Here is a 57,671-nt window from a genome sequence, read left to right as displayed (position 1 = left end):
GCAATAAGGATAAATATCAACTCACCAGCGTACAAGTTACCAAATAGTCGTAGAGCCAATGAAATCGGCTTCGCAACTAAAGTTACTGTTTCTAATAATAAGTTGACGGGTATCATTGCCCAATGGTTAAAAGGCTGAAATGTTAGTTCTTTAACAAAACCTGAAACACCTTTGACTTTAATGCTGTAATAAATAATCAGCACAAACACACCAAGAGCTAAGCTGAAGGTAATGTTAACGTCTGTAGTCGGGACAACTTTTAGGTATGGAACACCAGCTAATAAAGCCAGTGAAGGTAACCAATCGACTGGGATCATATCCATGAAGTTCATCATGAAAATCCAGACGAAAATTGTCAGAGCTAAAGGCGCAATAACAGGATTGCGGCCGTGAAAAGTTTCTTTCACACTGCTATCAACGAACTCAACAATCATCTCGACAAAACATTGAAATTTGCCAGGAACGCCTGTGGTCGCTTTTTTGCCGGCACGGTAAAACAGCCATAAGAACAACATTCCAAGCCCAACCGAAAAGAGCAACGAATCAATGTTCCAAGTCCAAAATCCTTCACCAACTGTTAGATTGGTAAGGTGATGTTGGATATAGCTCTGCTGTGTCATTTCTTCACCAGTTGCAGACATGATTCATCCCACTTAACTTTGCTTGAAATATAAAGGTGCTATCCAATGTACAACTAACACTAATGAGTAACAGGTAAAAAGCGGCATAAATCCAACTTTTATATTGATAAACACTAACGAAAATAATGCAATGGTTAATAGCATCTTTACCGCTTCCCCCCAGTAAAAGCTTTTAATCACTTTTGCTGCAGAGCTTGCCCCACTATGTGAGAAAGCTAGGGTTGCGAATACAAAATTAGGAAGTACAGCAATTACGCCACCTGCTAGCGCAGATAGGCCATACTGTGCTCCCCACATAACGAAAAATAGTGTTGAAATAATACACGCGACTGTCGCTTGTACCAGCACTAATTTATAGGCTGCTAACCTGCCACGACGCGCTAAAACATTACCCAACTTCATATCTCCGCATTATTGCCTTTCGCGGTCCTAATGTTAAATTTAATATATTAAACTAGCCTTAAGATTCAAAAAGCCTGCAAAGTATACCTTTTCGCGCTTTGTTTGCAACTTTGATGATAGTAAAACAACGATTTTACGCACGATTCAGCGCTAAATAATCAAAAACTAAAATTAGAGCTATGTCACAAACTTACTAATGAAATTGGTTTGTTGCACATTTCAGCGGATTTTACTTAAAATTCCGTCTAATTCAGCTAGATTCTGGTAATTTATTACAATTTTGCCTTTACCTTTACTGCCATGATTGATGGCAACCTTGGCACCGAGTCTTTCAATTAACTCTTGTTCTAAACGACTAACATCATGATCTTTAGCTGGTGTTTCGGCGTCTTTAGCCGGATTTAGGGCTTTATTAACTAATCGTTCAGTTTCTCGAACAGTCATTTCTTTTGAGGCCACTAATCGAGCTAAATTAGTCTGTTCATCGCCTTCTACCGCCAATAAAGCCCGCGCGTGGCCCATGTCGATATCACCATTTTCCAACAAACGTTTAACAGGCTCATTAAGGCTATTTAAACGCAATAAATTAGACACACTAACACGGGATTTACCAACTGCATCAGCCACTTGTTGATGGGTTAATTCAAATTCTTCTAATAATCGTTGCAAGGCAATGGCTTCTTCCATTGCATTTAAATCTTCACGTTGAATATTCTCAATTAGCGCGATAGCGACCGCAGCATCATCAGCCACTTGCTTTACAATACAAGGTACTTTATCAAGTTTGGCTAGTTGAGCTGCACGCCAACGACGTTCACCGGCAATAATTTCATAATTAGTTGCAGATATTTTACGAATAATAATAGGTTGTATAACACCTTGAGCACGAATTGATTCAGCTAGCTCTTCTAGTGCTTCTGGCGACATATCTTTACGTGGTTGATATTTACCTGGTTGTAATAAATCAAGATCAAGGTGTAGTAAGTCATTTAACGTTGCAGATTGCTGCTCTTCTACTTGATCATTTTTACGACTAGCAGTATTACTGTGGCTTAATAAGGCATCCAAGCCTTTACCTAAACCGCGTTTTTTTATGGTCATTTTTGTATCCTACGCTTGTTTTGGTTGAGTTTGCTGTTCTGCACGACGGATTATTTCACCTGCCAGGGCTAAATAGGCTTTAGCTCCGGCACTTGATTTGTCGTAATACATGGCAGGTGCACCAAAACTAGGTGCTTCAGCTAAACGAACATTTCGCGGTATCACAGTGCGATACACTTTCTCACCAAAATGCTGTTTGAGTTGATCAGATACATCATTAGATAAACGATTTCGCGGATCATACATAGTCCGCAAAATGCCTTCTATGCTTAATGTAGGGTTAACCATGGCGCCTAGCTTGGTAATAGTGTCAATTAACGCCGTTAAGCCTTCTAAGGCATAATATTCGCATTGCATTGGCACAAGTACAGAATCAGCAGCCGACATGGCATTTACAGTTAACATATTGAGTGATGGAGGGCAGTCAATAAAGATAAAGTCATAATCATCTTTGATCGGTGCTAATGCGTTGCGTAAACGGATCTCACGCGCATAAAATTCCATTAATTTAATTTCAGCAGCAGTGACATCACCATTACCCGCGATCAAATCATATTTACCGATGGTATTTTTAATGACTATTTCGGCAAAGGGTTTTTCTTCGACTAATAATTCATAAGCGGTGTTATCGACTTCATATTTATCGACACCACTGCCCATAGTCGCATTACCTTGAGGATCTAAATCGATCAACAACACTTTACGCTTTGTGGCGGCAAGTGATGCGGCTAAATTAACGCAAGTTGTTGTTTTTCCAACGCCACCTTTCTGGTTGGCTACGGCAATGATTTTACCCACAATGTCATCCTGTCTTAAAGTTATTGATGTCCGGTTAGCTTAATTAGCGAAAGAAATGCGAGTTATTGCTTAGCAATTTTTAATAAATGTCGCTGTTCATCTAACGTTGGTACATGCAATACAATGGTTTCTACCAACAAAAATCCTGTTGGCATATCTTGTAATTCTTGCTGATTTAACTGGCCTTTTAACGCATAAAAAGTGCCTTTCTCAGTCGGTAAATGATGACACCAACTGAGCATATCTTGAATAGATGCAAATGCTCGACTTAACACACCATCAAATTTAATCTCTGGGTTATAAGCTTCAACACGGCTTTCTACCGAGGTAATATTATTAATTTTTAATTCAAATTGAACCTGTTTTTGAAAACGGATCCGTTTACCTAAACTGTCTAACAACACAAACTGCTTATCTGGATTCATAATCGCTAATGGGATCCCGGGTAAACCAGGGCCAGTTCCCACATCGATAAAACGCTGTCCTTCAAGATAAGGAGAAACGGTTAAACTGTCCATAACATGACGGATTAACATTTGCTCAGGATCGCGAACAGCGGTGAGATTATAAGCCTTATTCCATTTATCAAGCATTTCAACAAAACCTATTAATTGTTTTTGTTGTAATTCAGTGGCCGACATATTCATTTCAGCTAAATAGGTTTTAAGTTGGGCAGATAACACAGAAAGCCTCGTAGGTTGCATGATAAAGACGGCAGTTATTATGAAGCCGTAAAAGCACTAAGGGAAGCCTTATGGCTTCCCTTGTGGTATTGAGTTGAAAAAATAACTATATTTATGCGATTTTTCGCAATAATCCTCGTTTTTTCAAATGTACTAGCAAAATTGAGATCGCTGCAGGAGTAATGCCTGAGATCCGTGATGCTTGTCCAACTGTGTCAGGTTTATGATTATTGAGTTTTGCGATCACTTCATTTGATAAACCAGGCACTTCTTGATAATCCAGATCAAGTGGCAATAATGAGTTTTCATGACGGATCGCTTTATCAATTTCATCTTGCTGACGCTGAATGTAACCAGAGTACTTAACTTGAATTTGTACTTGTTCAGCTGCTTGTTGATCTTCAAGTCCAGGACCAAAACCCTCTAATGACATAAGCTTTGCATAATCCATTTCAGGACGGCGTAGCAAGTCTTCAAATGATGCTTCACGTGAAATAGGGGTGTTTAATTGTGGATTAAGTACCCCTAATAAAGCTGAATTTGGGTGAACCCATTGGCTGCGCAAGCGCTGAAGTTCTAATTCGATCGATTCTCTTTTGGCAATAAATGATTCCCATCGCTTATCATCAACTAAGCCTAATTCACGGCCTTTTTCAGTCAAACGTAAATCGGCATTATCTTCACGAAGTAATAAACGATATTCCGCACGGCTGGTAAACATGCGGTATGGTTCTTTTGTACCTAAGGTTGATAAATCGTCAACTAAAACACCTAAATAAGCTTCATCACGACGAGGACACCAAGCTGCTTTGCCTTGAACTTGCAGTGATGCATTCATTCCAGCAAGTAAACCTTGAGCTCCGGCCTCTTCATAACCAGTAGTACCGTTAATTTGACCAGCGAAATAAAGTCCTTCGATGGCTTTAGTTTCTAATGAGTTTTTAAGATCACGTGGATCAAAGTAATCATATTCAATAGCATAGCCAGGACGCATAATTTCAGCGTTTTCCATGCCTTTAATTGAACGGACTAAATTTAACTGTACGTCAAATGGTAAACTGGTTGAGATACCGTTTGGATAAATTTCATTAGTGCTTAGGCCTTCAGGCTCAATAAATATCTGATGTGATGATTTATCTGCAAAACGGTGGATCTTGTCTTCGATAGACGGACAATAACGCGGTCCAATCCCTTCTATAACACCTGAATACATAGGGCTACGATCAAGTCCTCCACGAATAATATCGTGGGTTTTCTCATTGGTATGAGTGATAAAACATGAAACTTGTCTTGGATGCTGACTAACATCACCAACAAATGACATTACTGGCAGTGGTGTGTCACCTTTTTGCTCAGTCATTTGTGTAAAATCAATGGTATTAGCATCGATACGTGGTGGTGTCCCAGTTTTTAAACGGCCAACACGGATATTTAATTCACGTAATCTATTCGCTAATGCAATTGCCGGTGGATCACCTGCGCGACCACCACTGTAATTCTGCATACCAATATGGATTTTACCACTTAAGAATGTACCCGTTGTTAACACAATTGCTGGTGCTTCGAAAGCTAAACCCATTTGTGTTACTACACCAACAACTTTATCGCTTTCAACAACTAGGTCATCAACAGCCTGTTGGAATATACGTAAATTAGGTTGGTTTTGTAATATATGTTGGATTTTTTGACGATACAGCGCTCTGTCTGCCTGGGCACGTGTTGCACGAACGGCAGGACCTTTGCTTGAATTTAATGTTCTAAATTGAATACCTGCAAAGTCAGTGGCGGTTGCCATTGCTCCACCTAAGGCGTCAATTTCTTTTACCAAGTGGCCTTTACCAATCCCGCCTATTGCAGGATTACAAGACATTTGGCCAAGTGTGTCGATGTTATGGGTCAACAATAATGTTTTTGAGCCCATTCTTGCAGCTGCAAGTGCTGCTTCAGTTCCGGCATGACCACCACCAACAACAATTACATCAAACCGTTCATGAAAATGCATTATCTGACCTTTGATAGCTAAGAAAGTTAAATTCGAATTTATTCTTTTTTCGATTGGATCATTTTAGCACTTGCTCGTCTGAACGTGAACGATCATTTTTCATTGATTGATCAAGATGCGGTTTGCTTAATAGATCTTAAGATCTTTATATAGATCTTTTTATTATGTTTATTATTAGGATCGGACTTTTCTGTTGATAACTTTTATTTCTGTTTAAAATCATACGGTAAAGTTAAAACTAACCTGTGATCTGATCGCGATCAAACTCAAGATAACATGGGGATAGATCGGGTAGTTATCCACAAGGGTGATCATTGAGCAGATCGGACTGTGAATAGTACAGAGTTATGATCGCTAAAAATAATAGCTTATCCACAAACTTATACTTATAAGTAATATATTGTGGATAAGTATGATCTAATCTGTGAGTTGATCACGATTTATGCAGACAATGATCGGATATCTATATGCTTAGATAAGATGTTGCCATTGCAATAACCACGCTAGAGCAGGTTCTTCTGGTATTGGGTCTCGTTGCACATCTATTTGGATCTTATCCACAATGGCTTTAGATCCATTTTGCAAAAGTAGTGCGGTTATTTTTTCTGGCCCTTGGCAGAAAGTATCGTAACTAGAGTCACCAATTGCACATAAAGCGAACTTTATATGGTTAAGATCGGGCATTTCGATCATTAATTGCTTATGAAATGGCACTATGTTGTCGGGAAGATCGCCTGCTCCATGAGTAGAACATACAAGGATCCACACTGAAAAATCTGCTAATTCATCTATATTAGGCTCAATAAATACCTTTGTTTGATGGTTTAACTCATCAAGTTGAGCTGCCATTTCATCGGCAACATATTCTGAACCGCCTAATGTTGTGCCTACTAATAATGCTACTTTTGCCATCTTGACTCCGAATTATTAAATTTATTCATCTATTTTACGCTTATTTTTCATTGCGCTGTGCGAGTAATATCAGTATTTTCTTAATTACTATTTTACAATAAAACAACAGGTTTTAATGAATCTTGCTGATATTACTAAACAGCTAGCTGACCTTGCATGGGGTCCTCACATGCTTATTTTACTCGTTGGAGGTGGCTTATTCTTCCTTATTTATTCTCGTTTTGTGCCTTTTAGGTACATAGGTCACGCTATTAATGTCGTGAGAGGTAAATATCCTGATGATGGCGCCGAAGGGCATATCAGCCATGCTGGGGCGTTATCCAGTGCTATGGCCGGTACCGTGGGAATGGGAAATATTGGTAGTGTTGCTGTGGCTATTATGGTCGGTGGTCCGGGAGCTATTTTCTGGATGTGGATCAGCGCTATTGTTGGTATGGCGACCAAGTTTTTTACTTGTACTTTGGCTATTATGTATCGTGGTAAAGATGAAAATGGTGATGTACAGGGTGGCCCTATGTACATTATTACTCAAGGGTTAACTAAAAAATGGCATTTTTTAGCGGTATTTTTCTGTGTTGTTGGCTTAATTGGTAATTTCCCGCTGTTTAACTCAAATCAATTAGTACAGATAATCCGCGAGTGGTTATTTGTTAAACCGGGTCATTTTCCGGCGGATCAATCGACTTTTTGGCTTGATTTGAGTTTAGGGATCGTTGTTATGGTGATAGTGGCAAGCGTTATTCTTGGTGGAATTAAGCGTATTGCGACCGTAGCATCTAAAGTTGTGCCGATGATGATCTTAATTTACATGAGTTGTGCCGCTTATGTGATTGTGTCAAATATTGAGCAAGTACCTGGCTATTTTAGTCTTATTTTCAGTGAAGCATTTTCGTTAAATTCGGTTGGCGGCGGAATTTTAGGGACAATGTTAATTGGTATTCGCCGAGCGGCATTTTCGAATGAGGCCGGAATTGGTACAGAGGTTATGGCTCATGGCAGTGCCAAAACTAATGAACCAGTAAAAGAAGGTTTAGTGGCCATGTTAGGCCCTGCTATTGATACATTATTAGTCTGCACTGCAACAGCGATGATTATTTTAATCTCGGGTGTGTGGCAAGGTACTGATGCTGAAGGGGTAAATTTATCGGCGCAGGCATTTGAAATTACGATGCCAGGTATTGGACCATATTTGCTTATTTTATGTGTGGTGTTTTTTAGTATTAGCACCATTTTTACTCAAGCATTTTATGGTGGCCAATGTTTTGCCTTTTTATTTGGTCGTAAACGTATTCGTTTTTATCAGTACTTTTATTTATTAGCTATTTTGTTTGCTGCGACAGCCAGCTTGCAAGAAATTGTGAATATTATTGATGCTGCTTATGCATTGATGGCGATACCGACGATGACGTCTGCTTTATTGTTAGCTCCTAAAGTTAGGGCTGCAGCAAAAGATTATTTCTCTCGGTTAGATGCTAATCGTTAACTGTAATGTATAAAAAAACGAGCCAAAATGGCTCGTTTTCATTTTTATTGATTCATTACAACTATCAAATATTGTATTTTATTTAAGTGCTAAGTGTTTAGCATGAAAACGCAGATGGTCTTCAATAAACGTTGCGATAAAATAATAGCTGTGGTCATAACCTGGCTGCATTCTTAGTTCAAGCGGATAACCTTTGTCTTTAGCTACTTGAACTAAGGCTTGTGGTTTTAACTGCTCGTCTAAAAAGTTGTCATTACTGCCTTGATCCACCAGAGTGGGCACAAATTGTTGGCTATTGGCCATTAACTCGCAGCTATCGTATTGTTGCCATTGCTGCTGATCATCACCTAAATAACCACGGAATGCTTTGATGCCCCATGGGCAGTCCATTGGGTGACAAATAGGACTAAATGCTGACAGGCTGTTATATCTGTGCGGATTTTTTAATCCTATGGTTAACGCGCCATGTCCACCCATTGAGTGGCCGCTAATACTGCGTTGCTCTGTTACTGGGAAATGGGCTTCAATCAGTGCTGGCAATTCGTTTACCACGTAATCATACATTTGGTAATGCTGACTAAAGGGTGGTTTGGTGGCATTTAGATAAAAGCCTGCACCTAAACCAAAGTCATAAGCGCCGTCGGTATCATCTGCAACACCTTCACCTCGAGGGCTGGTATCGGGTGCGACAATAGCCATGCCTAACTCTGCTGCTATGCGTTGTGCACCTGCTTTTTGCATAAAGTTTTCATCAGTACAGGTGAGCCCTGACAACCAATATAAAACCGGCACTTTTTGGCTTTCGGCTTGTGGCGGTAAGTAAATAGCAAACCGCATGGTGCAATTAAGCGTACTTGATTGATGACTGTATTGTTTATGCCAACCACCAAATGCTTTGGTACTGCTGATACTTTCAATGGTCATGATGTGTCCTTATTTGTCAGAACGCAGTTAAGTCGTTTTACACTTAACTGCATCTGTCATGATAAATTAAGTGTTACTTGGCAAAGTGGATCACGCTGCGAATACTTTCACCTTTGTGCATTAAATCAAATGCATCATTAATGCCTTCAATACCCATGGTGTGAGTTATAAAGTGGTCAAGTTTAAATTCGCCAGCTAGGTATTGCTCAACAATACCCGGTAATTCACTGCGTCCTTTAACGCCACCAAATGCACTGCCACGCCATACGCGACCAGTAACTAATTGGAATGGACGGGTTGATATTTCTTGGCCTGCACCGGCTACACCAATAATGACGGACTCGCCCCAACCTTTATGACAGCATTCTAATGCACTGCGCATTACATTGACGTTACCAATACATTCAAATGAGAAATCGACACCACCGTCGGTCATTTCTACAATCACTTCTTGAATCGGCTTATCAAAGTTTTTAGGGTTAATGCAGTCTGTTGCCCCTAATTTTTTGGCAAGTTCGAATTTAGATTCGTTAAGGTCAATACCAATAATTCGGCTGGCGCCAGCCATGGTGGCACCAATAATTGCTGATAGACCGATACCGCCTAAACCAAAAATAGCGACAGTATCACCTTTTTGAACTTTAGCTGTTTTCAATACAGCGCCCATGCCGGTGGTCACACCACAACCTAATAAACAGACTTCTTCTAAAGGCGCATCTTTACTGACTTTGGCTAATGATATTTCGGGTAATACGGTGTACTCAGAAAATGTTGAACAACCCATGTAGTGAAAAATTGGCTCACCATCTTTAAAGAAACGCGTGGTGCCGTCTGGCATTAACCCTTTACCTTGAGTTTCACGCACTGCGCTGCAAAGGTTGGTTTTACCAGAAGTACAGAATTTACATACTCCACATTCTGCTGTGTATAACGGAATAACATGATCGCCGACTTGTACGCTAGTAACGCCTTCACCGACCATGTGAACAATACCGCCGCCTTCATGACCAAGAATCGCTGGGAATACCCCTTCAGGATCATCACCTGAAAGCGTGAAAGCATCGGTATGACAAACGCCAGATGCCACAATACGTACCATGACTTCACCCGCTTTTGGGTACATTACGTCGACTTCTTCTACCGATAGTGGTTGGCCAGGTCCCCAAGCTATAGCGGCTTTGGATTTAATAAATTGTGCTGACATAAATGATTTCCTTAACATTAACGACCATGGTCAACATGGTTAAGTGGTTTTACTACAGTGTAGTGTATTTAGCCATTGTATTTGTTTATCATAGAATGATAATTAGCTTATTTTGCAAATGACTTTTACGAGAATGTAATAATGATGAAGTGGGAAGGCATTTTTGAATTTGTGGCTGTGGCCGAAACTGACAGTTTTACAGTGGCTGGCAAGCGTTTGAGTATTTCTACCGCGCAAGTGAGTCGACAGATTAGTCAGCTTGAAAACCGTTTAAACACCAAATTATTTTATCGCACCACCCGCAAAGTATCGTTAACCGAAGAAGGTACGGTTTATTATCAGCATTGTCGCCAAGTATTAAACAGTCTTGATGAAGCAGAACGTGCTATTTCAAGCTTAAAAGATAAGCCACAAGGACTGATTAGAATTACTGCACCAGTGACTTACGGTGAAAAGTTTATCATGCCGATAGTGATTGATTTTATGCAGCAATATCCTGATATTGAAGTGATTTGTGAGCTGACTAATCAGCAACTTGACTTAGTGGATGGTGGTTATGATTTGGCTATTAGGTTAGGGCGGTTAACTAATTCTACTATGATGGCAAAGCGGCTTACGAGTCGCAGCCAATATGTGTGCGCAGCCCCGAGTTATATCGCTAAATACGGTACGCCTTATGCGTTATCGGAGTTAAGTCAGCATAATTGTTTAATCGGCAGTCAGTCTCATTGGCATTTTGTTGAGCAAGGTAAACCCAAGGCGGTAAAAGTGCATGGATCTTTAGCCTGTAGTAGTGGTTTAAGTTTATTAAATGCGGCTATTTGTGGTTTGGGGATTGTGCAGTTACCGGGATATTACGTCAATGATGCTATTACTGAAGGGGAGTTAGTGGTATTGCTGGCACCTTTTCAACAACCTAAAGAAGGTATTTGGGCTTTGTATCCGCATAATCGCCATTTATCACCCAAAGTGAGATTGCTGGTCGATAAGTTATCGCAAGAGTTGTAACTAGCTCATCGTTCGCAAATAACGCGCAATTTGCGCTTTTGGTAGGCTGGATATTTTATTGATCATATCAATGGTAATAGCTTGCTTGGGCAGCTGTAGTTGTAATAGATCTATTTGATGTAACCATAAATGGCTGGTCATGGTGGCATCGGCTAAAGCGCGGTGAAACACACCATCGTTAGGTAACTGGTGATGATCTACAAGCGTGCCAAGCTTATGGTTGGGAGCATCTTGGCTTATCCGCCTTGATAATAATAACGAGCAAGCAAACTGACCAGTGTAATACAGTTTGCTATGGCTAAACTCAGCATCGAGAAACTTTTTATCAAAGCTGGCATTGTGTGCCACCAAATTAAAACCATCAATAAACTTAGCAAACTGCCCCATGACTTGTTTGGACGCAGGGGCATGTTTAAGCATATCGTTACTAATACCAGTGTATTGCTCAATAAAACTATTGACTCGCCGACCAGGATTAATCAATTCCTGAAAAGTATCGACTATTTGACCATTAACTAACTTAACCGCACCAATTTCTATGGCTCGGTCACCGTTATCTGGTGATAATCCTGTGGTTTCAAAGTCGAGTATCACGACGTGATTGGCGAGTTTCATCAATTTACACCTATTTATCTATACACTATTTACCAATACAGAATGAGCCAAAAATCTTGCCCAATAGATCATCTGAGGTGAATTTACCGGTGATCTCAGATAAGGCCATTTGTGTCATGCGCAGTTCTTCTGCCAGTAACTCTCCAGCTAAATACACTTCAAGTTGTTCTTTACCCAGTTGTAAGTGATTTGCAGCAAGATCGAGTGCTTCTAAATGGCGGCGGCGGGCAATAAAACCACCTTCTAAGTTACTTTGGTAACCCATTAATGATTTGAGGTGTTGCTTTAACTCATCAACCCCTAAACCTGTTTTAGCTGATATCCTATAAACGCTGTAACCTTGCTCTTCGGTGTTATTTAAGGTTTCACCGGTTAGGTCAGCTTTATTACGTATCACTGTCACTCCCAGCTTTGCTGGTAGACGGTCGATAAAGTCAGGCCAAATTTCGTGCGGATCTATGGCGTCAGTTGTGGTGCCATCGACCATAAACAAGACTCTATCGGCACTGGCTATTTCTGCCCATGCGCGTTCTATGCCGATTTGTTCAACAGTGTCTAGAGTGTCTCGTAACCCTGCCGTATCGATAATGTGCAGCGGCATACCGTCTAAGTGGATGTGCTCGCGTAGTACATCGCGAGTTGTGCCTGCTATTTCAGTCACAATTGCCGATTCTTTACCGGCTAATGCATTGAGTAAGCTTGATTTACCAGCATTAGGACGGCCGGCAATCACAACTTTCATTCCTTCACGGATGATTGAACCTTGTTTGGCGCTGGCTTGCACTGTGTTTAGCTTATCGATGATTTTATATAAGGCGTTGGCAATTTTACCATCGGATAGAAAGTCGACTTCCTCATCGGGGAAATCAATCGCGGCTTCCACATATAAACGCAGGTTGGTGACTTGGTCGACAAGCTCATGAACTTCTTTTGAGAATTCACCTTGTAGTGATTGCAAGGCACTTTTTGCTGCTTGTTCACTGGTGGCGTCAATTAAGTCTGCAATCGCTTCTGCTTGAGTTAAGTCGAGTTTATCGTTCATAAAAGCTTGTTCGCTAAATTCACCTGGTCTAGCAATACGAATACCGTCTATTTCCATCACTCGCTTAATTAGCATGTCGAGTACTATTTGACCGCCATGGCCTTGCAGTTCTAGGACATCTTCGCCGGTAAATGAATTTGGTCCTTTAAAAAATAGTGCAATCCCTTGATCAATCACCTGACCGTCAGCATTGTTAAAGTCACAATATTCTGCGTAACGCGTTTTGGGTATGTGGCCAATAATCGCTGTCGCGACATTAGTGGCTAAATCACCAGAAATACGAATGATGCCTACGCCACCTCGTCCAGGGGCGGTGGCTTGTGCCACAATAGTGTCTGTTGTCACGGTATTACCTATAAAATTGATAAAGGAAAAGGCGGCTAATCAGCCGCCTTTTTAATCAGTTATACAACATTGAGCTTAGGCTTATTTTATGCCATTTTTCTCAAGGCCAGCATAAATAATTTTCTGCTGTGTGATTGCAACTAAGTTACCCACTAGCCAGTAAAGTACTAGACCTGCTGGGAACCATAAGAAGAATACGGTAAAGATAACTGGCATCCACTGCATCATTTTTACTTGCATTGGATCCATTGTTGGCGCTACCGGTTGCATTTTCTGCATCAAGAACATTGATAAGCCCATTAACAATGGCAATACATAGTATGGATCTTGGACCGATAAATCATTAATCCAAAGCATGAATGGCGCGTGGCGTAATTCATAGCTTTCTAGTAGTACCCAATATAGTGCAATGAAGATTGGCATTTGTAATAGAATAGGTAAGCAACCGCCCATAGGGTTTACTTTCTCTTTCTTATACAGCTCCATCATAGCTTGACCCATCTTTTGACGGTCATCACCAAAGCGTTCTTTCATCTCTGCCAATTTAGGCTGTAGATTACGCATTTTGGCCATAGAGGTATATTGCTTTTTAGTCAGCGGATATAGACCACCACGGACGGTGAGAGTGATCAAAATAATAGCCACACCCCAATTGCCCACAAATGATTGATAGAACATCAATAACCAATGGATTGGAATCGCTAACCACCATAAGAAACCGTAATCAACAACCAAGTTTAAGGTTTCAGAAATAGCTGAAAGCTCTTTTTGGTTTTTAGGGCCAACATAAAACTGTGAGCTAATTTCTTGAGTTGCGCCAGGAGCAATATCATATACCGCACCACGGAAACCAATATTAGCCATTCCACCAGCACTCATACTTGAGAAAATGGTGTTTGAATCTGTTGCTGGCGGCACCCAAGCTGACACAAAGTAATGTTGTAGCATTGCTGCCCAACCACCCTGTGTTACTTTAGCAAGATTTTTGTCAGCCATATCGTCAAAGTTATATTTCTCATAACGAGTATCTTGAGCCGAGAAAGCACCACCACGATAGGTTGGCATCATCATGCTGCTTTCAGATTCTTTAATCGTTTGTTTAATTTGACCATACATTTGCACTTGTAACGGTGCAGCCGAAGTATTGTTGATGCTGTAATCTACGCCGACATCATATTGACCACGGGTGAACGTAAAGGTTTTTACGTAGGTGACACCGTTGTCTGCTGTATAAGTAAATGGCACGGTTAATGTGTCTTTACCCTCAGCTAAAGAATATGAATTGGTTTGAACACTATAAGCAGCTCGACCATTGGCACTACTATCAATACCATCACGACCAATAAGTCCGCTTTGGGCGATATAAGTGAAATTGTTCTTTTGTTCTAAAATGACAAATGGGTCACTACTGTCAATTTCGCGTTTATGTTCCACTAATGCGGCATAAACTATGTCACCACCAATCGGGCTGATTTTAATATCAAGCTGATCAGTTTTAACGCTAATAAGGTTTTTATTTGCAGGTAATTCTATTGGTTCCCCAGAGATATCTGCTTCTGGAACGTCAGCACTGTGTTGTGAGGCGGCGTTAGTTTGGCTAACAGTTTGAGCTGTTGCCGGTTTTGGTGCTTTATCTGTTTGCCATTGTTGCCACATTAAAAAGCTGACAAACAGCAGACCGATTAGCAATATATTGCGTTGAGATTCCATAGCCTATTTATTACACCTGTCATTTTTAGGGGGGACGGGATCACTACCGCCGGGATGTAAAGGGTGACATTTTAATATGCGTTTCATTGCAAACCAACTACCTTTCACTGTTCCATGTGTTTTTATTGCTTCGATAGCATAATAAGAACAAGTTGGATTGAACCGACACCGCGGTCCCAATAAAGGGCTGATAAGAATTTGGTAACCACGGATAACCGTAGTTGCTAGCCATTGTAACGGCGACTGAGTTTGCGCCATAGCTTTTCTATTAATTTGTGTAGTTCTGCATTTTCCATTTCCATCACGCCATTTCTGACTAATACAACGATATCTATATCTGGGATGTCTTGTTGATGTAAACGAAAACTATCTCTTATCACACGTTTAATACGATTACGTTGGTTTGCACGTTTAACAAAACGTTTGGCCACAGTTAATCCTAAACGAGGATGTTGCTCTGAATTTGGAATTGCGAGCAGAGTTATTTCAGCAGAGGATGCTTTGATTGGATTGGAGAATACAGATTTAAATTGCGCGGGAGTTAACAAACGTAACTCCCGCGAAAAGGTATAGCTAGTCACCTAGTTATCTACTTACGCAGATAAACGAGCGCGACCTTTCGCACGGCGACGTGCAAGGACCTTACGGCCGCCTACAGTAGCCATACGAGCGCGGAAGCCGTGAGAACGCTTGCGCTTCAGGTTGCTAGGTTGAAAAGTACGTTTACTCATGATGGCAATCCGTCTTTGTTAGTGAATTTACCTTATCTCCAACATTAGAGGTAAGGGCAAAAAAGAGGCCGAATTGTAATCACTTTAAGTAGCCTCGTCAATAACGAAAGTACTTATATGACAAATTTCTGCCAATCTTTATTTGAAGCTACTATCGATTAAGCACCAGAAGATGTGGATAAGTCTGTGTACAGACACTATATCTTGTGGATCTTTCGTTGTTTCAGTAGATCAAAGAAATGCTATTATAGATCAAGGTGGATCGGTTAATAAAGCTGGATTTGCTTGAATCTTGCAATTAATGGATCGATTTTGATCTTCGCTGATCTCAGATATATACACAGAATGATCCCGCTGGGGATAATTCTTCTTTAAAGGATAGCGATCATTGTGATCTCCCTATAGAATACACCTCCTTTGATTAAAGATATTTGGGGATAAATAAGTGGCGGTTTCACTTTGGCAACAATGTATCGGCAGACTGCAAGACGAGTTATCAGCACAGCAGTTCAGTATGTGGATCCGTCCGTTACAGGCTGAAATGGATGGTGATACTTTGGTTTTGTATGCGCCAAATCGTTTTGTGCTGGATTGGGTACGCGATAAATACATCAATATCATTAATCAATTTTTTACTGAACAAATGGGCAGTAATGCACCTAAGTTACGTTTTGATATTGGTAGCCGTCCTTCCGCTCGTCCGGTTGCGCCAGCTCCTGTAGCGGCTAAGCCTGTTAATCGCCAAACTAAAGCCCAAGTAGGAACCACGTCCTTTAATACCCAGGCTGAACCGATTATTAACCCTAATCATCGCAGCAATATTAATCCTACTTACCAATTTGATAACTTCGTTGAAGGTAAATCAAACCAGTTAGGTAAAGCTGCTGCATTGCAAGTTTCTGAAAATCCTGGTGGTGCTTATAATCCGTTATTTTTATATGGCGGCACTGGTTTAGGTAAAACTCACCTTTTACACGCTGTAGGTAATGGCATTATTAAAAATAATCCCAATGCCAAAGTGGTGTATATGCATTCTGAGCGTTTTGTTCAGGACATGGTTAAAGCGCTGCAAAATAACGCGATCGAAGAATTTAAGCGTTATTACCGTAGTGTTGATGCGTTATTTATTGATGACATTCAATTTTTTGCCAATAAAGATCGTTCACAAGAAGAGTTTTTTCATACCTTTAATGCATTGTTAGAAGGTAATCATCAAATTATTTTAACCTCAGACCGTTATCCGAAAGAGATCGACGGGGTAGAGGATCGCTTAAAATCTCGCTTTGGTTGGGGCTTAACGGTTGCTATTGAGCCACCTGAATTAGAAACCCGCGTAGCGATTTTAATGCGTAAAGCACAAGAGAGCGGAATAAATCTACCTGATGAAGTGGCATTCTTTATTGCCAAGCGTTTACGTTCAAACGTACGTGAATTAGAAGGTGCACTAAACCGCGTGATTGCTAATGCTAACTTTACTGGCCGCCCAATCACTATCGACTTTGTGCGTGAAGCATTAAGAGATCTCTTGGCACTACAAGAAAAATTAGTCACTATAGATAATATTCAGAAGACTGTTGCTGAATACTACAAAATAAAAATGGCAGATATGCTGTCTAAACGCCGTTCTCGCAGTGTGGCAAGGCCTAGACAAGTGGCGATGGCGCTATCTAAAGAACTTACTAACCAAAGTTTACCGGAAATTGGTGATGCTTTTGGTGGTCGTGACCATACGACAGTATTACATGCTTGTCGTAAAATCGCCCAATTGCGCGAAGAAAGTCATGATATTAAAGAAGATTATGCTAACTTGATTAGAACTTTGTCTTCTTAATTCAGGGAATGTTGACACGATGAAATTTTCAATTGATAGGGACGCCCTATTAAAGCCGTTGCAGCTAGTGTGCGGCGCGGTAGAACGCAGACACAACTTACCTATTTTAGCCAACTTATTAGTTGAAGTTAGTGAGTCATCACTTAAGCTAACAGGCACTGATTTAGAGGTTGAGTTGGTGGGCCAAGCGGCTATTCATGGTGACATTGATATCGGTCGTACGACGGTTCCGGCTAAAAAGTTACTGGATATTGTTAAGTCATTACCAGAGCAGAGCGAATTAAAGGTCGAGCAACAAGATAATAAATGGTTATTGCGTTCAGGTCGCAGCCGTTTTTCATTGGCAACATTACCCGCCGAAGATTATCCCAACGTTGAAGAATTCCAAGCGGATATCGAATTTAGCTTAAAGCAAGGCGTGTTGAAGTCGATTATTGATTCAACTCAGTTTTCAATGGCTAACCAAGATGTACGTTACTACCTCAATGGTTTGTTATTTGAAACGGAAGGCAATGTATTACGTGCTATTGCCACCGATGGACACCGTTTAGCCTTAAGTCATCGTACGCTTGATGTTTCATTACCCGAAAAACAAGTGATTGTGCCTCGTAAAGGGGTGGTTGAAATGGCGCGCTTGCTCGACAGTGACGACCAGGACATTACCATTGCCATTGGTGATAATGCCATTAGAGCGATTACCAGTTCCGCGGTATTTACCAGTAAGCTTGTCGATGGCCGTTTCCCTGATTACCGCCGAGTGTTACCTAAGGGTGGCAATAAGGTGGTTATCGCCAGTCGTAACCAATTAAAACAAGCGTTAACTCGTGCGTCTATTCTTTCGAATGAGAAATTCCGTGGAGTACGTATTCAGCTTGAATCTGGCTTATTGAAAATAACTGCCAATAATCCTGAACAAGAAGAAGCTGAAGAGATCATTGATGTTGAATATGACTCTGATAAGCTAGAAATTGGTTTTAACGTCAGTTATCTACTTGATGTGTTAAATAACTTAGCCAGTGATGAAGTACGAATTACTTTAATTGATGGCAATTCAAGTGCCTTGATTGAGAACCACAAAGAAGAAGATTCTATGTATGTCGTGATGCCAATGCGTCTGTAATGCGTTATTGTGTTATTGCTATATGAAAGGTGCTGCAAAGCACCTTCTTTGTTTCTACCGTTTTATTGGGTTATCACAATAGGTCTTCATGAGTTTATCGCGTATTACCATAGGTTCATTTCGTAATATTACCTCAGCATCATTACAACCGGGTGATGGCTTAAATTTGATTTACGGTCAAAATGGCAGTGGCAAAACCAGTATTCTCGAAGCTATTTATTTTTTGGGTATGGGCCGTTCGTTTAGAAGCCATTTATCCCAACGTGTGATCAACCATGATGACGATAAACTGACTTTGTTTGCGCATTTAATTGATGCTGACAGAGATTGTAAAATTGGCTTACGTCGTCATCGAAGCGGTGAGATCGAAGTAAAAATTGATGGCGAGAAAGTAAAGCGTTTATCAACCCTGGCCGAAACGTTACCCATTCAAGTTATTACTCCCGAAAGTTTTTCTTTGTTGTTCGAGGGACCTAAAGCCCGCCGTCAATTTATTGATTGGGGTGCATTTCATTCTGACCCACATTTTTATCAAGCTTGGGTGAATACTAGAAAGGTATTAAAACAACGAAACCAATTACTTAGAAATCACTCTCCCTATAACCAAATACAGTTTTGGGATAAGGAGTTGGTGCGGTATGCTGAACAGGTTACCGATATACGAAATCAATATGTAGACTCGTTAAATGTGCTACTAAAGGGTATAATCGGAGTGTTTTTACCTCAGATTGATATTAAGGTTTCTTTTACTCGAGGGTGGGATAGTAAAACGGATTTTGCCCAATTACTTGAAAACCAATACTCAAGAGATTTAGCCGCTGGAAATACGGGCAGCGGCCCCCACAAAGCAGATTTACGTTTGCGCGTGGGTAATTTACCGGCGCAGGATGCGTTGTCCCGTGGACAATTAAAATTATTAGTCTGTGCACTGCGTATTGCACAGGGAAAGTTGCTCAAACAACAACTAGATAAAAATAGTATTTATCTAGTCGACGATTTACCGTCGGAGTTGGATGCACAGCATAGGCAGCTATTGCTACAGCAGTTAACCGAAACCGGTGCACAAATTTTTGTCACTGCGATCGAACCGCAAGCAATAGTCGATTCGTTATCTAGCCCTCCAAACAGGATGTTTCATGTGGAACAAGGGTTGGTAACGGTTATTGAATAACAACGAGAGATAAATATGTCAGAGAATAGTTACGATTCTTCGAGTATCAAGGTATTAAAAGGCCTTGATGCAGTCCGTAAGAGACCTGGTATGTACATTGGTGATACTGATGATGGCACAGGTCTTCATCACATGGTATTCGAAGTGGTCGATAACTCTATCGATGAAGCTTTAGCAGGCCATTGTAGTGATATCACCATTAGCATTCATTCAGATGGTTCAGTCTCAGTAAAAGACGATGGTCGTGGTATTCCTGTTTCGATACATGAAGAAGAGGGTATCTCTGCCGCTGAAGTTATTATGACCGTACTTCATGCTGGCGGTAAGTTTGATGATAACTCTTATAAAGTCTCTGGTGGTCTGCACGGTGTGGGTGTTTCGGTCGTTAATGCGTTATCGAAAAAACTACAGTTAACCATTCGTAGAGCAGGTAAAGTCTATGAGCAGTTCTATACTCATGGTGTACCCGATGCGCCTATCAAAGAAATTGGTGATGCGGTTAAAACCGGTACCGAACTCCGCTTTTGGCCAAGTGGTGACACGTTTACCAATGTTGAATTTCATTTTGAAATTTTAGCCAAACGCGTACGTGAACTATCATTCTTAAACTCAGGTGTCGGCATTCGTTTAGTTGACGAGCGCGACGGTAAAGATGAGTTCTTTAAGTATGAAGGCGGTATTAGTGCTTTTGTTGATTACTTAAACCGTAATAAAACGCCGATTAACAAAGATGTTTTCCATTTTTCTCATGAGCGCGAAGATGGTATCACCGTTGAAGTTGCGATGCAGTGGAACGATGGTTATCAAGAGAATATTTTCTGTTTTACTAATAATATTCCTCAGCGTGATGGTGGTACTCACTTAGCCGGTTTCCGTGGTGCTTTAACACGTAACTTGAACAACTACATGGAACGTGAAGGTTTTAACAAAAAAGGCAAAACTAACGCGACAGGTGACGACGCGCGCGAAGGCTTAACTGCGGTTATTTCAGTAAAAGTACCTGATCCAAAGTTTAGCTCGCAAACTAAAGACAAACTTGTGTCTAGTGAAGTGAAAAGCGCTGTTGAACAAACAATGGGTGAGCAGTTAAACGATTATCTATTAGAAAACCCAGCAGATGCTAAATTAATTGTGGGTAAAATTGTTGATGCAGCACGTGCTCGTGAAGCGGCGCGTAAAGCCCGTGAAATGACTCGTCGTAAAGGCGCACTAGATTTAGGTGGTTTGCCAGGTAAGTTAGCTGACTGCCAAGAGAAAGATCCTGGTCTTTCTGAAATATACATAGTGGAAGGGGACTCTGCTGGCGGATCAGCCAAGCAGGGACGTAATCGTAAAAACCAAGCAATTCTTCCGCTAAAGGGTAAGATCTTAAACGTAGAAAAAGCGCGTTTTGACAAGATGTTATCTTCACAAGAAGTGGCAACGCTGATTACTGCATTAGGTTGTGGCATTGGCCGCGATGAATATAATCCAGATAAGACTCGTTATCACAACATCATCATCATGACCGATGCTGACGTCGACGGCTCACACATTCGTACTTTGCTGTTGACCTTCTTCTTCCGTCAAATGCCTGAATTGATCCAACGTGGCTATATTTATATTGCTCAACCACCACTTTTCAAAGTGAAAAAAGGTAAGCAAGAACAGTATTTGAAAGATGAGCCAGCATTAACTGAGTATTTAACCACTCAAGCACTCGATGGCACCAATATTTATCCAAGCCCAGGTGCTTTTGGTATGTCTGGTGAGCCATTAGAGCGTTTAGTGGCGCAGTATCGTGAAGTTGAGCGCATTATTAAGCGCTTAGAAAAACGCTACCCAACCAACCTACTTGACCGTATGTTGTATCACCCAGAAGTGACTACTGCAGTGTTAAGTGACGAAGCGCAAATGACGGCATGGTGTAATGGCTTCATTGCAGATCTAGTAGAACGTGAAAGTAGCGGTATTATTTTTACAGCTAATGTAATGCTTGACCCTGAGCGCAAGGTTTACACTCCTAGCGTGACAATCCGCAAGCACGGTATTGATACTAACTATCTATTTGGTTATGACTTCTTCACATCATCTGATTATCAGCGTATCGCTAAGCTAGGTGCTGCATTAGAGGGGATGATTGAAGAGGGTGGTTATGTACAACGTGGCGAACGTGTTAAAGAAGTTGAAAGCTTCTTAGAAGCATTAGATTGGACTATTAGTGAAGCTAAACGCGGCCTATATATTCAACGTTATAAAGGATTGGGTGAAATGAACCCTGAACAATTGTGGGAAACTACAATGGATCCAGAATCACGTCGTATGTTACGCGTTACTATTGAAGATGCGGTTGCTGCTGATCAGCTATTTACATGTTTGATGGGTGACCAAGTTGAGCCGCGTCGTGAGTTTATTGAAACTAACGCGCTTAATGTGGCCAACTTAGACGTATAACAAAATTTTAGTGTATAAATGGGTGCCTTTGGCACCCATTTTTGTTTTTAGTGCTATGGTTATAATAGTATTTACTTAACATTTAATAAGGCTATTTACAGTGGTTATTGGTTTCTTTAAAAAATTGTTTAATGTTCGAGACCGCAATGAACAGGCCAAATTCACTGGCATTAGCACTGCAGAGAAACGTCAGCAAACCAAATCCAAAGCACCAGTACCTGCAATAGAGGTTACGCAACATCAAGCTGTTGAATCACAGTTAGATCTGTCGGCTTTATTTTACAGTTTATTATTTGCAAACCAACAAACTACAACAACAGGAATAGCGAATAATTTAGAGCGAAGCGTGATGCACAATATTGAACTGGCATTAAGCTCACCTCAGTCGATTGCGGAAAATATATTAAAGCTGCCCAGCAAAATACTCGAGCTAGATAAAAAACTAGCCGACGACAGTATTGAAACCCAAGAACTAATACAACTTATTGAACAAGACCCTCTGTTGTGTGTTGAAGTACTTAAGTTATGTAATTCGCCTGCTTTTAAACGAGCTGATAATGATGTTAGCAGTATTCAACAAGCGCTAGTACAAGTGGGGCGACAACAATTAAGGCAATTTATTACCGCGAGCTTAGCCCGTGAGTTAATTGATATAAAGCCTATTTATTTTAGACGCTTTGGGGCTGAAATCTGGCGTCATTCTATGCAAGTTGCTTTTTTGGCCAGCGAGTTAGCGAGCCCCGAGCAACGAGACAGCGCTTTTTTAGTGGGCTTACTGCATGATGTAGGTAAAATTGCGATTTTTAAAATGCTGGTGGATGCTTTTTATCAAGCAGAACCTGGAGAGCAGCCTAATTCAATACTATTTAAGCAGGTGATGACCACAAAATCGTTGACCTTAAGTGCACTGTTAGCGCGCTGTTGGCAATTACCACTGCACTTTGAAACACCGTTAACGTTATTGGCCAATACCAATATTAAACCTACTGATGGCATGACACTGCTTATTTGGAAAGCCAATATTATTAGTGAGTGTTCAATGCTGCAGCAAGTCGACAAATTACCTCAACCAGCACTAGCCGTGTTGTTAGCTCAGGTTGAGTGTAGTGAAGAAGATTTTATCGTTTTGCATCAAAAGCTTATCCAGTTTTAAATTGATATCAATGCGGCTAAGGTGTCTGCCTTAACCTTTTATAGCCCCACGTTGTGGCTGATACTCTTAAGCCATAAAAAGTAAGTCATAAGAAGTAATCAATAAAAAAAGCGCCTTGCGGCGCTTTTATCTCAACTACAGCTAATTTACATTATTGCAGCAACGAAATGTCTGCAACGTGCAAGAACTGCTCACGAAGATTGGTTAATAACGCTAAACGGTTATTTTTCAATGCTTCATCATCTGCCATTACCATCACATCTTCAAAGAACTGATCGACGTTTTCGCGTAAGTCAGCCAATAGCGTTAATGCTTGTTGGTAATCGCCATCAGCAAACAGCGGGGCTAACTGTGGTTGTAATTGTACAAGCTTATCAGCTAGCGCTTTTTCTGCTGGTTCTGTTAATAGAGCTGAATTGATGGTTGCGGGTAATTCGCCTTCAACTTTAGCCAATATATTAGAAACACGTTTATTTGCCGCTGCTAGCGCTGTAGAAGCTTCTAAGCTACGGAAATGCGATACAGCTTTAACACGACTGTCAAAATCAGCAGGTTTGGTTGGACGACGAGCTAGTACAGCTAAAATAATGTCAACTTGAATGCCTTTATCTTGGTACCAAGCGCGGAAACGTGCGAGAAGAAACTCAAGTACATCTTCACTAGTATTAGTGTTAGTGATATTAGTCGCATGTAAAGCTTGTGCTTTAGCAATTAACTCTACCAAGTCCAATGGCAGTTTGTTTTCTACGATAACGCGCAAAATACCAATGGCTGCACGGCGAAGTGCAAATGGGTCAGCCGCACCTTTTGGTGCTTGGCCAATGCCAAAAATACCCACAAGCGTATCTAACTTTTCAGCTAAAGCAACCGCACATGAAACGCTGGCTGTTGGTACTGTATCACCCGAGAATTTAGGTTTGTACTGCTCTTCAAGTGCGATAGCAACAGCTTCTGTTTCGCCATCTAAGCGGGCGTAGTGCATGCCCATAGTGCCTTGAGTATCAGTAAATTCCATTACCATGTTGGTCATAAGGTCTGCTTTAGACAATAAACCGGCGCGACTAGCATCTACATTGTTGGTCTCAACACCGTTGTTGTTCATTTGCGTCGCAATGAAACCTGCAAGTTCCGAAATACGTTCAACACGCGCTTTCAATGTGCCTAATTGTTTTTGAAACACCACGGTTTCTAAGCTGGCAATACGAGATGCTAATGTTTGCTTTTTATCGGTGTTAAAGAAAAACTCCGCATCAGCAAGACGTGGGCGAACCACTTTTTCGTTGCCTGAAATAATCTGCTGCGGATCTTTAGATTCGATATTAGTAACAAAGATAAAGTTAGGCAATAATTTGCCGGCTTTATCAAATACTGGGAAGTATTTTTGATCACCTTTCATGGTGTAAACTAAGGCTTCTGAAGGCACATTTAAAAACTTTTCTTCAAAGCTAGCTGTTAACACTATTGGCCATTCAACCAGTGAAGCCACTTCTTCAAGTAGTCCATCTTGAATATCGGCAATACCACCTAATTTTGCTGCAGCTGCTTCAGCATCAGCTTTGATTAGCGATTTACGTAATTCATAATCTGCTAGGACTTTACCTTGCTCTTTTAGCGCGGCTAAATAATTGTCGGCATGATCTAACTCAAAGCTGGCTTTACCCATAAAGCGGTGGCCACGAATAATGCGGTCAGATTTAATACCAAGCAATTCACCTGCAACTAATTCGCTACCTAATAGCATTGTCACCGTGTGAACCGGGCGAATAAACTGAGTTTTGTTGTTACCCCAACGCATTGGTTTAGGGATCGGTAATTTATCTAGTGCGCGTTGTGCCATGTCAGCTATTAAGCTTTTAGTTTCAACGCCAACCACTTTAGCTTGATGGACTAACCATTCACCTTTATCGGTGACTAATCGCTCTGCTTGCTCAACCGTAATACCGTTACCACGAGCCCAGCCTTGTGCTGCTTTAGTTGGGTTACCGTCGGCATCAAATGCCGAGCTAATTGCGGGGCCGCGTTTTTCAACGACTTTATCAGCTTGTGCTAATGCAAGACCCAACACATTAATCGCTAAACGGCGAGGGGCGGCATACCAAACTGCAGACTCAAAAGGTAAATCAGCTTTAGTTAATTCATCTGTAAAGCTCGTTAAAAATGATTCAGCTAACGTGCGCAGCGCTTTTGGTGGTAATTCTTCGGTACCCACTTCAATGAGTAAGTTTTCAAAATTCATTCGTTACCTCTACTTACACATTGGGAAGCCAAGAGCTTCACGTGCTTGATAATAAGATTCTGCAACACCTTTTGCCATAGTACGAACGCGAAGGATATAACGCTGACGTTCAGTGACTGATATAGCATGGCGAGCATCAAGTAAGTTAAAAGCGTGTGATGCTTTCATTACTTGCTCGTAAGCAGGTAGTGGTAATGGCTTTTCTAGTGATAATAAGTGCATGCACATTTTTTCACATTGATCGAATAGGGTGAACATAAAATCGACATCGGCATGTTCGAAGTTATAGGTAGACTGTTCTACTTCGTTCTGATGGAAAATGTCACCATAAGTGACACGACCAAGTGGTCCGTCAGTCCAAACAAGATCGTATACGCTATCCACTTCTTGAATGTACATGGCTAAACGCTCAAGCCCATAAGTGATTTCACCTGTAACAGGGCTACATTCAATTCCGCCAACTTGTTGGAAGTAGGTGAACTGAGTCACTTCCATACCATTAAGCCAAATTTCCCAGCCTAAACCCCAAGCACCTAATGTTGGCGACTCCCAGTTATCTTCAACAAAACGAATGTCATGTACTTTGGTGTCGATGCCAAGCGCTTCAAGTGAGCCCAAATATAGCTCTTGAATGTTATCTGGAGATGGCTTTAGCACTACTTGAAATTGGTAGTAATGTTGCAGGCGGTTTGGGTTTTCACCATAACGTCCATCAGTAGGACGGCGAGACGGTTGCACGTATGCACTGCTCATTGGCTCTGGGCCTAATGAACGTAAGAACGTCTGCGGGTGGAAAGTACCAGCGCCAACTTCCATATCTAGAGGTTGAACAATTGCGCAACCTTGCTGCGCCCAATATTCCTGAAGGGTTAGGATGAAACCCTGAAATGTCTTTACGTCGTGTTTCGTCGTCATGTCTACTACTGTCAGGCTATTAATAGAAAATGTTAATGATTATACCTTGTAGAGCAAGGCAGATGTAGGTTATTTTTTAACGTACTACTAAAAACGTTAATGGAACCATACCATGCAAGTTAACCGATGTGGCTGGGTAAGTGAAGACCCTTTATATCAGCATTACCACGATACAGTATGGGGACGTCCTGAGTTTGATGCCAAACAGCTTTTTGCTAAGCTTTGTCTTGATGGTCAACAAGCTGGATTATCTTGGATTACGATTCTTAAAAAGCAACAAAACTACCAACAACTGTTTGCTAATTTTGAGCCGAGTATTATTGCTCAGTACGATCAAGCTAAAGTGGAAGCGTTAATGCTTGAACCAGGTATTGTACGTAATCGTCTTAAAATAAACTCGATCATCAGAAATGCTAAAGCTTATTTAGCATTTGTGGAGCAGGGTGATGATTTCTCTAAGTTTTTATGGAGTTTTGTCGGCGGTGAACCGAGAGCAAACAACTTCAGTTCATCAAGCCAAGTTCCTGCACAAACACCAGAATCTGAAGCTATGTCTAAAGCATTAAAAAAGCTTGGTTTTAACTTTGTTGGCCCAACAATTTGTTATGCCTTTATGCAAGCGGTAGGTATGGTGAATGACCACACGACTGACTGTCATTGTTACGGCCAGTATTGATTTTGATATTTATATAAAAAAAGGGTGTTCCACGTGGAACACCCTTTTTATTGGATTAATTTAATCGTTAGATTTTTTCAAAGAAAAAAGGCTTACGTTTATGTTTATCACCATTGAGTTGATTCATGGTTTCTGAATTAAAGAGCTTACCATTAACCATAGTGTAAGTGACTTTATCCGTCGTTCTGATATCGGCTAATGGATCGCCATCAATCACTATTAAGTCTGCCAATTTCCCTACTTTAATAGAACCTAGTTGATGGTCCATACCAAAGGTTGTCGCCGGATTGATTGTCGCGGTTTTTAATACTTCCATATTACTCATGCCGCCTTGAGCAAACATCCACATTTCCCAATGTGCAGCTAATCCTTCTCGTTGACCATGAGCACCAATATTAGGTTTAACGCCGATGTTGTTTAACTCATTGGCTACGCGGGCAACATTAAAGTGGTTGTAATGTTCATCTGGCGCGGTAGTGCGGCGCATTGAACGGGCATCAAGAATATCATGCGGGACATACATGCTTAGACGAGGGTGAGCCCAAACGTCAGTTTTGTCATACCAGTAATGCTCACCAGAAATACCACCATAAGCGACAACTAAGGTCGGTGTGTAGTGTACTTCGGTTTGGCTCCAGAATTGTTTGATGTCATTGTATATAGACGCTGCTGGCAACGAATGTTCTACCGTGGTGTGGCCATCCGCTATCATCGATAAATTGTGTTGCAGCAAACTGCCACCTTCAGGTACTACCATCATTTCGAGCTCTCGTGCAGCAGCAATAATTTGCTGGCGTTGATCCCGGCGTGGTTGGTTGTAACTCTTAACACTAAATGCACCGACTTTTTTAAGGCGCTCTAAGTGGAACTTTGCGTCATCAAGTGAATCTACATGCGAGGTATAGCCTGGTAAGTTGGCTCCGTATAAAATAGTCCCCGTTGAGAAAATACGAGGGCCAACAATATTGCCTGCTTTTTGTTGTTCAGAAGCAGCAAAAATTTCGGTAGTGTCATTCGATGGGTCGTGAATAGCCGTTACCCCAAGTGACAGCCCTGAATATAAGGCCCAGTTTTGTTGTGGAATAATTTCATCATCCGCTTGTCCGCCGTGGGCGTGAGCATCAAATAAGCCCGGCATAATGGTTTTACCACTAATATCGATAATCTGGGCATTTTTTGGGATCAACGTGTTGGCATCACCGACAGTGACAATTTTATTGTCTTTAACGATAACAACACCATTATCTATCACCTGATCATTTTCCATGGTGATCACTTTACCGCCAGTAAACACTACTGTTCCACGTGGAACATCGGCTTTATCTTTAAAGCCAATAGAGGTTATTTTAGGATCGACCTTGGTTTCTGCTTTTACATATTGAGTGTCTACATCGGCTTGATATAAATCAGGGCCCAATGTCCAATACAGTTGGTTATTTTTACCGTTCCAGCTAATGCTTTCACCTGCACGAGCACTCAGTTGAGTAATGGGTAAGTTGGTTGCTTTAGGCCCAATCGCAATGGTTTCACCGTGTTTAGCAAAAGGAGTAACGTACACTCTAAAACGCTCAGCAAAAGCCAAGTGCTCACCGTTTGGTGATAAACGAAACTCGGTAGCATGGTCGCTAGTGTAATGGGTACGCTTTTCAAAACCGTTCATGCCGATTGATGCAAACTCTGGGGTCTCACCTGAATCCATAAAGTAAACTCGGTCTGAGTCGTCACCGAATTGTGGCTGATGGCCACTGGCGGTTAGTTTAGTGCTTTGCTTTCCTTTGATATCGACTTTATATAAACCCGGTTCTTGTGACCAAGTTCGTGGTGTCATGTAACCGCCGCGAGCCTTTCGATAAACAACATATTCACCATCAGGCGAAAAGGTTGGCTCGACATATTTGCCAGGCTCGTTGGTCAACACCTTGGCTTTACCACCTCTGGCGCTAACCACACTGACGGTGCCTTGCTGTTGGTCGTTCCAAGTGGTGAATACGATGTCTTTACCGTCACGTGACCACTGTGGAAACAGCTCATTGATGTCATCATCTAAACGGGTCAATCGTTTATGTTTTCCGTCTTTAATATCACGAATCCAAATTTTACCTAAGGCTTCAAATACCACTTTTTCGCCGTCAGGTGACACTTGTGCCATACGCAGCATTTTTACATCAAATTCATCTTGATCTAAGTTTTGAGTAAAGCGGACCGATGGCTGAATATCTCTTTGAGATTTAACACTGAATGGAATGTCAGATATTTTTTTACTGTCGACATCAAGTTTATTAATTTTACCTTTAGCCCAAAATACGATGTGCTTATTGTCTTTGGTCCAAGACATTGTTGGATACACGCCATGAATTGCCCATGTTTCTTGCATATCACGATCGAGTTTGTCATACAGCTTAGTTTCTTCACCAGACTTTAAATCCAGTGAATATAGTGTCGATTGGAATCCATCGCGTTTGATGTAAGCAAGCGTTTTGCCATCAGGGCTTGGTGTTGGGCGGATAGCACCACCAGTTCCTTCAATTAATACTTCGATATCTCCCGTTTGGGTATCATAGCGCTTAATTTTATAAATACCTTTGACCGAATCTTTTGAGTAATGAAAGGTCTTGCCTGGGGTCGCATCTTGGCTAAAGTAGATATAGCGTCCATCTGGCGAGTAGGCCGGTTCACCCAAATCTTTTTGTTCGTTAGGGCGCTCTGTTAGTTTAACGCCTTCGCCACCAGCAACGTGAAACATCCACACTTCACCCGCTCCGAGGCTGCGGGTGCCGGTAAAATGTTTACGTGCTACTAGGTATTGTGAATCAGGACTCCAGGCCGGGCTGTTGAGTAAACGAAATGTTTCAGTAGTGATAGCGTGTGGATTTGTACCATCGGCATTCATTATCCAGACATTGTCGCCACCATCTTCATCAGAGGTGAAAGCTATATACTTACCGTCAGGGCTATATACTGGCTGCATTTGCCAAGCAATACCTTGTGCCAGTGGTTTGGCTTCGCCTCCTGCTATCGGTATTTGATAAATATCACCTAATAAATCAAATACAATGTGTTCACCATCTGGCGATACATTGACGTTCATCCATGTGCCTTCGGTTACATTGATATCAATTTTACTTAATGGCGCATTTTCTGGAGCATTTACGTGCCATTTTACTTTGTCATCTTCGGCATAAGCAAAGCTAGATATACCTAGAGTAAGTGCCATTGCGGTGTAAAGTGGAGTGAGTTTTTGAGTCAACATAGAGTAGATTATCCGTTGTCGTTTTTATTTTCAGTGGATTTAATCAAGCCCAATACCCGTTTAGGAAATGTCATTTTGCATGATTAGATGACCTAAAGAGTATTTGGCTTTACTGCGTTTGTCGGTTTGAATAGTTCCTTTATCGCATAAATTACCGATAAGGTGTACAACAAATCTGTATCAATTAATGACAGACGTTAACACATATGTCTGTTATCGATTAATAGACAATGAGTGCTATAGCGTTAGATTTTATTATGAAAGGCTTAAACGAAAATGATTTATCGGTTTTACTAATCTATTTTTACTGAGTCATCTAGTTGTATTAATCCAGTTTGAATCACGCGGCAGGTGACTCCGCCACGCCAGTCGGGCGTTAGTGCTTGTTCTAGACCTGAGTAAGCTTGCTGCATTTTTTTACATGGATCGGTTTCACCTGTGATTTGTAGTTTAAGCTCAGTACCTATGGTGATCGTTTTACCGACATCTGCTGCGCTAAATTCATAGCCGCTGATCAATAAATTAGCTCTTCGAGTTAACCAGTCTAAATCGGCATTAATTTGTTGGCAGGCTGTGTGCCACTGCTGTTTAGACATGACGGTTACTTGACGTTTTCCTGGTCTGCCAAAAATATCGTTTTCGACGCCTCGCTCTAAGGTCACATTGGCACAAAAGGCTGACTTCATTATGCCGCGTTTTGCTGTTTTATACGCGATGGCTTCCAATGTGATGGTCATTCATTACAGTCCTTTTTTGAGTAAATAGTGGTAAGGAGTCTTGCTGATATCACTGGCAATTAACGTGTGATCCATAAATTCACAAAAACTTGGAATATCACGAGTGGTGGCAGGATCATCTGCAATGACTAATAAGGTTTCACCTTCTGCCATTTTGCGTACTGTTTTTCTAATCATCATTACAGGTTCTGGGCATCGAAGACCAAGAGCATCGAGTTGGTGTTGTGCTTGGGTATAAATATCGTTCATGAAATGCTGTCTATGTTTACCTATCGAATTAGCGCTAATGTTACTCTTGTCATTTAAGCTTGCCAAGTTTGCTTGGTTTTAAAGTTATATTGAGTTTTTTTATTATTTTTTAATTTTCATAAAACATGTTTCACGTGGAACATTAGCCAAAGTAGGAAAATTTTAAAATAAAAAAAACGAGCCAATTTGGCTCGTTTTTACAACTCACTTGATACAACTGAAAAGTATCAGCTTGGTATGAGAACGATTAAACGCGTTCGAATACAGTTGCGATACCTTGACCTAAACCGATACACATAGTGGCAAGACCAAGCGTTGCATCTTTTTCTTCCATCAAGTTGATCAGTGTTGTCGAGATACGTGCGCCAGAACAACCTAGTGGGTGACCCAATGCAATTGCACCACCGTTAAGGTTAATCTTTTCATCGACAACATCTTGTAAGCCAAGATCTTTAACACAAGGTAATGATTGTGCCGCGAACGCTTCGTTTAATTCGATAAGGTCTAAATCGGCAACAGATAAGCCAGCGCGTGCTAATGCTTTTTTGGTTGCTGGTACTGGACCATAACCCATAATTGCAGGATCACAACCGGCAACGGCCATTGAACGAATACGTGCGCGGATGGTTAAACCTAAAGCGCGAGCTTTAGATTCTTCCATCACCAACATTGCAGAAGCACCGTCTGATAATGCAGATGATGTACCGGCAGTCACAGTACCGTTAACTGGGTCGAATGCTGGACGTAAACCGGCAAGTGACTCTAGTGTTGTTTCTGGACGGATAACTTCGTCAGTCATCACTTTGATCAGTGCGCCATTTACATCGTGGCCTTCAATGCCCCAAATCTCTTTGGCAAAACGACCTTCGATAGTTGCTGCATGTGCACGTTGATGAGAACGTACCGCAAATGCATCTTGTTGTTCGCGAGTAATACCGTGCATTTTACCTAACATTTCAGCGGTTAAGCCCATCATGCCAGATGCTTTAGCTACGCGGTTTGCCAAGCCAGGGTGAAAATCAACCCCGTGGTTCATTGGTACGTGACCCATGTGCTCAACACCACCAATAATAAAGGTGTCGCCTTGGCCAGTCATAATGGCACGAGCCGCTTGATGAAGGGCGTCCATTGACGAACCACATAAACGGTTTACCGTTACTGCGCCAGCCGATTTAGGAATGCCAGCTAACAATGATGCATTACGGGCAATGTTAAAACCTTGCTCTAGTGTTTGCTGCACACAACCCCAAATCACATCTTCAATGTCGTTAGGGTCTAATTGTGGATTGCGCAACATCAGTGCTTTCATTAATTCTGCAGACAATGTTTCTGCACGTACATTTCTAAATACCCCTGCCTTAGAACGGCCCATTGGGGTACGAATGCAGTCTACGATAACAGCTTGTTTCATGATTTAATTCCTTTCCCACTAATTAGGCTTGGTAGTAACTACCGTTGTTGGCTGCAAGTGCACGCATTGCATCAGTAACTTGATATAAGCCACCAAGATGTGCGTATTTGTCTGCTAGGGCAACAAAGTTTGCTACGCCCATGGTGTCTAAGTAACGGAATACACCGCCACGGAATGGAGGGAAACCAATACCGTAAACTAGACCCATGTCGCCTTCAGCAGGTGATGCAATAATGCCTTCTTCTAAACAACGAACCGTTTCGATGATCATCGGGATCATACAGCGAGCGATGATGTCATCAGACTCGAATGCCTTTAATTCACCAAACTCAGCGCTTAATAATTCATAGCTAGTTGGATCAATGTCTTTTTTCGGCTTACCAAGACGGTCAACTGAATAGGCATAGAATCCTTTAGTGTTCTTCTGACCTAGACGCTTGTTTTCAAACATAATGTCGATAGCGTCTTTGCCATTTTTACCCATGCGGTCTGGGAAACCTTCAGCCATTACTGCTTGAGCGTGATGACCGGTATCTAAACCGACTACGTCAAGTAAGTATGCAGGGCCCATTGGCCAACCGAACTGCTTTTCCATGACTTTATCGACAGCGGCAAAGTCAGCACCTTCAGCAAGTAGACCACTAAAGCCAGCAAAGTATGGAAACAATACACGGTTAACAAAGAAGCCTGGGCAATCATTCACTACGATTGGGGTTTTACCCATTTTACTGGCGTAAGCCACTACCGTTGCGATGGTTTCTTCAGAGCTGTGCTCACCACGGATAATTTCAACTAATGGCATTTTGTGCACAGGGTTAAAGAAGTGCATACCGCAGAAACGTTCAGGTTTCTTAAGGCTTCTAGCCAGTAAGTTGATTGAGATAGTCGAGGTATTTGATGCAATAATGGCATCTTCTGATACGTAACCTTCTACTTCAGCTAGTACAGTGGCCTTAACTTTTGGATGTTCAACAACCGCTTCTACAACGATGTCGCTATTTTTGATAGCGGCATAATCTAGAGAAGGGGTGATGTTGTTTAATATTTTAGCCATTTTTTCTGGCGTAGAGCGACCGCGCGCAACTTGTGTTGTCAGAATTTTAGCCGCTTCGTTCAAGCCTAACTCTAATGCTGGCTGAGCGATGTCTTTCATTACAATTGGTGTGCCTTTGCTGGCGCTTTGGTAAGCAATGCCGCCGCCCATAATACCTGCACCCAATACTGCTGCTTGGTTAACATCTTTAGCGAGTTTACCGGCTTTCTTTGCTTTACCTTTAACGAACTGGTCATTTAAGAAAATACCAATTAGCGCTTGTGCGACATCTGTTTTAGCTAATTTAATGAAAGCCTGTGCTTCTACTTTTAATGCGCCATCACGATCCAAACCAGCTGCTTGTTCAACAACATTCACAGCGGCCATTGGCGCTGGATAATGCTTGCCTGCAACTGAGAACACCATCCCTTTTGCGGTTGCAAAAGACATCATGGCTTCAAGTTTTGGTAACTGTAATGGTGATTGCTTTTTGGTGCGACGAGCTTGCCAATCAAGATTACCATTAAGGGCATCATGTAACATTTGAATCGCAGCAGCTTCTAGGTTTTCTGGTGCAACAACGGCATCAATAGCGCCTACTTTTAACGCATCTTCTGGGCGTTGGTCTTTAGCTGTGGTGATCCACTCAAGTGCATTATCTGCACCGATTACTCGAGGTAAACGCACAGTGCCACCAAAACCAGGAATAAGACCTAATTTGGTTTCTGGTAAACCGATGCGAGCATTGGTATCAGCAACGCGTAAGTCAGTCGCTAAAATGGTTTCGCAACCACCGCCTAACGCAAAACCGTTAATCGCTGATGCTGTCGGAAACGGTAAGTCTTCTAGCTTATTGAATACTGCGTTGGCTTGTTCAACCCAAGCTAGCAACGTGGCATCGTCTTGCTGAAATAGCGTTAAGAATTCGGTAATGTCTGCGCCAACAATAAAGGTGCTTTTTGCTGATGTCAGCAGCAAGGCTTTAATATTGGTATTTTGTTTGATGCTGTCTAGGGCGGCATCAAGAGAGGCTATTGTTTCTCTGTCGAATTTATTTACCGAACCTTGTGCGTTAAAACACAGTTTGGCAATATTATCTTCAAGTAACTCAACCTGAATGGTAGGGCTTTGGTAGATCATTGCTTGCTTCCTTATTGCTTAAAAGCGACTTCCACATCTTATTTACTGTGCAGTTATCAAGCTTGAATCACAGCAGTTTCGGCCATCTATTGACCAGCTAATTCTCAGTGTGCGACTAAATGAGATAAATTACAACACCCAATTTAAACGGCCGTTTAATTTTTTATCATCTAGCGAGGTCTTTTTCTGTTTGTGATAGACTTATTGGGTTAAAACTCATGCAAAGGGATAGTCAATGGATCAGTTAGCACATCTGTATCATGCGCACATGGCGGAATTAAATCGCCGAGTAGGCGAAATTTGTCAGCGTGAAAATCTTTCGGGTTTAGTGATTCACTCGGGACAACCTCATCGACAGTTTTTAGATGACCTTAACTATCCCTTTAAAGTGAACCCGCAATTTAAAGCGTGGTTACCTATTTTAGATACGCCAAATTGTTGGGTTATCGCTAATGGTCAAGATAAGCCTACTTTAGTGTTTTATCGCCCAGTTGATTTTTGGCATAAGGTGAATGATGTACCGCAAGCCTTCTGGACTGAGCATTTCGATATTCAATTACTGACCAAGCCAGATCGAATTGCTGATTTTTTACCTAAAGACTTAGCCTCGTGGGCGTATATTGGTGAACACTTAGATGTGGCTGATGTATTGGGCTTTGCGGCTCGTAACCCTGATGCAGTAATGAACTATCTACATTATCATCGTGCAGACAAAACTCAGTATGAACTTGAGTGCATGCGCAGAGCGAACCAAATTGCGGTAAAAGGACATTTGGCTGCCAAAAATGCGTTTTATGATGGTGCCAGTGAGTTTGAAATTCAGCAACGTTATTTGCTCGAAATTGGCCAAGGCGAAAATGAAGTGCCTTACGGCAATATCGTGGCATTAAATCAAAATGCCGCTATTTTACATTACACCGCTTTAGAACATGTTAAGCCTGCGCAGCGTTTATCTTTTTTGATTGATGCTGGGGCCAGTTATCATGGCTATGCCGCAGATATTACCCGTACTTACTCATTCGAGAAAAATCGTTTTTACGAATTAATCGTCGCATTGGATAAAGTGCAATTAGCCATTATTGAGCAGATGAAGCCAGGGGTTAAGTACGTCGACCTGCACATCGCGACACACCATTATATAGGTCAGTTACTGATTGATTTTGGCTTGGCTAATGGCACTGCTGAACAGTTAGTTGCCCAAGGCGTAACGAGTGCCTTTTTCCCGCATGGGTTAGGGCATATGTTGGGGTTACAAGTTCATGATATGGGCGGTTATTCCCATGATGAGCGCGGAACCCATATTGCTGCACCTGAGGCGCATCCTTTTTTACGCTGTACAAGAGTATTAGCCGCTAATCAGGTACTGACTATTGAGCCAGGCCTTTATATTATCGATACCTTACTTAATCAGTTATCTGCTACCGCTAAGCAAGCTATTAATTGGACTACGGTTGATGAGATGCGTCCATTTGGAGGCATTCGCATTGAAGATAACGTCATTGTGCATCAAGACCGAGTAGAAAATATGACGAGAGAGTTTGGTCTAGTTGATTGAGTCATATTTAATACCACAAGCTAACGTACTGATAGAAGAAGAGATAAAGCATAGCCGCTTTATCTCTTTGTTATTTCATTGCCCAGATCCTAATAATATGAAGTTAGCGCTTACTGACGTAAAGCAACAATATCCAGGAGCCAACCATTATTGCTATGCATTTGTAGCCGGCAGCCCAGAAAATACCATTGATATGGGCGCTAGCGATGATGGCGAACCGTCAGGTAGCGCCGGCAAACCCATGCTAGCATGCTTACAAGGCGCAAACATTGGTGAGCTAGGGGTTATTGTAGTGCGTTATTTTGGTGGCACTAAATTGGGTGTGGGCGGTTTAGTGCGTGCTTATACTTCGGGTATAAAGCAAGGGTTAACGCAAATACAGACTCAGGTTAAGCATTTAAGGTATCCTGCACGCTTGGTATGTCATTATGCTCAACTCACAGATGTTGAGTATTTAATTGCTCAATATGATGGTGTGGTGATGGATAAAGAGTTTACCGAAAAAGTTGAAATACACTTTGAACTGGCTAAATCGCACCATCAGGCTTTTAATCAAGCATTAGCTACCCAGACGCAGGGTCAGCTACAAGTAAAGTTTACTGTTTGAGCTATGACGAACTTATGCCAAAATGTCACTCAATTGTTAAATTCGACGCAGCACAACTTAAACAGAACCCTTAATGCAATATAAAACAATTATTAGAATCACCGGTTTGCTGATGGGATTATTTTCAATCACCATGCTGCCGTCAGCATTGGTGGCTATCTTGTATAAAGATGGTGGTGGTACTGCATTTATTCAGGCCTTTTTTGTCAGTATTTTTCTAGGCTTTTTATTATGGTATCCCAACCGTCATCAAAAAGGTGATCTACGAACGCGTGAAGGCTTTTTGATTGTGGTGTTGTTCTGGACGGTGCTTGGATCGATAGGTGCACTGCCATTTATTTTTTCTAATAACCCTGATTTAAGTTGGACCGATAGTTTTTTTGAATCGTTTTCGGCCTTAACGACTACAGGTGCGACCGTGATAGTCGGGCTAGATGACTTGCCTAAGTCAATATTGTTTTATCGCCATTTACTGCAGTGGATGGGCGGTATGGGTATCATCGTACTCGCAGTGGCCATTTTACCTCTACTTGGTATTGGTGGTATGCAGCTATACAAAGCTGAAGTGCCTGGTCCGGTTAAAGACACTAAAGTGACTCCTCGTATAGCCGAAACGGCCAAAGCCTTATGGTACATTTACTTTTTACTTACTACTGCTTGTGCATTGGCATTTTACTTTGCCGGTATGGATGCATTTGATGCTATTTGCCATTCGTTTTCGACTATCGCTATTGGTGGTTTTTCGACTCATGATGCCAGTATTGGTTACTTTCAAAGCCCGCTGATTAATGTGATTTGTGCATTTTTCTTGTTGATTGCGGCAGTCAATTTTAGCTTACACTTTGCCGCATTTACTCGTCGTGGCATTAACGTCAAAGTATATTTAAAAGACGCAGAATTTAAGGTGCTTATCGCTGTACAGGTAGTATTGACCGCAATTTGTTTCGCTACCTTGTATCAATCTGGAATATACGACTCTCCAGAGAAAACACTCGATTACGCCTTCTTTCAAGTGGTCTCGATTTCAACAACGGCAGGTTTCGGTACAGAAAGCTTCCATTCTTGGCCGCTGTTTTTACCTATTCTATTAATATTCTCAAGCTTTATTGGTGGTTGTGCTGGCTCGACAGGCGGCGGCATGAAGGTAATTCGTTTAATACTATTAGTACTACAAGGGTCGCGTGAACTGAAACGACTTGTTCATCCTAAAGCTATGTATTCCATTAGAATTGGCTCTACGGCATTACCCGACAGAATTATTGATGCGGTATGGGGATTCTTCTCTGCTTATGCTTTAGTGTTTGTGGTGTGTATGGTGATTTTAATGGCAATGGACATGGACGCCATTACCGCATTTAGTGCAACGGCAGCCAGCTTAAATAACTTAGGCCCAGGTTTGGGCGATGTGGCATCAAATTATGCCAGTATTTCAGACGGTGCTAAGTGGGTACTCGTGATGGCAATGCTATTTGGTCGGTTAGAAGTGTTCACCTTATTGGTGCTATTTACCCCCACATTTTGGAAGAATTAATGTTAAATACTGTGATTTTATATTCAACGATCGATGGGCAAACATTGGCAATTTGTCAGAAAATTAAGCAAATATTAGTTGAACAGGGTGAGCAAGTTAGTGTGGTTAATCTCGCTGAAGCTCAGGCTGATGATTTAGCGAGTGTTGATAAAGTCGTTATTGGTGCCAGTATTCGATATGGCAAACATCGACCAGAATTATTCAAGTTTGTTGAGCAACACCAAGCACTGCTCGACACCAAGCTCAATAGTTTTTTTAGCGTAAACGTAGTGGCAAGAAAGCCTGAAAAAAACACCCCTGAAACCAACCCATATATGCAGAAATTTTCAAATTTATCTGCCTGGAAACCTCAGTTATTAGGCGTTTTTGCCGGTAAGATTGATTACCCTCGTTACCGATTTTTCGATAAGTTTATGATCCGATTTATCATGTGGATGACTAAGGGACCGACAGATACTCAGGGAACGTTTGAGTTTACTGATTGGGGTAAAGTAGATGACTATGCTAAACAAATAGCAGCGCAAAAATAGCCTCATAAACCCAATAGCGTGCCTAATATACCTTATTGGAAACGCCATTTATTCTCAGTGTGACTTAAGCGCCTATGATGTTTAAATCCTATGTTGTTTAGTCACAGTTGTTGCTTAGCCATAATAGCTGTTTAGGCACAATAGCGTCGATGTAGTATCGAGATCACTTCGGTGACTTGCTCATTTTTAAGCGTGTAGTAAACCACTTGTGAGCTCTTACGAGTGTTGACCAAATCTTGGGTGCGCAGTACCGCTAAATGCTGTGACAAAGCTGATTGGCTCAAAGGCACAGTCTCATTTAGCTCTGTGACACTTAGTTCTTGTTCTAACAATAAACATAAAATCATTAAGCGGTAAGGATTCGCAATGGCTTTTAGCCATTGTGCTGCCGTTTCTGCATTATTAAGCATGGTTGCGACATCGATATCTTGCTTCATGAGTGTCCTTATATAACCTTAAATTACGATCTGGTTGGATTTTGCTGTGTTTTGTTCATTATCATACTTCTGCATCATGGAGATCTCAATTTTAACTATTAAATATATGAGCTATTTCTAATTTGTGATCATTGCAGAGGTTTAAAAAGGCTTTTTTTGCCAAACTGAGGCAAATAATCCAACAATGAGAATCGCAAAATGGCCAATATTTTAGTGTTATATTATTCCCGAGGTGGCCATACTGCACATATTAGCCGTGCAATAGCAGAACAAATTCAATCTAAAGGCGATCATTGTGATGTGGTTAATCTTCAAGATAAAGCGCCAATTGAATGGTCTAAATACCAAGCTGTTGCGTTAGGGGCTTGTGTATTATATGGCTCGTATCATAAATCGGTGTTTGAGTTTGTGCGTGAAAATCAGCAGCATTTATCGCAACTGCCAAACAGTTTTTTTTGCGTCAACGTTGTGGCTCGTAATCCTGAAAAACGCATTCCTGAAAACAATAAATATCTACAGAAGTTTTTAACTTTATCTGAGTGGCAACCGCAAGATGTGAAAATTATTGCCGGTAAAGTCGATTACCCTTCTTGGCCTTGGTATGACAGCTTGATGATCCGCCTTATCATGAAAATGACCGATGGCCCCACCGACCCAACAGCCATTATTGATTATACCGATTGGAATGATGTGAAGGTTTATGCTGATCATATTGCCAAACTAGCGACTGTCGTGCCTGCGTAGTGATTATACCCAACAGATGGTTAAGCTAAGGTTAATCAGCGCTAAGTTAACCATCGACTCAGCCTGTATTAAAAACGCCAAAATTTAGGGTGAAACAACACTGCGACTGTCAGTATTTCTAAACGCCCTAATAACATTCCTATTGCCAAAGCCCACTTAGCGACGTCGGGAAGTGAGGAAAAGTTTCCTGCTGGACCAATAATAGGACCAAGGCCTGGCCCTACGTTTGCCACTGCGGTTATTGCTCCGGTAAAGCTGGTCATTGGATCTAATCCGGTTAGTACAAGTGTGAGCGACAGTAATAATATCACCACTATCATCAGCATAAAAAAAGCCATTATGGAACGGACAATGTCATCTTGAATGCGGTGGCCATTGTATTTGTCTTTAAACACGCCATTGGGATGGAATTGCTGTTTAATCTGCTGACGCATAATTGAGAATGCGATTTGAAAACGAAATATTTTTATACCACCAGACGTTGACCCAGAACAGCTACCAATAAACATTAAAAACAGAAATACGACACTGGCGACAGAGCCCCACGATTGATAATCTGTTAGACCGTAACCGGTTGTGGTGATGACAGAAATAACATTGAAGCTAGCAAGTCTTAATGCATCTAAAAAGTCTATTTGCTGATGTTGCCACAGCCAAAAGGCTAATGAGAATGACACCAGTAACACAAAGCGTAAAAAGCCTATCACTTGTTGATCATTCCATAAGCGTAAGCTGCGTTGTTGTATGGTTTGAACAAACATTAGTAACGGTAGTCCACCCGCTAACATAAACACAATACCAACCCAATGTGCCTCGTGTGAAAAGGCCGCCATTGAGCTGTCTGAAGTGGAATATCCACCTGTTGATAATGTGGTCATGGCATGGTTGATAGCCTCAAACCAATGCATGCCAGCAAGGTGATAGGACAATGTGCACAGTAGTGTTAAGGCGACATAGATCAGAAATAAATGTTTGGCCATGTGCTGGGTGCGAGGAATCGTTTTGTCGCTCCAGTCTGATGATTCAGTTCTAAATAAGCGCATTCCCCCCACGTTCAAAAATGGCAGGATTGCTACTGCCATCACAATGAAACCAATGCCGCCAAGCCATTGCAATAATGAACGCCAGACTAAAATGCTATGGTCCATATTGTCTAATCCGGATAACACCGTTGAACCGGTGGTGGTTATGCCTGACATGGTTTCAAAAAAAGCGTCGGTATAATTAATACCGTGATAAAGCGTGAAGGGCAGCGCGGCGAATAAGCTCACGACAAACCAAGTGATACTGGTCAGCATAAACATATCGCGAATATTAAGACTAAAATGATGGTTGCGACCATTTTGAATGCACAAAATAGCAATAAAGCCGGTAAATAAACCGGACATCATAAAGTCACCAATGGTTTCTTCGCCATAAAATAGCGCAAAAGCCATTGGAACTAACATAAATCCTGTCAGTATTGAGAGAAAAATACCGAGGATGAAAATGATTTGTTTGACGTTAAACATAGAAAATTAAAAGAAAAAAGCACTTGGTTGAAACAGTTTCTCTACGTCACCGATGAACTTCTTATTCACTAAGAATAAAATAACATGGTCACCCTGTTCGATTACCGTTTTATCGTGGCCCATTAACACTTCATCATTACGTACAATGGCGCCAATAGTCGTGCCTGGCGGGAGTTTAATGTTGCCAATCTGTTTACCGACAACTTTTGACGTGCTTGAGTCGCCATGGGCAATCGCTTCAATAGCTTCTGCTGCACCACGGCGTAATGAGTAAACATTGCATATATCACCTTGGCGAATATGAGTCAGTAACGCCGAAATAGTGGCTTGCTGTGGAGATATGGCAATATCAATGTTAGCTTCTTGCACAATATCAACATAGGCTTCACGCTGAATAAGTACCATGACCTTTTTCGCCCCCATGCGTTTAGCAAGTAGGGCAGACATAATATTGGCTTCGTCATCATTGGTGACAGCGATAAACACATCGGTTTGATCGATATTTTCTTCCAACAATAATTCTTGGTCTGAAGCATCGCCACAAAACACGGTGGTTTTTTCCAGTTTTTCTGAAAGTAACTCCGCGCGTTCTTGACGGTGTTCAATTAACTTAACCGAATGAGTACGTTGCAACTTTTGCGCAAGACCAAAACCAATATTACCGCCACCCGCAATCATGATATTGCGGTACGAATTATCCAGTTTTTGCATCTCACTCATTACCGCGCGAATATGACGACTATCGGCGACGAAAAACACCTCATCATCGGCTTCAATAATGGTCGTGCCGCGCGGCATGATAGGCCGGCCTTGCCTAAAAATAGCGGCAACGCGGGTATCAATATTGGGCATGTGCTCACGTAATGTGGCTAATGCGTTACCCACTAATGGACCGCCATAATAAGCTTTAACCGCAACGAGGCTTAGTTTACCTTTAGCAAATTCAAGTACTTGCAGTGCACCTGGGTATTCTACTAATCTTTGTATGTAAGCGGTCACTAACTGCTCTGGTGCAATCAGCTCATCAATAATAAAACCGCCGCGAGGCTTAGCGTCACCACTTTTAATTTCACTATTGATAAACAGTTTATCTTGAAGTTCTAAATAAGCTTCTGAGCGAATACGAGCAATTTTTGTTGGTGTACCAAATAAGCTGTAAGCAATTTGACAAGCTGCCATGTTACATTCATCGCTATTGGTTACCGCAATGAGCATGTCAGCATCTTCTGCACCCGCTTCTTTTAATACACTCGGATGAGCGCCATGACCGACAACAACTCGTAGGTCAAACTTGTCTTGTAATAGCCTTAGCCGAGCGCGATCACTGTCGACGAGTGTGATGTCGTTATTTTCACCGACTAAGTTTTCAGCTAACGTGCCGCCTACTTGCCCAGCCCCTAAAATAATAATTTTCATGGCTTGAGGTACATCCTTAAATTGCTTTAACTAGGCGCGCGTAATAGAAGCCGTCCATGTTGTCTTGCCCAGGCAAAATTTGCCAACCGATATCACTGATATGAGCTTGTTGCTCTATCGGTACTAAACTCGCATCGGGTGTCCGTGCTAGAAACTGTTCAACTTGTTGGCTGTTTTCCTGCGGTAAAATAGAACAGGTTGCATATAATAAGGTGCCACCCGGTTTAAGCCATTGCCAACAATGATCCAATATTTGTTTTTGTAAGTTGGCTAACTCTTCAATATCGCTATTTTTACGTAACCATTTTATGTCTGGGTGACGGCGAATGACCCCAGTTGCAGAACAAGGCGCATCAAGCAAGATTCGATCAAATTGTTGCCCTTGCCACCATGATGGAATATCTGCCGCATCGCCGTGAATAAGTTGCGCTTTTAAATGCAACCTGTCCAGATTTTGTTGTACTCGAGCAAGGCGTTTTTGATCAAAGTCGACAGCGACTAAATTGATAGTGGGAGCAAGCTCGAGTAAATGGCAACTTTTGCCACCAGGAGCGGCGCAGGCGTCTAAAACAAGTTCATCTGCTGCAGGAGCTAGTAAAGTTGCAGCCCATTGCGCCGCGCCATCTTGCACCGATGCCGCGCCTTCCATAAAGTCAGGTAATGCTGCGACATCTTTTGCGCTTTCGAGCAATATAGCATTTGGGCTTGAACCGGCTTGGGCTGAAATATCATGTTGGGCTAGTGCCGCTAAATAAGCATCACATGTCTGTGATTGCTGATTATTACGTAGCCACATTGGCGGACGCTGGTGGCTCTGCTCAATAATGTCTTGCCAGTTATCTGGATACGCTTGTTGTAAACGCTTAATAAACCAAGCTGGAGTATTAAAGCGTAGCGTGTCTGAGTCAGTATTTAATTCGCTATCTTGACGCTGAATATTACGCAATACGCCATTGACCACTTTCACCAAGCCATCAAAACGTAATTGTCTGCAAGCTTCTGCCGTTTCTGAGATCGCCGCATGCGCTGGAATACGAGTAAAGTAGAGTTGGTAACAACCTACGATCAACAATTGATGCAATATACGCTGTTTACCTTTAAACGGTTTTGCTAAGCAGTCACTCACGCACTTGTCTAGTTGTGGTAATTGACGCATAACGCCGTAACATAATTCAGCTAATAGGGCTTTGTCTTTGCCATTTTGTAAGTGTTGCTGTTGATCGGGTAGAGCCACCGATAACGAAATGCCTTTTTCAAGGACTTCATAAATCGCTTTAGCTGCCAGTGCGCGAACATTCATGCTAGTTAGCCTCTTGGTTTAAACACACACCTGCGGTAAACCAATCACCACGAGCATTGAGAATATCGGCCACATCAAGCGGCTTTTTGTTGGGCAGTTGCATGGTTTTAATCATTAACTTGCCGTCGGCGGTGGCAATTTCAATACCTTGCTTGGTCGCGGCAATAATGGTCCCTGGCGCCTGTGAGCAGAGTTCTGCGCTGTAATCGGCTTGCCACACTTTAATCACGCTTTGTTGGTGTTCAAAATAACTTACTGGCCATGGATTGAATGCGCGAATGTCTTGCCAAAGCTGTTTTGCGCTTTTATTCCAATCAAGACGAGCCTCTTCTTTGGACAGTTTTTCAGCGTAGTTAGCCAGCGTTTCATCTTGCTTTTGTGCTTTGAGGCTTCCATCACTTAAACCAATCAGCGCTTGTACTAGGGCTTTTGGCCCTTGTTCTGCCAGCTTTTCATAAAGGCTAGCCGAGGTATCCGTAGCCTCTATCGGTAAGTGCGTTTTGAGCAGCATGTCGCCAGTATCTAGGCCAATATCCATCTGCATAATGGTGACACCGGTTTCGGTATCACCTGCCCATAAAGCCCGCTGTATTGGAGCGGCTCCACGCCAGCGAGGTAAAATTGAACCGTGCACATTGATACAACCTAAACGTGGGGTATCAAGCACTACCTTTGGCAAAATCAACCCGTAAGCCACAACAATCATAATATCTGCATTAAGAGCTGCTAATGCCGCTTGTGCCTCTTCATTACGTAATGATGCAGGCTGAAATACCGGAATAGCATGCTCTAAAGCCAACGCTTTTACTGGGCTTGCGGTGAGTTTCTTACCTCGACCAGCAGGCCTATCGGGTTGAGTATAAGTCGCAATCACATCGTGTTCAGAGTCGATGAGTGCTTGTAAGTGTCGAGCTGCGAAATCCGGAGTACCGGCAAAGATAATTTTTAACGGTTTCAAATTTTTTCCTATGCTTCTCTAGCATCTAAACGAGCTTCTTTTTCAAGCTTAGTTTTAATGCGTTGACGTTTTAGAGGCGATAAATAATCGACAAATAGCTTACCTTTAAGGTGATCCATTTCGTGTTGAATACAAATAGCAAACAACTCATCAGCTTCAACAGTAAACTCTTTACCGTGACGATCTAGCGCTTTTAAGGTGACAAATTCTGCACGGTCAACTTTGGCGTAAATACCGGGTACCGATAGGCAACCTTCTTCATTAGCCAAGTCACCACTGCTAGCCACTATTTGAGGATTAATAAAAATAGTTGGCCGTTCAACCTCATCTTGTAGATCCATCACAATCAATTGTTGATGAAAATCCACTTGAGTAGCAGCTAAACCGATACCTTTCTCTAGGTACATGGTTTCGAGCATATTATCTATTTGTGTCTGTAATTGTGGACCGAAATCCGTTACAGGTTGAGCGATAGTGCGTAAACGTTCATCTGGAAAGCGTAAAACATTAAGTAATGGCATATATAAACTCTTAGCAAGTCTGTCAAATTTCAGCCAGTTAGCTATACTGGCCTTTGCGATTAGGGTAATTTTAATCCTTACAGCCTATCAATAACAGCAAAAAGCTCTAATAAAGAGCTAAACAACATGGACTGCACCATGAAACGCTTACTTTTACTTGTTTTTTTATGTCTAAATTCTTATTGGGTCAATGCTGATACATTAACCTTAAAAGCTGGACATCCAGATACGTATATCGTTAAAAAAGGCGATACTCTATGGGATATTTCTGGTTATTTTTTAAATGACCCATGGCGTTGGCCTAAATTGTGGGGGGAAAACCCACAAATTGCTAACCCACATTTAATTTATCCAGGGGATCGACTGACATTAGTCTTTATTGATGGTCAGCCCCGTTTGGTTGTTAAGCAGCACATTAAAAAGAGTCCAGAAGGGCGGATGATATCGAAAGATGGTCCTATCCCACCTGTTGACCTTGCGTTGATTAAGCCCTATCTAGTGCAGAACAGAGTTGTTGATCCAACTTGGTTGGCGGGATTACCGATAGTTATGAGTGGTGAAAGCTCATCAATTCATCATGTGGTCAATGACGTAGTCTATGTGAACTCAAAGCTTGAGCAAGGTCTTAAAGTGGCAATTTATCAAACTGGACGTGAGTTTTTTGCTCCAGATAGCGGTGAATTATTAGGCCAAGAACTTATTTTAGCCTCTAGTGGACGTGTTATTGAGTCTGGCGATGTCTCGAAAGTTGAATTACTGAGTAGTTTACGTGAAACCAAAGGTGGATTTCATGTTGCACCTGTAGAAGATGAAGCGTTAATGTCGGCTTATTTTATTCCTAAAGCGGCAGATTTAAGCGTTGCTACTTCTATTATTGGTACAACAGGTAATATTCGCGAAGCAGGTAAATTAGACGTTGTCTATATAGATCGTGGTGCCAATGATGGCGTTGAGACTGGACATGTTTTTTCAATGTACCGTGATGGCGAAAACATTATTATCGATAATGATGGTAATCCTGTTCGCCCTCTTGACCGTTCATCTTACGATAAAGTGTTGGCGAATTTTTCAGAAGATACCGTGTATAAAATGCCCGATATTTTCCATGGTAATTTGATGGTTTTTAAAGTGTTTGATAAAACCAGTTTAGGGTTGATTATGTTTAATGACCATCCAGTTCGAGTGGGTGATAAATTGACCAAACCAAATCCATTGACGATTAAAGGTGAATAATTTCAGATAAACTGGTCGACTGGCTAGTTGTTTGTGCAGTATCTGGGCTAGGACCTGCTCGGATTCAACAATTGTTAACTCAAATGGACGTTGAAGAGATTCGTCAACGTCTAGAGTTTGAGCCACAGGCCTTGCCTTTATCGGCAAGCCTGTTGGCTAAATGCCATATCGACTTTAATAAAGTAGAGCAAGCCCTAACCTGGCTCGATTCGCAGCCTAATCACTACATTGTGACCCTCTCTGACCCACTTTACCCTCCATTACTTGCGCAAATATCAGATCCACCGCAGGTATTATTTATTAAAGGCTCGATAGAATCCCTTTTATTACCGAGTATTGCGATTGTTGGTAGCCGTAATGCCTCTCGAGGCGGCTTAGATATGGCAGCAGATCTCGCTGGTCATTTAGCTAATCAAGGTTTTTCGATCACTAGTGGCATGGCGACGGGTATTGATGGTGCAGCCCATAAAGCGACTTTGGCGGTTAATGGAACGACCATGGCCGTGTTGGGTTGTGGGGTAGAGTGTATTTATCCTAAGCGTCATCAACACTTGTATCATGACATTATCAATACTGGTTGCGTCATCAGTGAATACTGGCCAAGTATAGGGCCTTTTGCTGGTAACTTTCCTCGGCGTAACCGTATTGTCAGTGGTTTAAGCTTAGGTACTGTGGTGGTTGAGGCAAGCCGTAAAAGTGGTTCATTAATAAGTGCTCGGTTGGCAATGGAGCAAAATCGTGAAGTGTTTGCCGTACCTGGATCGGTATTAGGAGGATATAGCCAAGGTTGTCATGATTTAATTAAAAATGGTGCAAAACTTGTCGAGTCTGCTGCCGATATAATAGAAGAATTAGGCTGTTTATCAGATTATCACCTTGAACAATTGCATCTACGGCACCATATACAGGATAATGATATTAGTGATTTGCCATTTCCTCCGCTGTTAGCTAGTGTAGGATATGAAACAACCGCGATAGACTCGGTGGTTGAGGATAGTGGGAAACCGATAGATCTGGTGTTAATACAAATGCTTGAACTTGAGTTACAAGGGTGGGTTGCAGCTGTGCCCGGTGGTTACGTCAGACTAAAGAGGAGTTAGCCATGTTCGATATCCTCATGTATTTATTTGAAAATTATGTTCATAGTGAGATTGAGTTATTAGTTGATGAAGATGAACTCACTAAAGAGTTAACCCGTGCTGGTTTTCATCAAGTTGATATTATCAAAGCACTTTCTTGGTTAGAGCACTTAGCTGATCTACAAGAGAGTGATAAACCGTACTTGTGTAATCATGCACAACATTCATTCCGTATTTATACTAAAGCGGAAATGGCCAAATTAGATGTTGAGTGTCGTGGTTTTTTACTGTTTTTAGAACAGATTCAAGTGCTCAGTGTCGAAACTCGTGAAATGGTTATTGACCGTGTTATGGAGTTAGATGAACCAACATTAGAGTTAGAAGATCTCAAATGGGTGGTATTAATGGTACTATTTAATGTGCCAGGAAATGAGTCAGCCTATGAGCAAATGGAAGATTTAATCTTCGAGCAGCCAGAAGGGCGCTTACACTCATAACAGAAAGGAGGCTTAGCCTCCTTTTTTAGGTCTATAGAATATTACTCATAGAGAAACCCATGTCGAAAATTGATCAGCAGCTATTTACTGTCCACGAACATGCATTGGAGAAAGAGTTTGAACTTTGTCCTGTTTGTGGCGCTGAGTTGTCGGTTAAACACAGTAAACATGGCAGTTTTGTTGGCTGTAATAACTATCCAACCTGCGACTATACCCGTCCGCTAGTGCAACACGAGTCGATCGAAACCCAAATTATTAGCGGTTCTGAGTGCCCTAAATGTGGTAATGAGTTGGCTGTTAAGTCTGGTCGATTTGGTATTTTTATCGGTTGTACGCATTATCCTGAATGTACCCATATTGAAAAGCATGACCACGCCAATGAAGCTGAGCAGATAACTTGCCCATTGTGCAAAAAAGGCCATCTAGAATCTCGAACGAGCCGGTATGGCAAAACTTTTTTTGCATGCAGTGCCTACCCAAAATGTAAGTTTATCGTAAACTATCCTCCCCATAATGAAGCGTGCCCAGACTGTGGCTTCGGAATTTTAGTCGAACGTAAAGGTGCTGCTGGTAGCCGAGTCGAGTGTCCGCAAAAATCCTGTAAATATAAGCGTGCTTTATAGTTTCTATACCATGAAAGGAAATCCAATGTTGCAACTGCAGCCATCGGCTGTCGCCACCACCATACAACAAGGTGGCGTGATAGCTTACCCAACAGAAGCTGTATTTGGTTTAGGGTGTGATCCTGATAATGACAGTGCTATCGAGAAACTGTTGGCAGTAAAACAGCGTCCTTGGCAAAAAGGCTTAATTTTGGTGGCCAGTTCATTTGAGCAACTATTACCTTATCTTGATATCACTCAGTTAACTGAGCAACAATTGCAGTTTGCTCAATCAAAGTGGCCTGGGCCATTTACATTTGTTATGCCTATTCAGTCACACGTATCAAAATTATTGTGCGGCGAGTTTGATTCAATTGCCGTACGGGTATCTGCTCACCCAGTAGTTCGAGAGTTATGCGACACCCTCAATAAACCCTTAGTATCGACAAGTGCCAATTTAGCCGGTGAGCAACCGGTAGTCGATGCACAACATATCATCACTGATTTTAGCGATAAAATTGATGCATTGATTTTAGGTAAGCTGGGCGAACAACGTCAGCCATCAACCATTATCGATGCTCGCAGTGGTCAAATTCTTCGTAATGGAAGCTAATACTATGTCAAACACCTCTTCCCATGTGCCAGACGCACAACAGGTAAAATCGTTTTTGTTGGGATTACAGCAAAATATTTGTCAGCGTTTAGAGCTGCTCGACGGTAAAGCGACGTTTAAAGCTGATTCGTGGGAACGTGAAGAAGGTGGCGGTGGTACGAGTCGAGTATTAACTCAAGGCCAAGTATTTGAGCAAGCCGGCGTTAACTTTTCTCATGTTATGGGCGCCGCTATGCCCGCATCGGCCACGGCACATCGTCCAGAATTAGCTGGCCGAAGTTTTGAAGCTATGGGGGTGTCATTGGTTATTCACCCTAATAATCCGTTTATTCCAACGACTCATGCTAACGTGCGTTTTTTTATCGCCCGTAAAGAAGGTGCCGACCCAGTATGGTGGTTTGGTGGTGGATTTGATTTAACGCCTTACTATCCATTTAAAGAAGATGTCGTTAGCTGGCATCAAACGGCTAAAGATATTTGCGATCCATTTGGTGAAGATGTTTATCCAAAGTATAAAAAATGGTGTGATGAGTACTTCTTCTTACCGCATCGTAATGAAACCCGTGGTGTCGGTGGATTGTTTTTTGATGATCTTAACGAACCTGGTTTTGAGCGAAGCTTTGAGTTTATGCAAGCGGTAGGCAACGGTTTTATTGAAGCTTATGCGCCGATAGTCGAACGCAACAAAGAGTTAGAATATGGCGATGACGAACGCCAGTTCCAGCTTTATCGCCGTGGTCGCTATGTTGAGTTTAACTTGGTCTATGATCGTGGCACTTTATTTGGCCTGCAAACTGGTGGCCGAACGGAATCCATTTTAATGTCGATGCCACCATTGGTTCGCTGGGAATATGCATTCACCCCAGAAGAAGGGACTGCAGAAGCAGAGCTGTATGACATCTACCTAAAGCCACAAGACTGGTTAGCTGCAGTCTAACGATTACGCATATTATCTGCTAGCGCAGAAATAGCCTGAATAATCACTTGCTGATGTTCAGGCTTTTTTATGTTGTTTTGAATGGCTGCACGCATACAGATTAACCATTGATCTCGCATTGATTCATTAATCGCGAAGTGCATGTGTCTGGCACGTAAAGCCGGATGACCATGTTTTTGTTGATACAGTTGCGGACCACCTAACCAACCACTTAAGAACTCATACAGTTTTTGTTCAGACTCTTGCATTGGCGAGCGATGCATCGCTAATAACGCTTGGGTTTCGGGACGTGTTTGCATTTGTTGATAAAAGTCATGGGCAATTGTGCGGATAACCTTGTCGCCACCAATAAGGTCGTAGGCATTTGACTGCGCTGTATCTCTGTCATCAGCGGTTTGCGGCTTAGCGAATAATTTACGTAACCAGTTCATATTGTCAGTGTTTAAGTCAGTGTTTAAGAGTGTCGGAGTTATTATATCTAAATCAATGTCATGGCAGGATTATTTTTTTGTTAACGTTTTGATACCAATTATTTAACGATTAGGCTGTATTTCGGCAGTTAACTTGGTTAGATTAGTCGCAAAATAAGACAGGAGATCCCAATGGCAAAATTAATGCCTTCTTTGGTTGCTGTGGCGCTATCAACTGCAATTGCAGGTTGTAGTCCAGCAGAACAACAAGACCCTAAAATCACAATCAATGCCAATCCGTATCCAAGTACTTATCAAATACTGCCTAATTCAACCACACTGTTAAAAAATGCCATTGTGTTAACCGGCACTGGTGAACGTATTGATGATGCCGATGTATTAATTAAAGACGGTAAAATTAGCGCAGTTGGTCAACAGCTTTCCGCTGAAGATGCTGTAGTTATCGACGCTAAAGGCAAGTGGATTACCCCTGGTATTATTGATGTGCATTCACACTTAGGGGTTTATCCAAGTCCCAATGCCGAGTCACACAATGACGGTAATGAAATGACCAACCCAGTAACCGCTGAGGTATGGGCAGAGCATAGTGTATGGCCACAAGACCCTGGGTTTAATCGTGCCCGAGAAGGTGGCATCACTACGCTACAAATTTTACCTGGTTCAGCCAACCTGATTGGTGGCCGTGGGGTGACACTCAAAAATGTTCCCGCTACGACCATGCAAGCGATGAAGTTCCCAGCCGCGCCTTATGGATTAAAAATGGCCTGTGGTGAAAATCCTAAATCTTTATATGGCAGCCGTAACGAATTACCTATGACTCGTATGGGTAATATGGCGGGTTATCGTACAGCGTTTATTCAAGCAACAGAATACAAACGTGCTTGGGATAAATATGATGCTGACTATGCCGCAGGTAAGAACCCTGTAGCACCAGAGCGCGACTTAATGAAAGACACGCTTAAAGGTGTGCTTGAAGGTGATATTTTAATTCACAACCATTGTTACAAAGCTGAAGAAATGGCAATGATGATCGACCTAGGTAAGGAGTTCGGTTATCACGCAGGTACATTCCATCATGCGGTAGAAGCTTATAAAATTGCCGATTTACTTGCTGAGAATGGTAACTGTGCTGCTATGTGGCCAGATTGGTGGGGCTTTAAACTCGAAGCATACGACATGGTGCTTGAAAATGTTGCTATAGTCGATGCCGTTAAAAACTCTTGTGCTGTCGTGCATTCAGACTCTGGCGTAACCATTCAGCGCCTTAATCAAGAAACGGCAAAAATCATGAATAACGCGAATGCTAACGGCTTTGACTTAAAAGCTGAGCACGTGATTGGCTGGATTACTGCTAATGCGGCAAAATCATTGGGTATTAGCGATAAGACCGGTTCACTCGAAAAGGGTAAAAATGCAGATGTGGTTGTATGGAATACCAATCCGTTTAGCGTATACGCTCAAGCTGAACAGGTATTTATTGACGGTGCAAAAGTGTATGACCGCCAAGATCCTGCCTACCAGGCACAAAGTGACTTTATGTTAGGTCAACAATAAGGAGCAAGACAATGACACTATTTAAAAAATCTGCACTTGCTTTAAGTTTATCGGTCGGCCTAGCATTGAGTTGTGTAGTTCAAGCTGAAAGCGTAGCAATTATCCATGCCACAGTGCATACCGCCACAGAACAAGGCGTATTAACCGATGCCACAGTTGTGATTGAAGACGGCACTATTGTGGCCATTAATCCGGCATCACCGACAGCCGATACCGTGATAGATGCTAAAGGGGCAATATTAACTCCAGGCTTTATCGCGAGTATGAATGATTTAGGCTTAGTGGAAATTGGTGCGGTAGCATCTTCACGTGATGCTTACGAAAAAGAAGCCGATGTTGTTTTCGATCCTAGTTTAGCTTACAACCCCAAGGCATCTACAGTGCCATTTGCTCGCAAAGGCGGGATAACTCGTAATGTAGTGTCATCAGGTGGTGGCGAAGGCATTTTTGCAGGACAAACATTTACCGTAGACTTAAGTGGTGATTGGGACAGTATACTGGCCGCTAACACCGGATTAGTTGTTGCATTAGGTGCCAAAGAAGAAGGCTCTCGTGCAGCAGGAATGCAGCAATTGATCCATAAACTTGAAGATGCTAAAAAAGCGCAAGCCAAAAAGAGTAAAACGAAAAAAACAGCTGAAGATGATAGCGAAGTGCCAAGTCGTGAAGATGAGATTATTCACGCGGTACTCGCGGGTGAAAAACCATTAATTATCGACGTCGACCGTGCCAGCGATATTTTGCATTTAATTAAACTTAAACAAGACTTAGGCATAGATCTTATCCTAGTCAATGCTGCTGATGCCGTATTAGTGGCTGATAAGCTCGCGCAAGCAAACATTCCTGTGATTATTGATAGCATGCGTAACTTACCAGAAAGTTTTGATGCATTGCATAATTCACTCGAAAATGCAGGTAAACTAGCAAACGCGGGTGTCAAAGTAGCCATTGCATTACCCGGTGATAGTCATGGTATTTACGCACTACGCTTTAGTGCTGGTAATGCGGTTGCTAACGGGATGAATTATGATGATGCTCTGGCTTCTGTGACGGCAAATGTGGCTGATATTTTTCATTTAGACTCTGGGCGGATTGCGGTCGGCAAGCCTGCCGATTTAGTATTATGGAGCGGCGATCCTTTCGAGTTCAGTAGTAAAGTGCAAAAGATGTGGATTGCGGGAGAGGAGCAAAGCACAGACAGTCGTCAAGACAAGCTCCGTGATCGCTATTTACAAAAAACGGCAATGCCTGAAGCCTATAGCCGATAGCATCTCACGATTTACGTGGGGCGTTTCCCTAAATCGTTAATGAAGAGACAAAGCGAATGACAGATAAGTATGCTGTATTTGGTAACCCAATAGCCCAAAGTAAGTCACCATTTATACATACTGAGTTTGCCAAGCAAACTCAGCAAGACTTGAGCTATGAAGCTATTCTCGCGCCGGTCGATCAATTTGACTCTTCGTTAACGGCATTCTTTGCCGATGGTGGTAAAGGCGCTAATGTTACTGCACCTTTTAAAGAGCAAGCATTTGCCATGTGTGACGAGCTCAGTGAGATGGCTAAACTCGCAGGCTCGGTAAACACCCTGTTTAATTTGCCTGATGGTAAAATTGGCGGTGACAATACCGATGGTGTTGGTTTGGTGAATGACATGGAAATGCTGTTCGGTTCGCTGAAAGGTAAGCGAGTGTTATTGGTGGGAGCTGGTGGCGCGGCAAGAGGCTGCATTTTACCGATATTACAACACAATGTTGCTCAGTTGATTATCTGTAATCGGACCCACGAAAAAGCAGAGCAACTTCAAGCCTTATTCAATGAGTATGGTAACTTTTTTGCTAAACCCATTGAAGAGCTAATATCGCCATTTGATTTAGTGATTAACTCAACTTCAGCAGGTCTATCTGGACAATTAATTTCCTTGCCTAGCGTTATAGTCGATGAAACAACAGATTGTTACGACATGACCTACAGCCAACAAACCACAGTCTTTAACCAATGGGCTCAAGAACAACACGCTCGTAAAACTGCTGATGGGCTAGGTATGTTGGTTGGTCAAGCGGCAAAAAGCTTTAGTTTGTGGCGTGGGGTTACTCCTGATACTGGTTCGGTTATGCTAAAACTGCGTGAATCATTAGCACAAAAGGCAGCTGACTAATGAATCAAAGCGTGATATTTACCGATCAAGTCTACCTCGAAACCAATCAAGTGAAGTTTGTTGCTCAGCAGCAAGGGGTTAATATCAACTGTTATGCCAGTTTTTCGGCCATCAGTGAGCTTTGCGACAAGCAAATTGTGAGTGGAAGTAATGCCGTGTGTTTATTTGAGCAATGTCGTTTTGACCTTGAAGACCAAGCAGAAGCATTGATTGAACAAGAAGCTTTTAGTGACAGTGGTAATATTATTCTAGCTTAAGGCTGATTCAGTTGTTTCTTCAGTCGCTTTTGGCTATACATATTATTATCTGCCTGTTTAAACGCGTTAGACCAATCTTGATTATACTGGGCAAGTCCATAGCTAAAACGAATCGTGGGGTTTAACAGCGTTAGGTCATGCTGCAGTTGTGTTATTTGCTGCTCTAAGACATCTATGGGGCCACGGCATAGTGCAATAAATTCATCACCGCCATATCGAGCGACTAAAAAATGTGGATGCCACATTGATTTTAGTGATTGCGCAAAAGCCTTTAATGCATCGTCCCCAGCTTGATGTCCGTACTGATCATTTAATGGCTTTAAGTTATCCATATCCAAAATAATGATATAGCTTGCTAACTCTGGGTGGTGTTGCCATTGTAGAATTGTTGCATCAAATTTTTTGCGATTATACAGTCCTGTTAATCCATCATAATCAGCCAGGAGCTCAATTTTTTTAGACTTTTGGTACAGTGAAATTGCGTTCGCGGCTTCTGATGTAAGAATATTCACCAGATTTATATCGTAATCACCAAAGGCTTCCATCTTGCTACTGTCTAAATTCATCATCCCGTAAAGTTCTCCGTCAATACGGATGGGGCTAGACAAGGTGGAACAAATTGGTTGTATCGAAGCATGTAATAGTGCGTGTTGGTCTTCATTTGTGAGAGTGCTTTTAGCATTGATGTTCTTCATGTTGTTAATCACAACCGCCTTATCACAACGACCATTCGTCCGTCGGAACTGAAAGGTTTCTTCTAAGGTAAAGTTTATTTTTCGAAGAGCATCTATATCCAACCCCACAACCGACTCAAATTGTAATCTAGTGGTATTCTTATCAACCAGAATGATACTGCCCATTTCGGCATCATCGATAGCACTTACTGCTTTTTGCAATAGAGCGTCTAAAAAGGTTTTTTCAGAATAGTATTGACTGGATAAATTCACTAATTCATAAGTCGTATCGTTAATGTGGACAACTTGCTCTAAATGTTGCCAAAGGCGTAACATATTTTGTCTATGGACAAAATATGTGATGGCATAACAGGTAGTGTAACCACAACCAATAAGAGATAGGAATTGATAAGCACTACCTGTATCAAATGCTGTAAATGAAATAATACTGATAAGTAATAAAGGGATGACCAAGAGTAGTAAGTGCTGCTTAATATCAAGATAGCCGATATATTTGGTGGAAACGCGTTTTGTGGTTTTCACTTAACCATCCTTGTTAAATATTCGGCGATACTGGTTAGCATTCAAAACTGTATGTAGTCACTCTATCTAGCAATAAAGCTCAATATAGTGACTCTTAGAATTTAGTTGCAACAATCAAACACGCAGTACAGCATAACTAAATGAGTTACTATCATATAAGACCACGTTAGTTTATCAACAGATAGTATAAAAAAATGTGTGGAGTAAGGTATTTTAGTGGGGACATGCAATGGACCAAGAAAAATCGATCCATTACATTAAACGAACAGGCTTATTGTTGTAGGTCTACTAAGTATTCATTTTTTAAACGAACATAGTTATCAGCAGACTGTGGCAAAAATGCACGTTCGGCTTCAGTTAATGGCCTCACTTGTTTGCATGGGCTGCCAACATATAAATAACCACTCTGCAAAACCTTATTGGGAGGAACTAATGAACCCGCTCCCACAATCACATCATCTTCTACTATTGCACCATCAAGTAAAATTGCACCCATACCGATAAGTACACGATGACCAATCTTGCAGCCATGTAACATTGCTTTGTGACCAATAGTGACATCATCACCAATAATCAATGGATGCCCATCAGGATTTGCCGCAGACTTACGGCTTACATGTAATATGCTGCCGTCCTGCACATTACTGCGTTTACCTATGCGTATCTTATTTACGTCACCGCGCGCAGCAACTAATGGCCAAACACTCGCGTCATGGTCTAATTTAATGTCACCAACCAGCACTGCAGACTCGTCGACATAGACGTTATCAGCTAAATCAGGGTGTATTCCTTGGTAAGTTCTTATATTAGTCGACATAACAATCCTTATATATTCATGGTTTGTGACAGTATAATGCTTAAAAACTAGCTGGTCAGGCTAAATTATCCGCAAACAAGCCGAAAATAACAAATAACCTTAAAAAAGGCCTTGCGCAAAACCGTGTGGTGCCTATAATGCGCATCCACTGACACGGCAGACAGCGCAAGTGGTTACTGAGTCAGGTTGAATTAAGTGCTTCAAAACACA

The 57,671-nt window shown here is 41.8% G+C and carries 54 protein-coding genes (1 of these 54 running past the window's edge); 23 read left to right on the top strand and 31 right to left on the bottom strand.

Going from position 1 to position 57,671, the window contains the following annotated elements:
- The 7 genes from atpB to mioC form a co-directional block, all read right to left on the bottom strand.
- Positions 1 to 641, bottom strand: partial view of a F0F1 ATP synthase subunit A gene (gene atpB, locus HNW13_RS22155; RefSeq protein ID WP_101087351.1) — the 5' portion only. 154 nt of this gene lie to the left of the window's left edge; only the first 641 of its 795 coding nucleotides appear in the window; its start codon is at positions 639 to 641; its stop codon lies beyond the left edge, outside the window.
- Positions 642 to 653: 12 nt separating this feature from the next.
- Positions 654 to 1,037 carry an ATP synthase subunit I gene (locus tag HNW13_RS22150; RefSeq protein ID WP_101087392.1) on the bottom strand — a complete coding sequence of 128 codons (384 nt, stop codon included), beginning with the start codon at positions 1,035 to 1,037 and terminating at the stop codon, positions 654 to 656.
- Positions 1,038 to 1,262: 225 nt separating this feature from the next.
- Positions 1,263 to 2,144 carry a ParB/RepB/Spo0J family partition protein gene (locus HNW13_RS22145; RefSeq protein WP_101087352.1) on the bottom strand — a complete coding sequence of 294 codons (882 nt, stop codon included), beginning with the start codon at positions 2,142 to 2,144 and terminating at the stop codon, positions 1,263 to 1,265.
- A gap of 9 nt (positions 2,145 to 2,153) precedes the next feature.
- Positions 2,154 to 2,942: a ParA family protein gene (locus HNW13_RS22140; protein WP_101087353.1), complete on the bottom strand. Its 789-nt coding sequence runs from the start codon at positions 2,940 to 2,942 to the stop codon at positions 2,154 to 2,156.
- A 62-nt stretch (positions 2,943 to 3,004) separates the two neighbouring features.
- Positions 3,005 to 3,625 carry a 16S rRNA (guanine(527)-N(7))-methyltransferase RsmG gene (gene rsmG / locus HNW13_RS22135; RefSeq protein WP_101087354.1) on the bottom strand — a complete coding sequence of 207 codons (621 nt, stop codon included), beginning with the start codon at positions 3,623 to 3,625 and terminating at the stop codon, positions 3,005 to 3,007.
- Between the two features lie 112 nt (positions 3,626 to 3,737).
- Positions 3,738 to 5,627, bottom strand: coding sequence for a tRNA uridine-5-carboxymethylaminomethyl(34) synthesis enzyme MnmG (gene mnmG, locus HNW13_RS22130; protein ID WP_101087355.1), 1,890 nt, complete (start codon positions 5,625 to 5,627; stop codon positions 3,738 to 3,740).
- Between the two features lie 471 nt (positions 5,628 to 6,098).
- Positions 6,099 to 6,539: an FMN-binding protein MioC gene (gene mioC / locus HNW13_RS22125; RefSeq protein ID WP_162024240.1), complete on the bottom strand. Its 441-nt coding sequence runs from the start codon at positions 6,537 to 6,539 to the stop codon at positions 6,099 to 6,101.
- Positions 6,540 to 6,708: 169 nt separating this feature from the next.
- On the opposite strand from mioC, the gene HNW13_RS22120 reads away from it, so the two are divergent.
- Entirely contained in the window at positions 6,709 to 8,022 is a 1,314-nt protein-coding gene (locus HNW13_RS22120; RefSeq protein ID WP_242445161.1) for an alanine/glycine:cation symporter family protein, read from the top strand.
- Between the two features lie 78 nt (positions 8,023 to 8,100).
- Here the strand turns inward: HNW13_RS22120 and fghA are convergent, their stop codons facing one another.
- Entirely contained in the window at positions 8,101 to 8,946 is an 846-nt protein-coding gene (gene fghA, locus HNW13_RS22115) for an S-formylglutathione hydrolase (protein WP_192116443.1), read from the bottom strand.
- Between the two features lie 73 nt (positions 8,947 to 9,019).
- Positions 9,020 to 10,150, bottom strand: a complete 1,131-nt coding sequence (locus HNW13_RS22110; RefSeq protein WP_011639464.1) for an S-(hydroxymethyl)glutathione dehydrogenase/class III alcohol dehydrogenase — start codon at positions 10,148 to 10,150, stop codon at positions 9,020 to 9,022.
- Positions 10,151 to 10,291: 141 nt separating this feature from the next.
- On the opposite strand from HNW13_RS22110, the gene HNW13_RS22105 reads away from it, so the two are divergent.
- Positions 10,292 to 11,158, top strand: a complete 867-nt coding sequence (locus HNW13_RS22105) for a LysR substrate-binding domain-containing protein (protein ID WP_192116444.1) — start codon at positions 10,292 to 10,294, stop codon at positions 11,156 to 11,158.
- Here HNW13_RS22105 and HNW13_RS22100 read toward each other — a convergent pair whose 3' ends face one another.
- The 6 genes from HNW13_RS22100 to rpmH form a co-directional block, all read right to left on the bottom strand.
- Positions 11,159 to 11,773, bottom strand: a complete 615-nt coding sequence (locus tag HNW13_RS22100) for a 3'-5' exonuclease (protein ID WP_101087360.1) — start codon at positions 11,771 to 11,773, stop codon at positions 11,159 to 11,161.
- Positions 11,774 to 11,798: 25 nt separating this feature from the next.
- A complete protein-coding gene (mnmE, locus tag HNW13_RS22095) occupies positions 11,799 to 13,160 on the bottom strand; it encodes a tRNA uridine-5-carboxymethylaminomethyl(34) synthesis GTPase MnmE (RefSeq protein ID WP_192116445.1) in 1,362 nt (453 codons plus the stop codon).
- Between the two features lie 81 nt (positions 13,161 to 13,241).
- Positions 13,242 to 14,870 (bottom strand): membrane protein insertase YidC, encoded by a 1,629-nt coding sequence (gene yidC / locus HNW13_RS22090; RefSeq protein WP_162024243.1) that lies wholly within the window; start codon positions 14,868 to 14,870, stop codon positions 13,242 to 13,244.
- Between the two features lie 3 nt (positions 14,871 to 14,873).
- Positions 14,874 to 15,128 (bottom strand): membrane protein insertion efficiency factor YidD, encoded by a 255-nt coding sequence (gene yidD / locus HNW13_RS22085; protein ID WP_011639469.1) that lies wholly within the window; start codon positions 15,126 to 15,128, stop codon positions 14,874 to 14,876.
- A complete protein-coding gene (rnpA, locus tag HNW13_RS22080; protein WP_192116446.1) occupies positions 15,095 to 15,451 on the bottom strand; it encodes a ribonuclease P protein component in 357 nt (118 codons plus the stop codon). Before rnpA ends, yidD begins: the two co-directional genes overlap by 34 nt.
- A 12-nt stretch (positions 15,452 to 15,463) precedes the next feature.
- Complete coding sequence (gene rpmH, locus HNW13_RS22075; protein ID WP_006083827.1) at positions 15,464 to 15,601, bottom strand: 50S ribosomal protein L34; 138 nt, start codon at positions 15,599 to 15,601, stop codon at positions 15,464 to 15,466.
- Positions 15,602 to 16,046: 445 nt separating this feature from the next.
- Between rpmH and dnaA the strand changes: the two genes are divergently transcribed.
- From dnaA to HNW13_RS22050, 5 genes are all read left to right on the top strand, one after another.
- A complete protein-coding gene (gene dnaA / locus HNW13_RS22070; RefSeq protein ID WP_011635493.1) occupies positions 16,047 to 17,432 on the top strand; it encodes a chromosomal replication initiator protein DnaA in 1,386 nt (461 codons plus the stop codon).
- 19 nt (positions 17,433 to 17,451) lie between these two features.
- Complete coding sequence (gene dnaN / locus HNW13_RS22065) at positions 17,452 to 18,552, top strand: DNA polymerase III subunit beta (RefSeq protein ID WP_101087363.1); 1,101 nt, start codon at positions 17,452 to 17,454, stop codon at positions 18,550 to 18,552.
- A gap of 88 nt (positions 18,553 to 18,640) precedes the next feature.
- On the top strand, positions 18,641 to 19,723 hold the full coding sequence (gene recF / locus HNW13_RS22060; protein WP_162021954.1) for a DNA replication/repair protein RecF: 1,083 nt from the start codon (positions 18,641 to 18,643) through the stop codon (positions 19,721 to 19,723).
- A 15-nt stretch (positions 19,724 to 19,738) separates the two neighbouring features.
- Positions 19,739 to 22,156, top strand: coding sequence for a DNA topoisomerase (ATP-hydrolyzing) subunit B (gyrB, locus tag HNW13_RS22055; protein WP_101087365.1), 2,418 nt, complete (start codon positions 19,739 to 19,741; stop codon positions 22,154 to 22,156).
- Between the two features lie 100 nt (positions 22,157 to 22,256).
- The gene (locus HNW13_RS22050) at positions 22,257 to 23,309 is read left to right on the top strand and encodes an HDOD domain-containing protein (protein WP_192116447.1); all 1,053 of its coding nucleotides are present in this window, start codon (positions 22,257 to 22,259) and stop codon (positions 23,307 to 23,309) included.
- 151 nt (positions 23,310 to 23,460) lie between these two features.
- Here the strand turns inward: HNW13_RS22050 and glyS are convergent, their stop codons facing one another.
- Both glyS and glyQ read right to left on the bottom strand, forming a co-directional pair.
- On the bottom strand, positions 23,461 to 25,545 hold the full coding sequence (gene glyS, locus HNW13_RS22045; RefSeq protein WP_192116448.1) for a glycine--tRNA ligase subunit beta: 2,085 nt from the start codon (positions 25,543 to 25,545) through the stop codon (positions 23,461 to 23,463).
- A 9-nt stretch (positions 25,546 to 25,554) separates the two neighbouring features.
- Entirely contained in the window at positions 25,555 to 26,460 is a 906-nt protein-coding gene (gene glyQ / locus HNW13_RS22040) for a glycine--tRNA ligase subunit alpha (protein WP_011635499.1), read from the bottom strand.
- Positions 26,461 to 26,572: 112 nt separating this feature from the next.
- On the opposite strand from glyQ, the gene HNW13_RS22035 reads away from it, so the two are divergent.
- Entirely contained in the window at positions 26,573 to 27,136 is a 564-nt protein-coding gene (locus HNW13_RS22035) for a DNA-3-methyladenine glycosylase I (protein ID WP_192116449.1), read from the top strand.
- Positions 27,137 to 27,203: 67 nt separating this feature from the next.
- On the opposite strand, the gene HNW13_RS22030 is transcribed toward HNW13_RS22035, so the two are convergent.
- The 5 genes from HNW13_RS22030 to fadB all read right to left on the bottom strand — a co-directional run bounded on the left by HNW13_RS22030 (position 27,204) and on the right by fadB (position 34,956).
- On the bottom strand, positions 27,204 to 30,386 hold the full coding sequence (locus HNW13_RS22030) for an amidohydrolase family protein (RefSeq protein WP_192116450.1): 3,183 nt from the start codon (positions 30,384 to 30,386) through the stop codon (positions 27,204 to 27,206).
- 293 nt (positions 30,387 to 30,679) lie between these two features.
- On the bottom strand, positions 30,680 to 31,123 hold the full coding sequence (locus tag HNW13_RS22025; protein ID WP_192116451.1) for an MOSC domain-containing protein: 444 nt from the start codon (positions 31,121 to 31,123) through the stop codon (positions 30,680 to 30,682).
- A 3-nt stretch (positions 31,124 to 31,126) separates the two neighbouring features.
- Positions 31,127 to 31,372 (bottom strand): sulfurtransferase TusA, encoded by a 246-nt coding sequence (tusA, locus tag HNW13_RS22020; RefSeq protein ID WP_011635503.1) that lies wholly within the window; start codon positions 31,370 to 31,372, stop codon positions 31,127 to 31,129.
- Positions 31,373 to 31,619: 247 nt separating this feature from the next.
- Entirely contained in the window at positions 31,620 to 32,783 is a 1,164-nt protein-coding gene (fadA, locus tag HNW13_RS22015) for an acetyl-CoA C-acyltransferase FadA (RefSeq protein WP_101087370.1), read from the bottom strand.
- 22 nt (positions 32,784 to 32,805) lie between these two features.
- Complete coding sequence (fadB, locus tag HNW13_RS22010; RefSeq protein ID WP_192116452.1) at positions 32,806 to 34,956, bottom strand: fatty acid oxidation complex subunit alpha FadB; 2,151 nt, start codon at positions 34,954 to 34,956, stop codon at positions 32,806 to 32,808.
- A 235-nt stretch (positions 34,957 to 35,191) separates the two neighbouring features.
- On the opposite strand from fadB, the gene pepQ reads away from it, so the two are divergent.
- The 4 genes from pepQ (at position 35,192) to hemG (HNW13_RS21990) (ending at position 39,179) form a co-directional block, all read left to right on the top strand.
- Entirely contained in the window at positions 35,192 to 36,511 is a 1,320-nt protein-coding gene (gene pepQ / locus HNW13_RS22005) for a Xaa-Pro dipeptidase (protein ID WP_011635506.1), read from the top strand.
- Positions 36,504 to 37,118 (top strand): YigZ family protein, encoded by a 615-nt coding sequence (locus HNW13_RS22000; RefSeq protein WP_192116453.1) that lies wholly within the window; start codon positions 36,504 to 36,506, stop codon positions 37,116 to 37,118. The genes pepQ and HNW13_RS22000 overlap by 8 nt, the downstream gene beginning before the upstream one ends.
- A 73-nt stretch (positions 37,119 to 37,191) precedes the next feature.
- A complete protein-coding gene (locus HNW13_RS21995; RefSeq protein ID WP_059746096.1) occupies positions 37,192 to 38,649 on the top strand; it encodes a TrkH family potassium uptake protein in 1,458 nt (485 codons plus the stop codon).
- A complete protein-coding gene (gene hemG, locus HNW13_RS21990; RefSeq protein ID WP_192116454.1) occupies positions 38,649 to 39,179 on the top strand; it encodes a menaquinone-dependent protoporphyrinogen IX dehydrogenase in 531 nt (176 codons plus the stop codon). The genes HNW13_RS21995 and hemG (HNW13_RS21990) overlap by 1 nt, the downstream gene beginning before the upstream one ends.
- Positions 39,180 to 39,310: 131 nt before the next feature.
- Here the strand turns inward: hemG (HNW13_RS21990) and HNW13_RS21985 are convergent, their stop codons facing one another.
- Positions 39,311 to 39,616, bottom strand: a complete 306-nt coding sequence (locus HNW13_RS21985) for a metalloregulator ArsR/SmtB family transcription factor (protein ID WP_011635510.1) — start codon at positions 39,614 to 39,616, stop codon at positions 39,311 to 39,313.
- Between the two features lie 198 nt (positions 39,617 to 39,814).
- Here HNW13_RS21985 and hemG (HNW13_RS21980) point away from each other — a divergent pair, with 198 nt between their 5' ends.
- A complete protein-coding gene (gene hemG, locus HNW13_RS21980; protein ID WP_101087375.1) occupies positions 39,815 to 40,360 on the top strand; it encodes a menaquinone-dependent protoporphyrinogen IX dehydrogenase in 546 nt (181 codons plus the stop codon).
- 68 nt (positions 40,361 to 40,428) lie between these two features.
- Here the strand turns inward: hemG (HNW13_RS21980) and HNW13_RS21975 are convergent, their stop codons facing one another.
- The 5 genes from HNW13_RS21975 to def are packed head-to-tail and all read right to left on the bottom strand — an operon-like array spanning position 40,429 to position 46,066.
- Positions 40,429 to 41,871 (bottom strand): TrkH family potassium uptake protein, encoded by a 1,443-nt coding sequence (locus HNW13_RS21975; RefSeq protein WP_192116455.1) that lies wholly within the window; start codon positions 41,869 to 41,871, stop codon positions 40,429 to 40,431.
- 6 nt (positions 41,872 to 41,877) lie between these two features.
- Entirely contained in the window at positions 41,878 to 43,287 is a 1,410-nt protein-coding gene (trkA, locus tag HNW13_RS21970) for a Trk system potassium transporter TrkA (protein WP_011635513.1), read from the bottom strand.
- Positions 43,288 to 43,303: 16 nt separating this feature from the next.
- A complete protein-coding gene (rsmB, locus tag HNW13_RS21965) occupies positions 43,304 to 44,587 on the bottom strand; it encodes a 16S rRNA (cytosine(967)-C(5))-methyltransferase RsmB (protein WP_192116456.1) in 1,284 nt (427 codons plus the stop codon).
- A 1-nt stretch (position 44,588) separates the two neighbouring features.
- Positions 44,589 to 45,545, bottom strand: a complete 957-nt coding sequence (fmt, locus tag HNW13_RS21960) for a methionyl-tRNA formyltransferase (protein WP_101087379.1) — start codon at positions 45,543 to 45,545, stop codon at positions 44,589 to 44,591.
- An 8-nt stretch (positions 45,546 to 45,553) separates the two neighbouring features.
- Positions 45,554 to 46,066 carry a peptide deformylase gene (gene def, locus HNW13_RS21955; protein ID WP_101087380.1) on the bottom strand — a complete coding sequence of 171 codons (513 nt, stop codon included), beginning with the start codon at positions 46,064 to 46,066 and terminating at the stop codon, positions 45,554 to 45,556.
- A 126-nt stretch (positions 46,067 to 46,192) separates the two neighbouring features.
- On the opposite strand from def, the gene HNW13_RS21950 reads away from it, so the two are divergent.
- The 6 genes from HNW13_RS21950 (at position 46,193) to hemF (ending at position 51,027) form a co-directional block, all read left to right on the top strand.
- The gene (locus HNW13_RS21950; protein WP_101087381.1) at positions 46,193 to 47,299 is read left to right on the top strand and encodes a LysM peptidoglycan-binding domain-containing protein; all 1,107 of its coding nucleotides are present in this window, start codon (positions 46,193 to 46,195) and stop codon (positions 47,297 to 47,299) included.
- A gap of 83 nt (positions 47,300 to 47,382) precedes the next feature.
- Positions 47,383 to 48,399 carry a DNA-processing protein DprA gene (gene dprA / locus HNW13_RS21945; RefSeq protein WP_101087382.1) on the top strand — a complete coding sequence of 339 codons (1,017 nt, stop codon included), beginning with the start codon at positions 47,383 to 47,385 and terminating at the stop codon, positions 48,397 to 48,399.
- A 2-nt stretch (positions 48,400 to 48,401) separates the two neighbouring features.
- Positions 48,402 to 48,875: a DUF494 family protein gene (locus HNW13_RS21940; protein WP_011635519.1), complete on the top strand. Its 474-nt coding sequence runs from the start codon at positions 48,402 to 48,404 to the stop codon at positions 48,873 to 48,875.
- 59 nt (positions 48,876 to 48,934) lie between these two features.
- Complete coding sequence (locus HNW13_RS21935) at positions 48,935 to 49,498, top strand: topoisomerase DNA-binding C4 zinc finger domain-containing protein (RefSeq protein WP_162021967.1); 564 nt, start codon at positions 48,935 to 48,937, stop codon at positions 49,496 to 49,498.
- Positions 49,499 to 49,523: 25 nt separating this feature from the next.
- Positions 49,524 to 50,090, top strand: a complete 567-nt coding sequence (locus tag HNW13_RS21930) for an L-threonylcarbamoyladenylate synthase (RefSeq protein ID WP_059746088.1) — start codon at positions 49,524 to 49,526, stop codon at positions 50,088 to 50,090.
- A gap of 4 nt (positions 50,091 to 50,094) precedes the next feature.
- A complete protein-coding gene (gene hemF / locus HNW13_RS21925; RefSeq protein ID WP_011635522.1) occupies positions 50,095 to 51,027 on the top strand; it encodes an oxygen-dependent coproporphyrinogen oxidase in 933 nt (310 codons plus the stop codon).
- Here hemF and HNW13_RS21920 read toward each other — a convergent pair.
- The gene (locus HNW13_RS21920; RefSeq protein ID WP_192116457.1) at positions 51,024 to 51,458 is read right to left on the bottom strand and encodes a group II truncated hemoglobin; all 435 of its coding nucleotides are present in this window, start codon (positions 51,456 to 51,458) and stop codon (positions 51,024 to 51,026) included. The two genes, hemF and HNW13_RS21920, sit on opposite strands and share 4 nt — an antisense overlap.
- 171 nt (positions 51,459 to 51,629) lie before the next feature.
- Here HNW13_RS21920 and HNW13_RS21915 point away from each other — a divergent pair, with 171 nt between their 5' ends.
- Genes HNW13_RS21915 through HNW13_RS21900 form a run of 4 tightly spaced genes read left to right on the top strand, consistent with a single transcriptional unit; the run spans position 51,630 to position 55,427 of the window.
- Positions 51,630 to 53,012: an amidohydrolase gene (locus HNW13_RS21915; protein ID WP_192116458.1), complete on the top strand. Its 1,383-nt coding sequence runs from the start codon at positions 51,630 to 51,632 to the stop codon at positions 53,010 to 53,012.
- Positions 53,013 to 53,023: 11 nt separating this feature from the next.
- Positions 53,024 to 54,280, top strand: a complete 1,257-nt coding sequence (locus tag HNW13_RS21910) for an amidohydrolase family protein (protein WP_192116459.1) — start codon at positions 53,024 to 53,026, stop codon at positions 54,278 to 54,280.
- Between the two features lie 56 nt (positions 54,281 to 54,336).
- A complete protein-coding gene (aroE, locus tag HNW13_RS21905; protein ID WP_192116460.1) occupies positions 54,337 to 55,170 on the top strand; it encodes a shikimate dehydrogenase in 834 nt (277 codons plus the stop codon).
- The gene (locus HNW13_RS21900) at positions 55,170 to 55,427 is read left to right on the top strand and encodes a DUF1488 domain-containing protein (RefSeq protein WP_162021972.1); all 258 of its coding nucleotides are present in this window, start codon (positions 55,170 to 55,172) and stop codon (positions 55,425 to 55,427) included. Before aroE ends, HNW13_RS21900 begins: the two co-directional genes overlap by 1 nt.
- Here the strand turns inward: HNW13_RS21900 and HNW13_RS21895 are convergent.
- On the bottom strand, positions 55,424 to 56,644 hold the full coding sequence (locus HNW13_RS21895) for a sensor domain-containing diguanylate cyclase (RefSeq protein WP_192116461.1): 1,221 nt from the start codon (positions 56,642 to 56,644) through the stop codon (positions 55,424 to 55,426). The genes HNW13_RS21900 and HNW13_RS21895 overlap by 4 nt on opposite strands.
- A 271-nt stretch (positions 56,645 to 56,915) precedes the next feature.
- Complete coding sequence (locus tag HNW13_RS21890; RefSeq protein ID WP_162021974.1) at positions 56,916 to 57,461, bottom strand: gamma carbonic anhydrase family protein; 546 nt, start codon at positions 57,459 to 57,461, stop codon at positions 56,916 to 56,918.
- Positions 57,462 to 57,671 lie beyond the last annotated feature (210 nt).

The sequence above is a fragment of the Shewanella sp. BF02_Schw genome, from assembly GCF_014596695.2.
In the GTDB taxonomy this organism is placed as follows: domain Bacteria; phylum Pseudomonadota; class Gammaproteobacteria; order Enterobacterales; family Shewanellaceae; genus Shewanella.
Note: the sequence above shows the minus strand (reverse complement) of the source record. Positions and strands in the feature narration are given on the sequence as shown.

Bases quoted from the DNA above. Each gene is read 5' to 3' on its own strand.
- HNW13_RS22145 (WP_101087352.1), bottom strand. From the start codon at position 2,144: ATGACCATAAAAAAACGCGGTTTAGGTAAAGGCTTGGATGCCTTATTA.
- mnmG (WP_101087355.1), bottom strand. From the start codon at position 5,627: ATGCATTTTCATGAACGGTTTGATGTAATTGTTGTTGGTGGTGGTCAT.
- mioC (WP_162024240.1), bottom strand. From the start codon at position 6,539: ATGGCAAAAGTAGCATTATTAGTAGGCACAACATTAGGCGGTTCAGAA.
- HNW13_RS22120 (WP_242445161.1), top strand. From the start codon at position 6,709: ATGCTTATTTTACTCGTTGGAGGTGGCTTATTCTTCCTTATTTATTCT.
- fghA (WP_192116443.1), bottom strand. From the start codon at position 8,946: ATGACCATTGAAAGTATCAGCAGTACCAAAGCATTTGGTGGTTGGCAT.
- HNW13_RS22110 (WP_011639464.1), bottom strand. From the start codon at position 10,150: ATGTCAGCACAATTTATTAAATCCAAAGCCGCTATAGCTTGGGGACCT.
- HNW13_RS22105 (WP_192116444.1), top strand. From the start codon at position 10,292: ATGATGAAGTGGGAAGGCATTTTTGAATTTGTGGCTGTGGCCGAAACT.
- HNW13_RS22100 (WP_101087360.1), bottom strand. From the start codon at position 11,773: ATGAAACTCGCCAATCACGTCGTGATACTCGACTTTGAAACCACAGGA.
- yidC (WP_162024243.1), bottom strand. From the start codon at position 14,870: ATGGAATCTCAACGCAATATATTGCTAATCGGTCTGCTGTTTGTCAGC.
- yidD (WP_011639469.1), bottom strand. From the start codon at position 15,128: ATGGCGCAAACTCAGTCGCCGTTACAATGGCTAGCAACTACGGTTATC.
- rpmH (WP_006083827.1), bottom strand. From the start codon at position 15,601: ATGAGTAAACGTACTTTTCAACCTAGCAACCTGAAGCGCAAGCGTTCT.
- dnaN (WP_101087363.1), top strand. From the start codon at position 17,452: ATGAAATTTTCAATTGATAGGGACGCCCTATTAAAGCCGTTGCAGCTA.
- recF (WP_162021954.1), top strand. From the start codon at position 18,641: ATGAGTTTATCGCGTATTACCATAGGTTCATTTCGTAATATTACCTCA.
- gyrB (WP_101087365.1), top strand. From the start codon at position 19,739: ATGTCAGAGAATAGTTACGATTCTTCGAGTATCAAGGTATTAAAAGGC.
- glyS (WP_192116448.1), bottom strand. From the start codon at position 25,545: ATGAATTTTGAAAACTTACTCATTGAAGTGGGTACCGAAGAATTACCA.
- glyQ (WP_011635499.1), bottom strand. From the start codon at position 26,460: ATGACGACGAAACACGACGTAAAGACATTTCAGGGTTTCATCCTAACC.
- HNW13_RS22035 (WP_192116449.1), top strand. From the start codon at position 26,573: ATGCAAGTTAACCGATGTGGCTGGGTAAGTGAAGACCCTTTATATCAG.
- HNW13_RS22030 (WP_192116450.1), bottom strand. From the start codon at position 30,386: ATGTTGACTCAAAAACTCACTCCACTTTACACCGCAATGGCACTTACT.
- HNW13_RS22025 (WP_192116451.1), bottom strand. From the start codon at position 31,123: ATGACCATCACATTGGAAGCCATCGCGTATAAAACAGCAAAACGCGGC.
- tusA (WP_011635503.1), bottom strand. From the start codon at position 31,372: ATGAACGATATTTATACCCAAGCACAACACCAACTCGATGCTCTTGGT.
- fadA (WP_101087370.1), bottom strand. From the start codon at position 32,783: ATGAAACAAGCTGTTATCGTAGACTGCATTCGTACCCCAATGGGCCGT.
- fadB (WP_192116452.1), bottom strand. From the start codon at position 34,956: ATGATCTACCAAAGCCCTACCATTCAGGTTGAGTTACTTGAAGATAAT.
- pepQ (WP_011635506.1), top strand. From the start codon at position 35,192: ATGGATCAGTTAGCACATCTGTATCATGCGCACATGGCGGAATTAAAT.
- HNW13_RS21995 (WP_059746096.1), top strand. From the start codon at position 37,192: ATGCAATATAAAACAATTATTAGAATCACCGGTTTGCTGATGGGATTA.
- hemG (WP_192116454.1), top strand. From the start codon at position 38,649: ATGTTAAATACTGTGATTTTATATTCAACGATCGATGGGCAAACATTG.
- HNW13_RS21985 (WP_011635510.1), bottom strand. From the start codon at position 39,616: ATGAAGCAAGATATCGATGTCGCAACCATGCTTAATAATGCAGAAACG.
- hemG (WP_101087375.1), top strand. From the start codon at position 39,815: ATGGCCAATATTTTAGTGTTATATTATTCCCGAGGTGGCCATACTGCA.
- HNW13_RS21975 (WP_192116455.1), bottom strand. From the start codon at position 41,871: ATGTTTAACGTCAAACAAATCATTTTCATCCTCGGTATTTTTCTCTCA.
- trkA (WP_011635513.1), bottom strand. From the start codon at position 43,287: ATGAAAATTATTATTTTAGGGGCTGGGCAAGTAGGCGGCACGTTAGCT.
- rsmB (WP_192116456.1), bottom strand. From the start codon at position 44,587: ATGAATGTTCGCGCACTGGCAGCTAAAGCGATTTATGAAGTCCTTGAA.
- def (WP_101087380.1), bottom strand. From the start codon at position 46,066: ATGCCATTACTTAATGTTTTACGCTTTCCAGATGAACGTTTACGCACT.
- HNW13_RS21950 (WP_101087381.1), top strand. From the start codon at position 46,193: ATGGACTGCACCATGAAACGCTTACTTTTACTTGTTTTTTTATGTCTA.
- dprA (WP_101087382.1), top strand. From the start codon at position 47,383: ATGGACGTTGAAGAGATTCGTCAACGTCTAGAGTTTGAGCCACAGGCC.
- HNW13_RS21940 (WP_011635519.1), top strand. From the start codon at position 48,402: ATGTTCGATATCCTCATGTATTTATTTGAAAATTATGTTCATAGTGAG.
- HNW13_RS21935 (WP_162021967.1), top strand. From the start codon at position 48,935: ATGTCGAAAATTGATCAGCAGCTATTTACTGTCCACGAACATGCATTG.
- HNW13_RS21930 (WP_059746088.1), top strand. From the start codon at position 49,524: ATGTTGCAACTGCAGCCATCGGCTGTCGCCACCACCATACAACAAGGT.
- hemF (WP_011635522.1), top strand. From the start codon at position 50,095: ATGTCAAACACCTCTTCCCATGTGCCAGACGCACAACAGGTAAAATCG.
- HNW13_RS21920 (WP_192116457.1), bottom strand. From the start codon at position 51,458: ATGAACTGGTTACGTAAATTATTCGCTAAGCCGCAAACCGCTGATGAC.
- HNW13_RS21915 (WP_192116458.1), top strand. From the start codon at position 51,630: ATGGCAAAATTAATGCCTTCTTTGGTTGCTGTGGCGCTATCAACTGCA.
- HNW13_RS21910 (WP_192116459.1), top strand. From the start codon at position 53,024: ATGACACTATTTAAAAAATCTGCACTTGCTTTAAGTTTATCGGTCGGC.
- aroE (WP_192116460.1), top strand. From the start codon at position 54,337: ATGACAGATAAGTATGCTGTATTTGGTAACCCAATAGCCCAAAGTAAG.
- HNW13_RS21900 (WP_162021972.1), top strand. From the start codon at position 55,170: ATGAATCAAAGCGTGATATTTACCGATCAAGTCTACCTCGAAACCAAT.
- HNW13_RS21890 (WP_162021974.1), bottom strand. From the start codon at position 57,461: ATGTCGACTAATATAAGAACTTACCAAGGAATACACCCTGATTTAGCT.